At 60.2% G+C, this 57,671-nt stretch carries 52 protein-coding genes and 2 tRNA genes (1 of these 54 cut by a window edge); 23 read left to right on the forward strand and 31 right to left on the reverse strand.

What is annotated here, in order from left to right; genetic code table 11:
• Positions 1-40 precede the first annotated feature (40 nt).
• From ACA071_RS16545 to ACA071_RS16595, 11 genes are all read left to right on the forward strand, one after another.
• Positions 41-2,485: an autotransporter gene (locus ACA071_RS16545; protein ID WP_497640143.1), complete on the forward strand. Its 2,445-nt coding sequence runs from the start codon at positions 41-43 to the stop codon at positions 2,483-2,485.
• A 468-nt stretch (positions 2,486-2,953) separates the two neighbouring features.
• Positions 2,954-4,018 carry an NAD(P)H-dependent flavin oxidoreductase gene (locus ACA071_RS16550; RefSeq protein ID WP_497645324.1) on the forward strand — a complete coding sequence of 355 codons (1,065 nt, stop codon included), beginning with the start codon at positions 2,954-2,956 and terminating at the stop codon, positions 4,016-4,018.
• Between the two features lie 325 nt (positions 4,019-4,343).
• Complete coding sequence (gene modA / locus ACA071_RS16555) at positions 4,344-5,111, forward strand: molybdate ABC transporter substrate-binding protein (protein ID WP_497640144.1); 768 nt, start codon at positions 4,344-4,346, stop codon at positions 5,109-5,111.
• Positions 5,112-5,792, forward strand: coding sequence for a molybdate ABC transporter permease subunit (modB, locus tag ACA071_RS16560; protein WP_497640145.1), 681 nt, complete (start codon positions 5,112-5,114; stop codon positions 5,790-5,792).
• Positions 5,793-5,795: 3 nt separating this feature from the next.
• Entirely contained in the window at positions 5,796-6,875 is a 1,080-nt protein-coding gene (gene modC / locus ACA071_RS16565) for a molybdenum ABC transporter ATP-binding protein (RefSeq protein WP_497640146.1), read from the forward strand.
• A 75-nt stretch (positions 6,876-6,950) separates the two neighbouring features.
• Positions 6,951-7,988: a DNA topoisomerase IB gene (locus tag ACA071_RS16570; RefSeq protein ID WP_497640147.1), complete on the forward strand. Its 1,038-nt coding sequence runs from the start codon at positions 6,951-6,953 to the stop codon at positions 7,986-7,988.
• Positions 7,989-8,155: 167 nt separating this feature from the next.
• A complete protein-coding gene (locus ACA071_RS16575; RefSeq protein ID WP_497640148.1) occupies positions 8,156-9,781 on the forward strand; it encodes an ABC-F family ATP-binding cassette domain-containing protein in 1,626 nt (541 codons plus the stop codon).
• 96 nt (positions 9,782-9,877) lie between these two features.
• Complete coding sequence (locus tag ACA071_RS16580) at positions 9,878-10,099, forward strand: hypothetical protein (protein ID WP_497640149.1); 222 nt, start codon at positions 9,878-9,880, stop codon at positions 10,097-10,099.
• 130 nt (positions 10,100-10,229) lie between these two features.
• Positions 10,230-10,460, forward strand: a complete 231-nt coding sequence (locus ACA071_RS16585; RefSeq protein WP_133836423.1) for a hypothetical protein — start codon at positions 10,230-10,232, stop codon at positions 10,458-10,460.
• Between the two features lie 296 nt (positions 10,461-10,756).
• Positions 10,757-11,041, forward strand: a complete 285-nt coding sequence (locus tag ACA071_RS16590; RefSeq protein ID WP_497640150.1) for a hypothetical protein — start codon at positions 10,757-10,759, stop codon at positions 11,039-11,041.
• 126 nt (positions 11,042-11,167) lie between these two features.
• Complete coding sequence (locus ACA071_RS16595) at positions 11,168-11,503, forward strand: hypothetical protein (RefSeq protein ID WP_497640151.1); 336 nt, start codon at positions 11,168-11,170, stop codon at positions 11,501-11,503.
• Between the two features lie 12 nt (positions 11,504-11,515).
• Here ACA071_RS16595 and ACA071_RS16600 read toward each other — a convergent pair whose 3' ends face one another.
• The 10 genes from ACA071_RS16600 to gabT all read right to left on the reverse strand — a co-directional run bounded on the left by ACA071_RS16600 (position 11,516) and on the right by gabT (position 19,517).
• Positions 11,516-11,890 (reverse strand): hypothetical protein, encoded by a 375-nt coding sequence (locus ACA071_RS16600; RefSeq protein ID WP_497640152.1) that lies wholly within the window; start codon positions 11,888-11,890, stop codon positions 11,516-11,518.
• A gap of 97 nt (positions 11,891-11,987) precedes the next feature.
• On the reverse strand, positions 11,988-12,338 hold the full coding sequence (locus ACA071_RS16605) for a hypothetical protein (protein ID WP_497640153.1): 351 nt from the start codon (positions 12,336-12,338) through the stop codon (positions 11,988-11,990).
• A gap of 165 nt (positions 12,339-12,503) precedes the next feature.
• Positions 12,504-12,590 (reverse strand) — tRNA-Leu (locus ACA071_RS16610).
• Positions 12,591-12,784: 194 nt separating this feature from the next.
• A tRNA-Cys gene (locus tag ACA071_RS16615) sits at positions 12,785-12,858 on the reverse strand.
• A 228-nt stretch (positions 12,859-13,086) separates the two neighbouring features.
• Positions 13,087-14,430, reverse strand: a complete 1,344-nt coding sequence (locus tag ACA071_RS16620) for an OprD family porin (RefSeq protein WP_497640154.1) — start codon at positions 14,428-14,430, stop codon at positions 13,087-13,089.
• A 67-nt stretch (positions 14,431-14,497) separates the two neighbouring features.
• A complete protein-coding gene (locus ACA071_RS16625) occupies positions 14,498-15,703 on the reverse strand; it encodes an acetyltransferase domain-containing protein (RefSeq protein WP_497640155.1) in 1,206 nt (401 codons plus the stop codon).
• A gap of 28 nt (positions 15,704-15,731) precedes the next feature.
• Entirely contained in the window at positions 15,732-16,502 is a 771-nt protein-coding gene (locus ACA071_RS16630) for a DUF4198 domain-containing protein (RefSeq protein WP_497640156.1), read from the reverse strand.
• A gap of 434 nt (positions 16,503-16,936) precedes the next feature.
• Positions 16,937-17,425, reverse strand: a complete 489-nt coding sequence (locus ACA071_RS16635) for an Lrp/AsnC family transcriptional regulator (RefSeq protein ID WP_008055821.1) — start codon at positions 17,423-17,425, stop codon at positions 16,937-16,939.
• A gap of 45 nt (positions 17,426-17,470) precedes the next feature.
• Complete coding sequence (locus ACA071_RS16640; RefSeq protein WP_497640157.1) at positions 17,471-18,127, reverse strand: HAD family hydrolase; 657 nt, start codon at positions 18,125-18,127, stop codon at positions 17,471-17,473.
• 97 nt (positions 18,128-18,224) lie between these two features.
• Positions 18,225-19,517 (reverse strand): 4-aminobutyrate--2-oxoglutarate transaminase, encoded by a 1,293-nt coding sequence (gene gabT, locus ACA071_RS16645; RefSeq protein WP_497640158.1) that lies wholly within the window; start codon positions 19,515-19,517, stop codon positions 18,225-18,227.
• Between the two features lie 272 nt (positions 19,518-19,789).
• Here gabT and ACA071_RS16650 point away from each other — a divergent pair, with 272 nt between their 5' ends.
• The gene (locus ACA071_RS16650; RefSeq protein WP_497640159.1) at positions 19,790-20,716 is read left to right on the forward strand and encodes a 2-hydroxyacid dehydrogenase; all 927 of its coding nucleotides are present in this window, start codon (positions 19,790-19,792) and stop codon (positions 20,714-20,716) included.
• A gap of 121 nt (positions 20,717-20,837) precedes the next feature.
• Here ACA071_RS16650 and ACA071_RS16655 read toward each other — a convergent pair whose 3' ends face one another.
• The 13 genes from ACA071_RS16655 to ACA071_RS16715 form a co-directional block, all read right to left on the reverse strand.
• On the reverse strand, positions 20,838-21,917 hold the full coding sequence (locus ACA071_RS16655; protein WP_497640160.1) for a tartrate dehydrogenase: 1,080 nt from the start codon (positions 21,915-21,917) through the stop codon (positions 20,838-20,840).
• A gap of 27 nt (positions 21,918-21,944) precedes the next feature.
• On the reverse strand, positions 21,945-23,402 hold the full coding sequence (locus ACA071_RS16660; protein WP_497640161.1) for an NAD-dependent succinate-semialdehyde dehydrogenase: 1,458 nt from the start codon (positions 23,400-23,402) through the stop codon (positions 21,945-21,947).
• Between the two features lie 228 nt (positions 23,403-23,630).
• On the reverse strand, positions 23,631-24,788 hold the full coding sequence (argE, locus tag ACA071_RS16665) for an acetylornithine deacetylase (RefSeq protein WP_497640162.1): 1,158 nt from the start codon (positions 24,786-24,788) through the stop codon (positions 23,631-23,633).
• Positions 24,785-25,939 carry an NAD(P)/FAD-dependent oxidoreductase gene (locus ACA071_RS16670; RefSeq protein WP_497640163.1) on the reverse strand — a complete coding sequence of 385 codons (1,155 nt, stop codon included), beginning with the start codon at positions 25,937-25,939 and terminating at the stop codon, positions 24,785-24,787. Before ACA071_RS16670 ends, argE begins: the two co-directional genes overlap by 4 nt.
• On the reverse strand, positions 25,936-27,312 hold the full coding sequence (locus ACA071_RS16675; RefSeq protein ID WP_497640164.1) for an FAD/NAD(P)-dependent oxidoreductase: 1,377 nt from the start codon (positions 27,310-27,312) through the stop codon (positions 25,936-25,938). The genes ACA071_RS16670 and ACA071_RS16675 overlap by 4 nt, the downstream gene beginning before the upstream one ends.
• A complete protein-coding gene (locus ACA071_RS16680) occupies positions 27,294-27,602 on the reverse strand; it encodes a (2Fe-2S)-binding protein (protein ID WP_497640165.1) in 309 nt (102 codons plus the stop codon). The genes ACA071_RS16675 and ACA071_RS16680 overlap by 19 nt, the downstream gene beginning before the upstream one ends.
• On the reverse strand, positions 27,599-29,440 hold the full coding sequence (locus tag ACA071_RS16685; RefSeq protein ID WP_497640166.1) for an ABC transporter ATP-binding protein: 1,842 nt from the start codon (positions 29,438-29,440) through the stop codon (positions 27,599-27,601). Before ACA071_RS16685 ends, ACA071_RS16680 begins: the two co-directional genes overlap by 4 nt.
• Before the next feature lies 1 nt (position 29,441).
• Positions 29,442-30,317 (reverse strand): ABC transporter permease, encoded by an 876-nt coding sequence (locus ACA071_RS16690; RefSeq protein WP_169369273.1) that lies wholly within the window; start codon positions 30,315-30,317, stop codon positions 29,442-29,444.
• Positions 30,314-31,270 (reverse strand): ABC transporter permease, encoded by a 957-nt coding sequence (locus ACA071_RS16695; RefSeq protein ID WP_497640167.1) that lies wholly within the window; start codon positions 31,268-31,270, stop codon positions 30,314-30,316. Before ACA071_RS16695 ends, ACA071_RS16690 begins: the two co-directional genes overlap by 4 nt.
• A gap of 56 nt (positions 31,271-31,326) precedes the next feature.
• Positions 31,327-32,964 carry an ABC transporter substrate-binding protein gene (locus tag ACA071_RS16700; RefSeq protein ID WP_497640168.1) on the reverse strand — a complete coding sequence of 546 codons (1,638 nt, stop codon included), beginning with the start codon at positions 32,962-32,964 and terminating at the stop codon, positions 31,327-31,329.
• A 94-nt stretch (positions 32,965-33,058) separates the two neighbouring features.
• Positions 33,059-34,333: an NAD(P)/FAD-dependent oxidoreductase gene (locus ACA071_RS16705; protein ID WP_497640169.1), complete on the reverse strand. Its 1,275-nt coding sequence runs from the start codon at positions 34,331-34,333 to the stop codon at positions 33,059-33,061.
• 26 nt (positions 34,334-34,359) lie between these two features.
• On the reverse strand, positions 34,360-35,028 hold the full coding sequence (locus tag ACA071_RS16710) for a haloacid dehalogenase type II (protein WP_497640170.1): 669 nt from the start codon (positions 35,026-35,028) through the stop codon (positions 34,360-34,362).
• 742 nt (positions 35,029-35,770) lie between these two features.
• The gene (locus ACA071_RS16715) at positions 35,771-37,243 is read right to left on the reverse strand and encodes an aldehyde dehydrogenase family protein (protein ID WP_497640171.1); all 1,473 of its coding nucleotides are present in this window, start codon (positions 37,241-37,243) and stop codon (positions 35,771-35,773) included.
• Positions 37,244-37,485: 242 nt separating this feature from the next.
• On the opposite strand from ACA071_RS16715, the gene ACA071_RS16720 reads away from it, so the two are divergent.
• Both ACA071_RS16720 and ACA071_RS16725 read left to right on the forward strand, forming a co-directional pair.
• Positions 37,486-38,331 (forward strand): GNAT family N-acetyltransferase, encoded by an 846-nt coding sequence (locus tag ACA071_RS16720; RefSeq protein WP_497640172.1) that lies wholly within the window; start codon positions 37,486-37,488, stop codon positions 38,329-38,331.
• A gap of 61 nt (positions 38,332-38,392) precedes the next feature.
• A complete protein-coding gene (locus ACA071_RS16725) occupies positions 38,393-39,100 on the forward strand; it encodes a cupin domain-containing protein (RefSeq protein ID WP_497640173.1) in 708 nt (235 codons plus the stop codon).
• Here the strand turns inward: ACA071_RS16725 and ACA071_RS16730 are convergent.
• Positions 39,093-39,983, reverse strand: a complete 891-nt coding sequence (locus ACA071_RS16730) for a LysR family transcriptional regulator (protein ID WP_497640174.1) — start codon at positions 39,981-39,983, stop codon at positions 39,093-39,095. The genes ACA071_RS16725 and ACA071_RS16730 overlap by 8 nt on opposite strands.
• A 90-nt stretch (positions 39,984-40,073) precedes the next feature.
• Between ACA071_RS16730 and ACA071_RS16735 the strand changes: the two genes are divergently transcribed.
• Positions 40,074-41,045 (forward strand): NAD-dependent epimerase/dehydratase family protein, encoded by a 972-nt coding sequence (locus ACA071_RS16735; protein ID WP_497640175.1) that lies wholly within the window; start codon positions 40,074-40,076, stop codon positions 41,043-41,045.
• A gap of 57 nt (positions 41,046-41,102) precedes the next feature.
• The gene (locus ACA071_RS16740; protein WP_497645325.1) at positions 41,103-41,885 is read left to right on the forward strand and encodes a transporter substrate-binding domain-containing protein; all 783 of its coding nucleotides are present in this window, start codon (positions 41,103-41,105) and stop codon (positions 41,883-41,885) included.
• 179 nt (positions 41,886-42,064) lie between these two features.
• On the opposite strand, the gene ACA071_RS16745 is transcribed toward ACA071_RS16740, so the two are convergent.
• Together ACA071_RS16745 and ACA071_RS16750 are read right to left on the reverse strand one after the other, a co-directional pair.
• A complete protein-coding gene (locus ACA071_RS16745) occupies positions 42,065-43,306 on the reverse strand; it encodes an OprD family porin (RefSeq protein WP_497640176.1) in 1,242 nt (413 codons plus the stop codon).
• 119 nt (positions 43,307-43,425) lie between these two features.
• On the reverse strand, positions 43,426-44,709 hold the full coding sequence (locus ACA071_RS16750; protein ID WP_497640177.1) for an MFS transporter: 1,284 nt from the start codon (positions 44,707-44,709) through the stop codon (positions 43,426-43,428).
• Between the two features lie 263 nt (positions 44,710-44,972).
• Here ACA071_RS16750 and ACA071_RS16755 point away from each other — a divergent pair, with 263 nt between their 5' ends.
• From ACA071_RS16755 to ACA071_RS16765, 3 genes are all read left to right on the forward strand, one after another.
• Positions 44,973-45,920: a LysR family transcriptional regulator gene (locus ACA071_RS16755; RefSeq protein WP_497640178.1), complete on the forward strand. Its 948-nt coding sequence runs from the start codon at positions 44,973-44,975 to the stop codon at positions 45,918-45,920.
• A 91-nt stretch (positions 45,921-46,011) separates the two neighbouring features.
• Complete coding sequence (locus tag ACA071_RS16760) at positions 46,012-46,815, forward strand: putative hydro-lyase (protein WP_497640179.1); 804 nt, start codon at positions 46,012-46,014, stop codon at positions 46,813-46,815.
• Positions 46,816-46,864: 49 nt separating this feature from the next.
• Positions 46,865-47,404 (forward strand): hypothetical protein, encoded by a 540-nt coding sequence (locus ACA071_RS16765; RefSeq protein ID WP_497640180.1) that lies wholly within the window; start codon positions 46,865-46,867, stop codon positions 47,402-47,404.
• On the opposite strand, the gene ACA071_RS16770 is transcribed toward ACA071_RS16765, so the two are convergent.
• Positions 47,401-48,303: a helix-turn-helix domain-containing protein gene (locus ACA071_RS16770; protein ID WP_497640181.1), complete on the reverse strand. Its 903-nt coding sequence runs from the start codon at positions 48,301-48,303 to the stop codon at positions 47,401-47,403. The two genes, ACA071_RS16765 and ACA071_RS16770, sit on opposite strands and share 4 nt — an antisense overlap.
• A gap of 244 nt (positions 48,304-48,547) precedes the next feature.
• On the opposite strand from ACA071_RS16770, the gene ACA071_RS16775 reads away from it, so the two are divergent.
• Both ACA071_RS16775 and ACA071_RS16780 read left to right on the forward strand, forming a co-directional pair.
• Positions 48,548-49,858 (forward strand): ABC transporter substrate-binding protein, encoded by a 1,311-nt coding sequence (locus ACA071_RS16775; RefSeq protein WP_497640182.1) that lies wholly within the window; start codon positions 48,548-48,550, stop codon positions 49,856-49,858.
• Between the two features lie 37 nt (positions 49,859-49,895).
• Positions 49,896-50,669: an L-iditol 2-dehydrogenase gene (locus ACA071_RS16780; RefSeq protein WP_497640183.1), complete on the forward strand. Its 774-nt coding sequence runs from the start codon at positions 49,896-49,898 to the stop codon at positions 50,667-50,669.
• Between the two features lie 89 nt (positions 50,670-50,758).
• Here ACA071_RS16780 and ACA071_RS16785 read toward each other — a convergent pair whose 3' ends face one another.
• The 4 genes from ACA071_RS16785 to ACA071_RS16800 are packed head-to-tail and all read right to left on the reverse strand — an operon-like array spanning position 50,759 to position 55,078.
• A complete protein-coding gene (locus ACA071_RS16785) occupies positions 50,759-52,306 on the reverse strand; it encodes an amino acid ABC transporter permease/ATP-binding protein (RefSeq protein ID WP_497640184.1) in 1,548 nt (515 codons plus the stop codon).
• A 49-nt stretch (positions 52,307-52,355) separates the two neighbouring features.
• Positions 52,356-53,153 carry a transporter substrate-binding domain-containing protein gene (locus tag ACA071_RS16790; RefSeq protein WP_497640185.1) on the reverse strand — a complete coding sequence of 266 codons (798 nt, stop codon included), beginning with the start codon at positions 53,151-53,153 and terminating at the stop codon, positions 52,356-52,358.
• Positions 53,154-53,178: 25 nt separating this feature from the next.
• On the reverse strand, positions 53,179-54,228 hold the full coding sequence (locus ACA071_RS16795; protein ID WP_497640186.1) for an isopenicillin N synthase family dioxygenase: 1,050 nt from the start codon (positions 54,226-54,228) through the stop codon (positions 53,179-53,181).
• Entirely contained in the window at positions 54,221-55,078 is an 858-nt protein-coding gene (locus ACA071_RS16800) for a sugar phosphate isomerase/epimerase family protein (RefSeq protein ID WP_497640187.1), read from the reverse strand. The genes ACA071_RS16795 and ACA071_RS16800 overlap by 8 nt, the downstream gene beginning before the upstream one ends.
• A gap of 280 nt (positions 55,079-55,358) precedes the next feature.
• On the opposite strand from ACA071_RS16800, the gene ACA071_RS16805 reads away from it, so the two are divergent.
• Together ACA071_RS16805 and ACA071_RS16810 are read left to right on the forward strand one after the other, a co-directional pair.
• The gene (locus ACA071_RS16805) at positions 55,359-55,793 is read left to right on the forward strand and encodes a hypothetical protein (protein ID WP_497640188.1); all 435 of its coding nucleotides are present in this window, start codon (positions 55,359-55,361) and stop codon (positions 55,791-55,793) included.
• A gap of 151 nt (positions 55,794-55,944) precedes the next feature.
• Positions 55,945-57,671, forward strand: partial view of a DAHL domain-containing sensor histidine kinase gene (locus tag ACA071_RS16810; RefSeq protein WP_497640189.1) — the 5' portion only. The gene runs 115 nt beyond the window's last position; the window shows 1,727 of its 1,842 coding nt (coding positions 1-1,727); its start codon is at positions 55,945-55,947; its stop codon lies off the right edge, out of view.

The following is a 57,671-nucleotide window of genomic DNA, read 5'->3' on the forward strand; positions in this document are numbered from 1 at the left end:
CTGAAATGTCTGAAAAACCGCCCTGTCGGTGGAGCTGACAATGCCTTACCTTCGCTCGTTTAGCGTTTTGCTGATGCTGTGCCTGGTGGCGTTCAGCAACGTCCAGGCTGCACAGCCGACAGCTCCCGCCGCTCAAACCGTAGCGGCCCCGACGTGGCCGCAAGTGATGACAGCCGGTGATACCAAACTGACGATCTATCAGCCGCAACTTGATAGTTGGGACGGCTATACCCTGCAAGCGCGGGCTGCGGTCGAGGCCACCGGCGCCGACGGGAAATCCACGTACGGCATCGTGCAGTTCAGCGCCCATACCCTGGTGGACAAGGCCACGCGCTGGGTCGCCCTAGATCAATACACCCTGACCAAAGCGGATTTTCCGTCCAGCGCAGCGCAGGCCGACACCTGGGTCGCGGCCCTGAAAAAAGACGCGGCGAATCGCAAGAAAACCATTTCCCTGGACCAACTCGAAGCCGCCGTCGGCGTACTCGCGGCCGAGCAGAAATCCAGCAGCGATCCAATCGAAAACACCCCACCGACAATCATCACGTCCGATGTGCCGGCGCTGCTGGTGTACATCGACGGAGAGCCGGCTTATCGGCCGGTGGACGGCACAGCGTTGCAGCGAATCATCAACACCCGGCCGCTGCTGCTCAACGATGCCCAGGGCAAACACTATCTGCATGTGTTCGACGGTTGGATGGTCGCCGATGAACTGGGCGGGCAGTACGCGCCGCTGCCCTCGCCTTCAGCCGATCTGGAAAAAGCCAAGAAAACCGCGATCCAGAGCCGCCAGGTCGACTTGCTGACCGGCCAGAGCGATCCGAAGGATAAAATTCCTACGCTGGCCAAACCACCGGTCCCACAGATCCATATCGCCACGACACCCACCGAACTGATCGTGACCGATGGCGCGCCCCAATGGCAGCCGATCCAGGGCACTCAATTGCTCTATGTCACCAACACGACCGGGCATATCTTCAAGGAAATCGGCGACCAGGACAGCTACGTACTGATCTCCGGGCGCTGGTTCAAAGCGACTGACATGAAAGGCCCGTGGACCTTCGCTCCGGCGGATAAATTACCCGCCGATTTCGCCAACATTCCTGACGACAGTGCGAAAGAGAACGTCAAGGCCTCGGTGGCCGGTACGCCCCAGGCCCGGGAAGCGGCGATTGCGGCAACCATCCCGCAGACCTCGGCGATCAAGAAAAGCCAGGTGAAAATGACTGCGCCGCAGTTCGACGGACAGCCGCAGCTCAAGGCCATCAGCGGGACGCCGCTGCAATACGTGGTCAATACGCCGACTCCAATCATCATGGTCGACGCCAAGAGTTGGTACGCGGTCGAGAACGGAATCTGGTTCAGCGCCACATCGGTTCAAGGCCCATGGTCCGTCGCGACCTCGGTGCCAGCGGTGATTTACTCGATTCCGCCCAGCTCGCCGATGCACTACATCACTTACGTAAAAGTCTATGAGGCTAACGGCGATACCGTAGTGGTCGGTTATACACCGGGGTATCAAGGCTCGACGGTAGATCCGGCCAGCGGCGTGGTGGTCTATGGCACCGGTTATCCGTATACGCCGTGGGTGGGCAGTGTCTGGTACGGGCCGCCGGTGACCTACGGTTTTGGCGTCGCTATTCGCTACACCCCATGGACGGGCTGGACCTTCGGTTTCGGTTTTGGCTGGAGTTGGGGCGGCAGCACAGTGGCCATGGGCTGGGGTTGGGGCGCCTACCCTTGGTGGGGCAATTACGGCTGGGGTTACGCTTGGGGGCCCCACCTTTACCCGGCGCCAATGCCCTGGGGCGGCGCGGCTTATGGTTATCATGGCGGCGCGGTCGCCTGGGGCCCCGGTGGCTGGGCTGGCAGCACCGGCAACATCTACCGCCAATGGGGTGATCGCGCTTCGGTCAGCCGTTACGGCGCCGGCTACAACGCCTGGACCGGCAATCGCTGGGCCGGTCAGGTCGGTTCTTCCTACAATTCCCGAACCGGTATCGCCACGGCCGGCCAGCGTGGCGCGGTGCACAACGTCTATACCGGCAACTACGCCGCTGGGCGCAGCGGCGAGATTGTCGGTCCCAACGGCGGCGCGATTGCAGGCGGGAAAGTGACGGCAGGCAACGTGCGAAACGGCACCCAGGTGACCGCCAATCGCGGCGCCGTCTACAACCCCAACACCGGTAACACCACCCAGTACGGCGGTGTACGCGGACGCAACAGCGGCGCTGCTCGTGTGGGGGATAACGTTTACGCCGGGCATGACGGCAACGTCTACAAGAAGACTGATGATGGCTGGCAATCGATGGTCAAGGGCGGCGCGGCGCGGGTCAACCCGGCGAATACCGCCCAGTTGCAAAACCTCAATCGTGAGTCGGCGGCGCGTACGTCCGGCAACGAACGCTTCAACAATTATCACGATTCGTCTCGGGCCATGAATCGGTCGTTTGGCGGTGGAGGCGGCGGGCTGAATCGCCGTTGAGTTGGCCTGCTGAATATTCGTTGAAGGGCCGCCATGTTTCGTTTTATCAAAACCACAGTCGCCGGAGGACTGCTGTTTATCCTGCCGTTGGTGCTGGTGTTTGTGCTGCTGGAGAAAGCCGTTCACCTGCTGCGCGAACCGAGCCACAAACTGCTGCCGATGTTCACCGTGGTGGCGCTGGTGGTGTTGGTGTTGATCTGCTTTTTCGCCAGGCTGCTGGCCAAGACCCGTCCGGGCACCGCGCTACTCAATGCGCTGGAAGACAACGTGCTCGGCAAGGTGCTCGGTTATGGACTGCTCAAGGATGCGGCGGCCATGGCGCTTTGGCACTCGCGGCACCTTGGCTGCCGCCGGCATAAACACCCTTCAGAAAAACCGACGCCGGCCATTCAGAAAAACAAACTGGTCCGCCACCTGTCATTGCTGCTACAAAACGGTCATTACTGTCGACGTCGGAGAAGCATTCAAATGAGCCAGTGGCCTGACACCCGCATTCTTGACCTGCTAGGGATCGAGTTGCCGATCATCCAGGCGCCCATGGCCGGCGCTCACGATTCAGCCATGGTGATTGCCGTGAGCAACGCAGGCGGCCTGGGCTCATTGCCCGCCGCGCTGCTGAGCCTCGAGCAGTTACGCGAAGAGTTGAAATCCATCCGCCAACACAGCCAGCGCCCCTTCAACGTCAACTTTTTCTGCCATCAGCCACCGGCGCCGGATGAGCAAAAGGCTCGGGACTGGAAGCATCTGCTGGAACCTTACTACCGCGAACTGGGTGTTGATTTCGACGCGCCGACGCCAGTGTCCAATCGTGCGCCATTCAATAACGCGACGTGCGCAGTGGTCGAAGAGTTTCGCCCCGAGGTCGTGAGTTTTCACTTCGGACTACCAGAGAAATCGCTGCTGGATCGGGTGAAAGCCACCGGGGCAAAAATCCTCTCCTCCGCTACGACCGTTGAAGAAGCAGTCTGGCTGGAGCAACACGGCTGCGACGCGATCATTGCCATGGGCTACGAGGCCGGTGGTCATCGCGGGATGTTTCTCAGCGATGACTTGAGCAGCCAAGTGGGCACGTTCGCGCTCGTGCCGCAGATCGTCGATGCGGTGAACGTGCCGGTGATTGCCGCGGGCGGGATCGCTGACGCACGGGGGATTGCCGCCGCGTTTCACCTGGGCGCCGCGGCGGTACAAGTGGGCACAGCCTATTTGTTTACACCGGAAGCCAAGATCAGCGCGGCCCACCACAAGGCGTTGCGCACGGCCAAGGAAAGTGAGACGGCGCTCACTAATCTGTTCACCGGACGCCCGGCGCGGGGAATTCTGAATCGAGTGATGCGTGACATCGGCCCCATCAGCAACAAAGCCCCGGCCTTTCCACTGGCCGGTGGTGCGCTGATGCCGTTGCGGGCCAAGGATCCGGCGGATTTCGCCAATTTGTGGGCCGGGCAGGCGTTCAGGCTGGGTATCGAGATGCCTGCCGCTGAATTGACCCGGCGATTGGCTGAGGAAGCGTTGGCAAAACTGACTTGGCGATGACCCGCTGTAGCAACTGCCAAGCCCGCGAGGCGGCGTTCGGCGGCGAAGCCGTCGTCAAACCTGCATACACGGTTCAACTGAAACTTCGCGCCGCCTGACTCCACGACCGCTTCGCGCTCGAACGCAGCCTCGCGGGCTCGGTAGCTGCTACAAAAATCGAGCGTTTCCCATATCGGAACAAAGATCGCGTACCGCTTAAAATCTGACACGTTCCGTTTACAGGCATTTCGCTATATATTCCGATATATAGCGTTTCACCTTCGCATCGGCGCAGTTCCCCCCTATAAAAACTGCCCACTGCACTTGCCTACCACGGAGCCGTTTCATGACCATTCGTGCCTCACGTTTTGCCCCTACTTGTCTAGCGAGCCTGCTCGCTGTCTTCGCTTTCGGCTCGGCCCAGGCCGATGAAGTCCAGGTAGCCGTTGCCGCCAACTTCACTGCGCCGATCCAGGCGATCGCCGCCGACTTCGAAAAAGACACCGGGCACAAACTGGTGGCAGCCTATGGCGCAACCGGTCAGTTCTACACCCAGATCAAGAACGGCGCGCCGTTCGAAGTGTTCCTCTCGGCAGACGACACCACCCCGCAAAAACTCGAAACCGAAGGCGACACCGTCAAAGGCTCGCGCTTCACCTACGCCATCGGCACCCTGGCGCTGTGGTCGGCCAAGGAAGGTTACGTCGACGCCAAGGGCGAAGTACTGAAAAAGAACGAATACCAGCACCTGTCCATCGCCAACCCGAAAGCCGCGCCTTACGGCTTGGCCGCAACCCAGGTACTGGCCAAGCAGGGTCTGACCGACAAGGTCAAGGGCAAGATCGTTGAAGGCCAGAACATCACCCAGGCCTACCAGTTCGTCTCCACCGGCAACGCGGAATTGGGCTTCGTGGCCTTGTCGCAGATCTACAAAGACGGCAAAGTCACCAGCGGTTCGGCCTGGATCGTTCCCGCCAGCCTGCACGACCCGATCAAACAAGACGCGGTGATCCTCAACAAAGGCAAAGACAACCCGGCCGCCAAGGCACTGGTTGAATACCTTAAAGGGCCGAAAGCCGCTGCTGTCATCAAGTCCTACGGTTACCAACTCTAAATGACGCTGACGAGTGCCGATTTTTCCGCCATCTGGCTGACCCTGAAACTGGCGTCCCTGACGACCGTCATCCTGTTGATAATCGGCACTCCGATTGCGTTGTGGCTGTCGCGCACCCGCTCCTGGTTGCGCGGCCCGGTCGGGGCGATCGTCGCCCTGCCCCTGGTGCTGCCACCCACGGTGATTGGCTTTTATTTGTTACTGGCACTTGGGCCCCACGGGTTCATCGGCCAATTCACCCAATCACTGGGGCTGGGCACCCTGACGTTCAGTTTTGCAGGGTTGGTGATCGGCTCAGTGCTTTATTCGATGCCGTTCGTGGTACAGCCGCTGCAAAACGCATTTTCCGCCATTGGTACTCGCCCGTTGGAAGTGGCCGCCACGTTGCGCGCCAACCCCTGGGACACGTTTTTCAGCGTGATCCTGCCGCTGGCCCGTCCCGGTTTCATCACCGCCGCGATTCTCGGTTTCGCCCACACCGTCGGCGAATTCGGTGTGGTGCTGATGATAGGCGGCAATATTCCGGACAAGACCCGCGTGGTGTCGGTGCAGATCTACGATCACGTCGAAGCTATGGAGTACGCCCAAGCCCATTGGCTGGCCGGGGCGATGCTGGTGTTCTCTTTCCTGGTGTTGCTGGCGCTCTACTCCAGCCGTAAAACCAAAGCGGGTTGGTGCTGATTGATGATTCATACGCGTCTGAAACTCAAATACCCGGGGTTTGACCTGGATCTGGACCTGCAATTGCCCGGCCGTGGAGTCACTGCGCTTTACGGTCATTCCGGCTCGGGCAAGACCACCTGCCTGCGCTGTATCGCCGGTCTGGAGAAGGCCGAAGAAGGCTTCATCCAGGTCAACGATGAGGTCTGGCAGGACAGCAGCAAGAAGGTCTTCGTCCCGCCGCACAAACGCGCCATCGGTTACGTCTTTCAAGAGGCGAGCCTGTTTCCACACTTGTCGGTGCTGGCGAACCTGGAGTTCGGCCTCAAGCGCATCCCGAAACAGCAGCGCCGGGTCGATATGGCCCATGCCACAGAGCTGCTGGGCATCGGTCATCTACTGGACCGTCATCCGCAACACCTGTCCGGCGGCGAACGCCAGCGCATCGGCATCGCCCGCGCTTTGCTCACCAGCCCGAAATTGCTACTGATGGACGAACCGCTGGCGGCACTGGATAGCCAGCGCAAAAACGAAATCCTGCCGTATCTGCAACGGCTGCACGATGAACTGGACATTCCGGTGCTGTACGTCAGCCATTCCCAGGATGAAGTCGCGCGCCTGGCCGACCACATAGTCCTGCTCAGCGACGGCAAAGCCCTGGCCAGCGGCCCGATCGGCGAAACCCTGGCTCGCCTCGACCTGCCGCTGGCACTGGGTGACGACGCGGGCGTGGTGATTGAAGGACACGTCAGCGCCTACGACGCCGACTATCAACTGCTGACCCTGCAACTGCCGAACACCACCCTGAGCATCCGCGTGGCCCATTCGCCGATGACCGAAGGCCAGGCGTTGCGCTGCAAGGTGCAGGCACGAGATGTCAGCTTGAGTCTGCACAGCATCGAGCAAAGCAGCATCCTCAATCGCCTGCCGGTCACGGTCATCAGTGAACTGGGCGCCGACAACGCCGCCCACGTCCTGATTCGCCTGGATGCTGCCGGCACGCCGCTGCTGGCACGCATCACTCGCTACTCCCGCGATCAACTGGGCATCCATCCCGGCCAGCAGCTCTGGGCGCAGATCAAAGCGGTGGCAGTGCTGGCCTGAATCTGTTGGCACCACGGCGATAGCGCGCGGTCAATGGCTGTACAAGCCCTCGATTCGCTGCCAAGGACTACCGCCATGCCCGATACCGCGCTGACCGATGTGTTGCCGCCCGACCTGCATTACGTCGATGACACCCAGCCCGGCATCACCCGCAAAAAACTGCGCGGCAAGTTCTGTTATTTCGATCCAGCGGGCCAGCGCATCACCGATCCCGACGAAATCAAACGCATCAACGCCTTGGCGGTGCCACCGGCCTACGTAGACGTGTGGATCAGCGCCGACCCGCGCGGCCATCTGCAAGCCACCGGCCGCGATGCCCGGGGCCGCAAGCAATACCGTTATCACGCGCGCTGGCGCGAAGTGCGCGATGCCGACAAGTATTCACGTCTAAGGGATTTCGGCCTGGCCCTGCCGAAACTGCGCAAGCAACTGGAAGCGCTGCTGGCGGCGCCCGGCTTCAGCCGCGACAAGGTCATGGCCACGGTCATCACCTTGCTCGATGCGACGCTGATTCGTGTCGGCAACACCCAATATGCCCGCGACAACCGCTCCTATGGCCTGACCACCCTGCGCAGCCGCCACGTCGAGGTCAATGGCAGTGCGATCCTGTTCCAGTTTCGCGGCAAGAGCGGCGTCGAGCATCAGATCACCGTGAAAGACCGGCGCCTGGCACGGATCATCAAGCGTTGCCTGGAAATCCCCGGGCAAAACCTGTTTCAGTACCTCGACGAAAATGGCGAGCGCCACACGGTCAGCTCCTCTGACGTCAATGCCTACCTGCAGACCCTTACCGGCGCTGATTTTACCGCCAAGGACTACCGGACCTGGGCCGGCAGCGCGCTGGCGTTGGCGGTGTTGCGAGAGCTGCAATGGGAACCGGAATCCGATGCCAAGCGGCATGTGGTGGAGATGGTGAAGAACGTCGCCAAACAGCTGGGCAACACCCCGGCTGTGTGCCGAAAATGCTACATCCACCCGGCGGTGCTGGATGGATTTATGCTGGGGGCATTGGCTCAATTACCGCGACCGAGGGTGCGCAAAGGCTTGAGGGCCGAAGAAGTCGGGCTGGCGATTTTTCTCGAACAAATGGTCGCCGCTGCAGAAAAACCCTGAACACCGCCCCGTAGGAGGCCTTGATCGAATCCGAGGCCTCGTCTAGCCTAACCACCCTCACCTCCCCAGGACGACCGCAAACGTGAACAACTGAGCCTTCCAAAAATGTTTCCGCGACAAGCTGCCAACGGCGCTTGTTGGTTTTTCGACATTTTCCGGAGGTGCCGATGACTCACGTCACGCGTCTGCCTGCACTCGTTTCCCTGAACCAACTGGGTTTTCAGTTCGCCAACGGCGAGACAATTTTTGATTCACTGAACCTCAGTTTCGACCGCGTTCCTACCGCTATCGTCGGCCGTAATGGCGTCGGCAAGAGCGTCCTCGGGCGATTGATCGCCGGGCAACTCAATCCCACCGCTGGTAGCCTGACCTGCCAGGGCCGCGTTGGGTATGTCCCGCAAACGTTTCCAACCATTGAAGGACAAACCGTTGCCGATGCCAGCGGTTGCGCGCCAGCACTCCTGGCCCTAGCCCGGCTAAACCTCGGCAATGCCTCAAGCGAAGATTTCGACACACTGGCGGACCGCTGGGACCTGCCCGAACGCTTGCGCCTGTTACTGGATGAGGCGGGACTGGCGGATATCGGTCCCGAGCATCTGACGCAACACTTGAGCGGCGGCCAGCAAGCACGTATCGCCCTGATCGGCGCCCTCCTCAGCCAGGCGCAACTGTTGGTGCTGGATGAACCCACCAACCACCTCGATACCGACGGACGTCGCTGGTTGATGCGTAAGCTTGAGCAGTGGCGCGGCGGTTTGATCGTGATCAGCCATGACCGGCAGCTACTGAACCGCATACTACGAATTGTCGAACTGACACCGCTCGGGGCTACGGTCTTTGGCGGCAACTACCAAGCGTTCCAGGCTCAACGGGAGATCGATCAGGCCGCCGCGCAAATGGTCCTCAATCAAGCCCGAACCGAGCGCAATCGCGAACGTAACCGCTTGCAGCGCGAACACGACACGATCCAGCGCCATGCCGCTGGCACACTTAAGAAGGCCGACAGCGCCAATGTCTCAGGCTTTGAAAAGGCCAAGATGAAAGGCGCCGCCAGAGACGCCATGGGGCCGGTACGCCAGACGCATCAAACCCGTAAAAACGGACTCGATGCCCAGGTGCGGGAGGCCACTGCCAAGGTCCTGCCCGAAGAATGTGTGGTGGTGAGCCTGCCAGGCACTGCAGTGCCCAACACTCGGCAGGTGCTGACACTGGTGGATGCAAGACTGCCTTGGTCAGCGTCCCGACTAACGTTGTCGATTGCCGGCCCAGTGCGCATCGCCGTCAGCGGACCGAATGGCTGTGGTAAATCCAGTTTGTTGCGCATGCTCGCTGGCGAATTTCCACCGCGCACGGGCGAGTGCACCACCCATGTACCCAGCGCCTTTCTCGATCAGCAACTGGCTTTACTCGATGATCAGCGCTCTATCGTCGAGCAATTGGGCTTGCTCGACACGCCGTTGACCGAAGGTGCACTGCGCAGTCATTTGGCTCAGTTGCGACTGGACGCACGCCGAGTCACGCGGCCAAGCGGTGCGCTCAGTGGCGGCGAGCGCCTCAAAGCGGCCATCGCCATTGCGCTCTGGCGCAAAATACCGGCGCAATTGTTGCTGCTCGACGAGCCAACCAATCACCTGGACCTTGAGTCCATCGAGGCTTTCGAACATGCGTTACGGAATTTCCCTGGAGCAATCATCGCGGTATCCCATGACCAGGCGTTTCTCGCGGCGCTGGCACCCACTCACGCTCTAAAATGGAGTCCGACGGGCTGGCAGCTACTACCTTTCGGCGATTGATCAAGCAGACAGCCGACGAACTGACCTGTCTATTTTTTGCACGATCGCAAAGGGCTTCTATAGTTGATCTGAACACGAATCAGCTACGGTGGTGCCATGGAAGACATTTTCGTTGTGAAACGTTGCAACAAGATCATTATTCATGGCCGCCGAGCCGGAGAAGTCGACCACGCGCCACCCGACGCTGCCGTCTGGTATCGCATCGCCGATACCCGCACCCGCGGCTTTATTGGTGATGGTTTCGATCTCGAAGAAGACGCCCGACGTGAGTGCCGCCAGCTCAATGCCCGCTCACAAGTGACAGCCCGGCAAAGCTGAAACCGTTCATGATTTTTTACCGGGTCTATACTGAAAAAAGCTGAAGGACCAGCGACCCCATCGGCAGAGAGCTCGCACCAGCGGGCTTTTTGCTGCCACTTGTCAGATCCCTTTTAAGGAGGTGTTTGTCATGTCCGAAAAAGAGTCCATCACCACCCTGCTCACCCTGCTCGACTCCCGCCAGGCCCGCCTCGCGGCCGCCTGCAAGGAAATCGCCGACTGGGTCGATCACCAAGGCGGGCACCCTACGGCCCTGAAAATCCGTGACCGGCTGAACGATATCGAAAAAGACGCACCGCTGATTCGCAGCACGCTGTCTTCGCTCCACCCCGTCGAACCGCCTCTGCCACGGTTTAGATAAGCATCCGACTCAAGGACAGGCCTGATTCAGGAAGCATGAACGGCGACAACTTTGTCACCGAGACCCTGCCTGCCTGATAGCCTCCTGCCATACCCGCAACCCGGCCACGCGCTGGGCTTTTTTTTGCCTGAATTCTTTCACATCCTCTTCACAACCAACGCCCTACTGTGGAATCACTCCTTTGAAGAATCCCTTGGCCCGCCCGCATGCGGGCTTTTTTTTGCCCTCGAATCCATAAACGAACGCTGCCGACCGCTGGAGGTCAAACAATCACACGTCACGAAGGAGACGTTTCAATGGTCACTCACTTCAAAGTTGGCGGGCATCTGGCCTGCGGTCATACAGGTACACAACTGGTTTCGAGCAAAATACTGAACCAGGTGAAATGCAGAAGCTGCCGCAACACCGATGCGTTCAAGGACGCTCGTAAAGAAGAACGCAACGCAACACGTCGTGCGGCGCGCAAGGCCAAGGTCACTCATACCGCCAATGATTGGCGTGCAGAGTGGGTTCAGCGGTTGACTGCAATGCCAGGGCAACAAAGATTGCCTCGAGGATTTCGCGGTCAGGCTTTCGTTTAGATATTCCCCTCGGGCCGATCTTATCGGCCCGACCTCTTCCTGAGGCGAACCCCAAGAGCACGCCAAAGCTGAAAAGTACCGCCCATTTCCGCATAATGGCGCGGCACTTTCAGAATGGACTCTTACTTGAAAACACTAAAAAATCGCTGGGTAGCTTTCGTGGCGGCGCTGCTATGCTCCGCCAGTTTCTGGGGTAGCCTTATCTACATCGCCTGGTTTTGGTTCGATCACTCAGCCAAGCGTCATTTTGAAATCTTCGCTGTCCTGCAAATCATCGCCGTTTGTTTGTTCTTTCTGCTGTCCTGCTTTGTGCGCTGCCCCAAGTGCAGAAAGTGCATGGAATTCCTTTACCGGCCTGGCGACGAATCACTCAACAGCCGCCGCCTTCTGGCCTATCAGGTTTACACCGAGTGCGAAGCTCAATGCATCCGTTGCAAGACCGTCATGAAACTGGGCGATTAGCAAGGCGCTGCCCTACCAGGGCCAGAAACTAAAGCCCTTGGGCGGTTCGAAATTCCTGCAAACCAAGGCAATTGCCGCCCTACCTGTTATGTCGCCCTCGGTCTTGTCCCTGGCCAATTGAATTTCCTGTTGGTAGTCAGGGGACTTGTCGGCGATGAGAATTTCTTCTTTCATCTCCTCCGTCAGCCCCGACTGAGGGTCATCCATGACGTTGCGAAGGGAGTATTTCCCGGCAGGGTTCAAGTGCGAGCAAGTCCTCTTCATCGCAACGGTCATTACAGCGGCTTCGCGATTAGTCGGTTCCTGGGCCACTGCCGCCGGAATACTATTCATGCCCGCCAGTGCAACGCTGATTACGAGGGCTGTTTTTTTCATCAATGAAATCAAAATCCAAGCTCCATGCCTGTCAAAAATAATGCAGCAGAAACAACAAGGCCTGCATGAGATACCTCACGCAGGCCTTTGATATATAACTTAAAAATCACTACTCTGTAGCGATCATTTCTTTGCAGATACTTTTCAGAAGGCCTAGGCCATCGGGGGTATTGAAGAAATCGTACGATTCCTTCACTTCACTGGCGTACAGAGGGTTTGTCGTCGCCTCATTGATGGTCTTCTCCATCTCGGGAGTCAGGCTCGCCTTCTCCTTAAGCACGTTTTTTTCCAAGGAAATTCCCGCGTCGGGATGTTGCTCAGCACACGCTTGGGTCATAGCAACCAGCGCAATGGCAGTGTTGTGGTCCTTGGCAGCGTCACCAGCAGCCTGGGCTGAAACAACGTACCCACCAGCGATCATCACAATGCCTAGACGTGCGAACATTTTACGCAGAACCATTTGAAACTCCGTTACTCAAGTTGATTGGCATCAATGCCTGGCCCGAAACGTATCGGCCAAGTGAGTCGGTTTCTTGAGTGATCTAGGCAGGAATGATCAAAATGAATGGACCAGAAACAAACAAGGGTTTGCATCAGCTTTCGCCCGCAAACCCTTGATTTTAAATGGTGCCCGAAGCCGGAATCGAACCGGCACGCCCTTACGAGCGGGGGATTTTAAGTCCCATGCGTCTACCAGTTTCGCCATTCGGGCGGTAGCGCGGTGAAGCGGTCTGAAGCCTGCCAAGTAAAGCCTGGCAGTTCTGACGCTTGTGCAGCAGAGGTGGAAATATATACATCCCTCCCCCGTGAAGCAAGTTCGCAGATAGCCTTTTCAAGACTAAATCTTGCAGGACAGCGAAAATAAAAAAGCTCCGTAGATCAAGGATCTACGGAGCTCGTTTAAAGTGGAGGCCGAGGTCGGAATCGAACCGGCGTAGGTGGATTTGCAATCCACTGCATAACCATTTTGCTACTCGGCCTCAAACATCTGATGTCAGTAGCACGACACCAAATGCATACAAACGCTGAGCTTCGAGAGTTGATTGAATCATTCTCTAACTCTTTGAAAACATTGAGCTTTTTCAGCGGTCAGTGCTTTCGATGGCGTGAATTATGTACTGATTTCCCGAGGCTGGCAACCCCTTGATTTCAAAAAAATTTCTGCCCGGTTGATCACACCCGGTTTCGCGCTATGTCACGTTCGCGATTCAAAATTTCCCTCCCAACGGATACTCCACCGCCAGGCGAATCTGATTGGCATCCAGTTCCGCCTGGGCTGCGTTCCCGCGATGCACGGCATGTCGCAGGGTGAATGCGAGGTTTTTCGCTGCGCCGGATTGCACCACGTATTTGGCCTGTAGATCGCGCTCCCAGTGTTTACCGCCCTGCCCGTAACCCAGCCATTTGTAGCCGCCGTTTGGGTCCATGTGGCTGCCGTCGATACCGCTGCCGCGGACATAGATGGCACCGAAAGTCAGGCCGGGGATGCCGTAGCCTGCCATGTTCAGGTCGTAGCGCGCCTGCCAGGACGCTTCTTGCGGGGCGTTGAAGTCGGACAGGGCCACGGCGTTGCTCAGGTAGATTGCGCCGCGAGTGACGTAGTCGTAGGGCGTGTCGCCGTCGACTTTCTGATAACCCAGACCAAAGCTGTGGGAACCGGCCTTGTAGGTCGTCAGAAAACTCCAGGTGGTGTTATCGATCCGGCCGGACAAGGCTTTGCCGGTGTCCTGGGTGCGATACAGATTGAGATCGAAAGTCAGGTCCTGGCCGTCGGCCAACGGTTGGGTGTAGACCGCGCCCAGGTAGTGCTGACGCCAGGTGTCGGCGTATTCCGCGCTGAACAGGCTGGCATTCAGCCCTTTAATCGCCGTGTTGCGCACGCCCACCAGGTCGAAGCTGTCGCCCTGCTTGCCGTTGGAGTAATTCACCACAAAGCCTTGGTCGTGGCTGGTGGCGTTACGGTCGGTGCTTTCATTGAAGTGGCCGCCATACAACGTGGTGGCAGGCAGTTCGCGGCTGGTCAGCAACCAACCGGTGGCAGTTTCCGGCAGCAGGCGGCTGTCGGATGAGCCGAACACCGGGGTTTTCACCCGTTGCTCGCCGTAACGCAGTTCGGTGGAAGAGATGCGCAGTTTGGCCACGGCGCCACCACGACTGAATTCATCCTTGGGGTGACCGTCATTGTCCACCCCGAGCAACCGTGCCTTGCCGGCCCGCCCGCCTCCGCTGTCCAGTTTCCAGCCGGAATAGACATGGGCGTCGAGGCCAAAGCCTACGGTGCCACGGGTATAGCCGGAGGTGAAATCGGCCATCAGGCCGTAGGCCCATTCTTCGGCGAGGTCGCTACGTTGGGCGCGAGGTTTGTAGGCATTGCGTGCGCCGTTGCTCAGCGAGCCGTGTTCGTAGTCGCGGCGGTCGTAGACGCTACGGTTGAGCAGGCTCCACTGACTGTCTTCGACAAAGCCTTTGGCGTTGTCTTGTTCCGAAGCCAGGGCGAGCAAAGACTGCCCGCCCAATGCCAATAGCAGGGTGTGTGTCGATAGGGTTTTCACAGGGCAACTCCACAGCATTCAGGGTCTGCAAGGGTGTCCCGCCAACCGGGGGGACACCGTTGGCCACTCAGAGGTATTTGAGGATCGCGATGTCGCGACGCCGCTGTTTGAGGCTGGCGAACCAGCGCGTAGGGAAGAACATCAACACCCCGAGAATCGCGCTCCACAGCCACACCGTGGGCAGGTTATCGAAGCCGTAGTACGCGCCCTGATTGGCGCCCCAGATCGCGACGGCCACCAGGTACATGGCCTTGAGCACGTACAGGTGCAGCAAATAGAAGAACATCGGCGCCCCGCCGTAGATCGCCAACGTCGCCGTGGACCAGCGATCCTGCAGCTTCTCGAACAACGCCAGCAGAAGCAGGCCCAGACCAAGGGTCGGCATCAGGAACATCAGCGACGGCGGGTACTTCTTCGCGCTCATGAAGCTCATGAAGGTGCGCAGCGAATCACCGGTCTGCACCCACGGCTTCTCGCCGTAGACGTTCAGGTAACGAATGAACACAAACGCCACCAGCAGACCTGCGCCGAGTTTGACCAGGCGAGAAATCCGCTCCGCAGGTTCCATGTCCTTGCCGAACCACGGCCCGATGCCCCAGCCCAGCAAAATCACGCCGATCCACGGCAGCACCGGATAGGTCGTGCGCGCCCGGGTGAACTCGGTGATGTCGATAAACACCTTCTGATGCAGGATCGACCACGGCACATAGAACGGCGACTCTGGCCCGACGACGACGTTATCGAACAGGTTATGCCCGGCGACGATGGCCAGCCCCAGCACAATCAGCCAGCCGCGTTTGAAGTGCAGCAACCCGGCGAGCACGATCATGCAGATGCCGATGCACCAGATCACCTGCAGCCACAGGGTCTTGGGCGGGAACTCGGCGTTCCAGGCGAAGCAGACGAAGGTGATTTCCAGGAACACCAGGAAGAATCCGCGCTTGAGCAGGAACACCGAGGTTTCGCTGGCGGTGTGTTTCTGGCTGTAGAGCCAGGCCGACAGGCCTGTGAGGAAGATGAACACCGGGGCGCAGATTTCGCTGAGCATCCGGGTGAAGTACAGGTCCGGCGTTACGCTCAAGGCGTCGATCGGGTCGGTGACCTGGCGATGCAGCAGAAAGGTTTCGCGCACGTGGTCGATCAGCATCAACAGCATGACGAAACCGCGCAGGGCATCGATTGCCAGCATCCGGGTGTTGGCTTTTACTAGCGGGGTAGCCAGCGCCGGGGAAACACTTCCCGCCTGCCCGGCCAATCCTGAAGATTGGGACATAGTGGTGACTCCTGTGGGGGGCGATAGATCAGGCCTGTTTCTTCAACCGGGCGACTTCGGAGGCCGGCAACTGCGACGGTGCCCGTGGCAACGGCGGCTTGCCCTGCGCCCGATAGAACGACAGCGTGGAGCTGAAGCTCTTCAAGTCGTAGGGCTCGGTCTTGCCTTGCGGGCTCACCCGCTCACCGGGCGTACGATCCTTGTATTCGACGGCCACCACATACATGCCCTGCCAGGGCAGTTCGAAACTGACCTTTCCCGTCGCATCGGTGCGCTGGGTAAAGACTTCGCCGGAGCCGGTTTCCAGCATAACGTCCTGATCCGCCAGCGGTTTTTGCGAATAGTACACTTGGAACTGCGCCTTGTTGCCGTCGACGGTGCCGGTGGGCACGATATCCAGGGTCAATTCCGGGGTACGCGCGCGCAAATCGCCGACCCATCGAGTCGCTGGGGTCCAGTAGGTCTTCAGTGCTTTGTCGGCTTCGTGCAGGTCGAAGATCGGATAATGCGGGTCTTGGGCCAACAAGGAGTCATCGCTCTTGGCCTGATGGGCTACCGCAAACGCCTGACGCTGCAAGGTCAGATTGAATGGTTTCGAATTGTTGCCAATCGACCAACCTTTGAGTTGCTGGAACCGGTCCATCCCGCCCGGAGTGACTTCCAGCATGTTCTTGTCATATTCCCCGTAGTACAACGCCAAGGGTTGCCCCGGTGGCTGTTCGTACCAGATCTGATGCGCCTCGCTGCTGCCAGCCAGCAGGAACACGCCGTAACCCAACAGTGCTTTTGCGTTGCTCATTCGCATTTTTTTGGCTCCGATTGGTGTTTTTTCAGCGATTCGTTACTGCCGCTTCATCCTCCCGAAATCAGCGACCTCACAAACCGCACCCCTCTCTCTGTACGCATTACAGCGCAGAGACTTTTGCGCTTTGTTGCGAATTCATGACTCAAGGGGCACCCGGACACTGTTTTGAGGGCTCGAAACAGCTATTTATGCGGCTTGCGCCAGGATGAGGCGGGTTGCGGGGATCTAGCAGGGGAATGTCCAAACACGGTGCATTGTGGAATTCGCAGCACGCACCTTGTAGCAGCTGGCGAAGCCTGCGTACGGCTGCGAAGCAGCCGTAAATCCGCTTTGCACGGCGTGCCTGAAAGACCACATTTTTTGATTTTACGACTGCTTCGCAGCCGAACGCAGGCTGCGCCAGCGGCTACAGAAGCGATGGGGGTGTTTCAGTGACGCAGCAACTTGCGCAACGGCACGCCGTCCTTGAGCACGGGGGATTTGATGACGATGTAGCTGAAGTATTTGGAAATGCCGATGTTCTTGTCCAGCAGGCTTTCGATCACTTCCTGATAGTGCTGGATGCTGCGGGTCATGAAGCGCACGAGGTAATCGTAGCCACCGCTGATCAAATGGCATTCGAGCACTTCATCGACCAGGCGAATATTGGACTCGAACTTGGCGAAGTCTTCGCGCTTGTGATCGCTCAAGGTGATTTCGGTGAAGACGGTCACCGAATCAGTGATCTTCGCCAGGTTCAGGTGCGCCTTGTAGCTGGAAATGTACCCGGCCGATTCCAGCCGTTTGACCCGTTGCAGGCAGGGGCTGGCCGACAATCCCACGGCATCGGCGAGGCTGACGTTGGTCATGCGCCCGTCCTTTTGCAGCTCAACCAAAATGCTGATGTCGATCCGGTCCAGTTTGACTAAACCTTCCATTGCGTACCTCTTGACTGCCGTTTGTAAGACAATCTTCTAGCAAAATCAGCGCCGTAAAGACAGCTGATGCTGAGCCACCAGATCCGCCATGCTGTTAATGCAGTAATCCGCTGCGCAAGGCGTGGGGTGTTTGACCCGGCCGCGGCAGATCAGGCACACATCGCTACTCGCCTGCCGACTGGCTGAAGGCCGGGTCACTTGCAGGATGTCGCCGGGCTTGAACACGTTGGCTTGTAGCCACTCAGTGTCCTGCAATGGATCGCTGGCCAGCGAGATGAAGTCATCGGGCATGATCCCCAAACGCTCGCACAGCTGCCCGCGATCCTCGGCGTCCCGGTCGCCCTGTACCAGCAAGCGATAGAATTTTCGCAGGTACAACATCGCCCCCGGCGCATCCTCGAACAGCGACCAGCCGGCCACCGAACGGGCGAAGCTCATGCCCTCCTCCCAACTGGCTTTCAGCCCCCAGCGCTCGGCCAATTGGCGATGGGCGAAACACAGCAGTCCACTGAAGCCTAGCTCACCGAAGCGCGGATACAGCGCGCGCACCACCTCGCTGTATTCGGCCAGCACCTGTTCCTTGTCCGGGTGCCCGCCCCGGCTGTCGAGTAGCGGTTGCAACGCCGCCCAAACGCCCGAGTCTCGATCGACCAGGACTTCATCGCAATCGATGAGCAGCGCTCGATAATCAGTCAGCCCCATGGTGTGCAAAGCCTCCAGTGATGCATTCGATTCCTCCATGCTCCATAAAACGCGCACGGGCGATGCCTTGCAGCAGCGCCCCCGAGCCGGCAGGAGCTCAGTTCAAGACGCGTGCCAAGGCGGCTTGCAGAATTTGCAGCGCTTCGTCGACCTGTGCTTCGGTGGCCACCAACGGCGCGAGGAAGCGCAGCACGTTGCGATACACACCGCACTTGATCACCAACAAGCCGCCCTTGCGCGCTTCATCGATCAGTCGCTGGTTCAGGTCAGCATCCGGGGTGCGAGCCTCGTCGTTTTTGATCAACTCGATGGCGAGCATGAATCCGGTGCCACGGACGTCGCCGATTTGCGGGTGGCGGGCCTGCAAGTTCAACAACCCTTGGCGCAGACGCTCACCCAACGCGTCACCACGCGCCAGCAACTGTTCTTCCTCGAACGCATCGATCACCGCCAGTGCCGCCGCGCAGGACAGCGCGTTGCCGCCATAGGTGCCGCCGAGGCCACCGGGCAGTGGCGCATCCATGATTTCGGCTTTGCCGACCACACCCGACAGCGGCAAGCCGCCGGCCAGACTCTTGGCGACGGTCACCAGGTCCGGCTGGATGCCGGCATGCTGGAAACCGAACCACTTGCCGGTGCGGCCGAACCCGGTCTGGATTTCATCGAGAATCAGCACGATGCCGTGTTTTTCAGTCAGTGCACGCAGCCCCTGGAGGAACTCGGCCGGTGCCGAGAGGAAACCACCGTCGCCCTGCACCGGTTCGATAATGATCGCGGCGACACGCTCCGGCGCCACTTGGGTCGCCAACAATTCGTCCAGCGCCTTGAGTGTCATCTCGCTGGAAACCCCGCGATAAGCATTCGGATACGGCGTGTGAAACACCTCCGGCGCGAACGGCCCGAAGTTCTGTTTGTACGGTTGGCTCATGCCGGTCAGCGTGGTGCCGAGCAAAGTGCGACCGTGGAAACCGCCACGAAAGGCAATCACTGCCGAACGATTGGTGTGAGCGCGGGCGATCTTCACCGCATTTTCCACGGCTTCGGCGCCGGAGGTGAAGAACGCCGCTTTATAGGCTTCCTTACCGCCGATCATTTCACACAGGCGCTGGGCCAGATCGAGGTAAGGTTTATAGGCCACGACCTGGAAACAGGCGTGGGAAATTTTTTGCAGTTGCGCCTGCACCGCTGCGATCACTTTCGGGTGGTTGTGGCCGATGTTCAGCACGCCGATGCCGCCGACAAAATCCAGATAACGCTTACCATCCACGTCCCACAACTCGGCACCTTGGCCGTGATCGATCACTAACGGGTGAGCGGTGACCAAGCCACGCGGCACGAATTGATCGCGCTGACGGAGCAAATGAGGGGTGTCGTCGACTTTGCTATTCATGGCATTTCCCATCGTGAGTCCGGCAACCGGGAGGTGGTTGCGATGGTGTTCAGGTTAAGGCTTGCGCGAAACGAACTACGCCGAACTTGGCCCCTGAGAAATTCGGATCGACTGTTTTCACCCCGCCAAACGGCAGATTCCTTTTGCCCGCCGAATCTGCCGCCGCCTTGGCGATACAACGTGGTGCAACCCGTTTAACCCGGCCCTTTCGACAGATCCTGCGCTGGCGTTGCGCGATGATGAGAGCACCTTCACCCTTTCAGGAATTGCCCATGGCCCTGCTTTATAAAGCTGACCCTGTGCGCGGCGAACAGTGGCAAGCGCTGTTCGCCGAACACGCCCCGGATATCGAATGGCGCGCCTGGCCGGACATTGGCGATCCGTCCGAGATTGAATATTTGGCGGCGTGGCAGGCGCCGAATGATTTAGAGGCTGTACTGCCGAATCTGAAAGTGCTGTTTGCGCTGTCCGCCGGGGTCGATCAGTTGGACCTCAGCCGTTTGCCATCGAGTTTGCCGGTGGTGCGTCTGCTCGATCCGGGTATCACTCGCGGCATGTGTGAGTACGCCAGTTTTGCGGTGCTGAGCCTGCATCGCGACATGCTGCGTTATCGGCAGCAGCAAAAGGCGCGGTGTTGGCAGGCGCATTTGCTGCAACCGGCGAGTAAACGTCGAGTGGGTGTGATGGGTTTGGGCACCCAGGCGCAGCAGATTCTGGCGACGTTGCAGCCGTTGGGATTTTCGTTGAAAGGATGGGCGCGCAGTGCTCATCAGGTGGCTGGCGTGGATTGTTATGCCGGTCGCGAGCAACTGCCGGCATTTCTCAGCCAGTGCGATATTTTGTTGTGCGTGTTGCCGCTGACTGAACAGACTCAGGGGATTCTGGATCGTGAGCTGTTCCGACAACTGCCCAATGGCGCGGCGCTGATCAACATGGGCCGTGGCGGGCATCTGGTGGAAAGTGATCTGCTGGAAGCGCTGGACAGTGGCCAGCTCAGTGGCGCGGTGCTCGATGTGCTGCAGGAAGAACCGGCGCCGGCGGATCATCCGTTTTGGGCGCATCCGCAGATACTGCTGACGCCGCATATTGCGGCGATGACCCAGCCGGAGAGTGCGTTTGGGGTGTTGCTGGAGAATATTCGGCGGCATCAACGGGGCGAGCCGATGACGGGCCAAATCGACCGCACTAAAGGTTACTAAAGGTAGATCGTTCCCACGCTCCGCGTGGGAATGCAGCCCGGGACGCTCCGCGTCCCATCCAGAGCCGAACGCAGAGCGTCCGAAGAGGCATTCCCACGCGGAGCGTGGGAACGATCATCATTCAAAGGCGCTCGGCGATGGCTTTGCCGACATCCTGCGTCGAGCCCTTCCCACCCAGATCCGGAGTAATCGGGCCTTCGGCAATCACCCGCTCGATAGCCTGCAGAATTCCATCATGCGCCGCGCGATAGCGCCCATCGCCATTGCCCAGGAAGTCGAGCATCAACGCCCCGGACCAGATCATCGCAATCGGATTGGCGATGTTCTGCCCATAGATATCCGGCGCCGAACCATGCACCGGTTCAAACAACGACGGAAACCGCCGCTCCGGATCAAGGTTGGCCGAAGGCGCAATGCCAATGGTCCCGGCGCACGCCGGGCCCAAATCGGAAAGAATGTCGCCAAACAGATTCGACGCCACCACCACATCAAACCGGTCCGGCTGCAGCACAAAGCGCGCGCAGAGAATATCGATGTGCTGCTTGTCCCAAGTGATCTCCGGGTACTTCGCCGCCATCAACGCCGTGCGCTCGTCCCAGTACGGCATGCTGATGGAAATCCCGTTGGACTTGGTCGCTGCCGTCAGCCGTTTGCGTGGGCGAGTCTGGGCCAGTTCGAAGGCGAACTTGAGAATCCGGTCGACGCCACGGCGGGTGAACACCGATTCTTGCAGCACGAACTCATGCTCGGTGCCTTCGAACATCTTGCCGCCCACCGAGGAATACTCGCCCTCGGTGTTCTCGCGGATCACCACGAAATCGATGTCCCCCGGTTTGCGCCCGGCCAACGGGCACGGTACGCCCGGAAACAACCGCACCGGGCGAATGTTTACGTATTGATCGAAGTCACGGCGAAACTTCAGCAGCGAGCCCCACAGGGAGATGTGATCCGGCACCTTGTCCGGCCAGCCCACGGCGCCGAAGTAGATCGCGTCGAACCCCTTGAGCTGCTCAAACCAGTCGTCGGGCATCATCTGCCCGTGTTCCAGGTAGTAATCGCAGTGCGCCCAGTCGAGCACTTCGATGCTCAAATCCAACTGCCATTTCTTCGCTGCCTGCTCCAGCACCCGCAAGCCTTCCGGCAGCACTTCCTTGCCGATGCCATCGCCGGCAATCGCGGCGATTCTGAATGTTTTGCTCATCAATCGTGGCTCCCGAGTGTCTGTGAATTACAGCCCGCCGATGTGGAAGGCTTTGACTTCAAGGTATTCGTCCAGGCCGTACTTGCTGCCTTCGCGGCCCAGGCCCGATTGCTTGATGCCGCCGAACGGCGCGACTTCCATGGAAATGATCCCGGTGTTGAGCCCGACCATGCCGAACTCCAGCGCCTCGCCGAAACGCCATGAGCGGCGCAGATCCTGAGTGAAATAATAGGCACCCAGACCGTAAGGAGTGGCATTGGCCAGCGCGAGGGCTTCGGCTTCGTCGGTGAAACGCATCAGCGGCGCGACCGGGCCGAAGGTTTCTTCGTTGGCCAGCAGCATGCCGGCGTGGGTGTCGCCGAGGACCGTGGGTTGCACAAACTGGTTGTCGCCTTCGGGAATGCCGCCGCAGAGCAACGTCGCGCCTTGGCTCAAGGCATCGTCGATGTGCCGGGCGACTTTGCTTACGGCGGCCGGGTTGATCAGCGGACCGATGGTGACATCGGTGTCCAGACCGTTGCCGACCTTGAGCTTGCTCACCTCCTCCACCAGCCGTTGAGCGAAACGTTCGTAGATGCCGTTCTGCACCAGAATCCGGTTGGCGCAGACGCAGGTCTGCCCGGCGTTGCGGAATTTGCTGAGCATGATCCCGGCCACAGCCTGCTCCAGGTCCGCATCGTCGAACACAATGAACGGCGCATTGCCGCCCAGTTCCAGGCTCAAGCGCTTGATGTGTTCGGCGCTCTGGCGCATCAACAAACGGCCCACGGCGGTGGAACCGGTAAAGGAAATCTTGCGCACCGTCGGGTTACTGGTGAGTTCTTCGCCGATGCCGGCGGGCAGGCCGGTCAACACGTTGAATACCCCGGCCGGGATACCCACTCGCTCGGCCAAAACGGCCAACGCCAAGGCTGACAGCGGCGTCAGGTCAGACGGTTTGACGATGATCGGACAGCCCGCCGCCAACGCTGGCGCGCACTTGCGGGTGATCATCGCGTTGGGGAAGTTCCACGGGGTGATTGCGGCACAGACACCCACCGGTTGTTTGAGCGTCAGCAATCGACGGTCACCGCTGGGGGCCGGCATGGTTTCGCCGTAGACCCGCCGGGCTTCCTCAGCGAACCATTTGACGAAACCGGCGCCGTAGCGGATTTCGCCTTTGGCTTCGTTCAGCGGCTTGCCCTGTTCGCAGGTCATGATCAGCGCCAGGTCGTCGAGGTTATCGATCATGGCCTGATACCAACGCTCCAGCAGCGCCGCACGTTCCGCCGCCGGACGGGCGCGCCAGGCCGGCCAGGCTTTGTCGGCAGCCTCGATGGCTCGCCGGGTTTCCGCGCCTTGCATGGCCGGGACGCGGGCGAGCAACTGGCCGCTGGCCGGGTCGATAACGTCCAGGCTCGCGCCGTTTTCGGCGCCGATCCACTGCCCGTCCACATACGCGAGTTCTGCCAAAAGGCTGGGGTCTTTCAAACGATTATTGAGCATGGTCGAGTCCTGATCCGAGACAGGCTTAAGTCTATGGAGGTGCTGCGGATGAGGATGCTGAAAGCGATTTGAGGACAGCGTCGGATGCTGAAATTGGCGGTGGAACGGCAGATGATCGTTCCCACGCTCTGCGTGGGAATGCAGCCAGGGACGCTCCGCGTCCCATTCAGAGCCGAACGCGGAGCGTCCGTTGAGGCATTCCCACGCAGAGCGTGGGAACGATCTTCTCTACAACTTCAGGGAACCAAGCAAACCTTCAAGAAACCGCTCCCCGGCCTCCATCTGGCTGATCTCGATAAACTCGTCCGGCTTGTGCGCCTGTTCAATCGAGCCCGGTCCGCAGACCACCACCGGCACATCCAGACGCTGCTTGAACAACCCACCTTCAGTGCCGAACGACACCTTGGCCGTACCGGTATCCGGCGCGGCGAAGTTTTTCAGAAAACGCACCGCTTCAACACTCGGGTGGGTATCGAGGCCGGGATAGACGTTGAGGGTTTCGATTTCGATCGCCGCCACACTCGACAGCAACCGCGCCTCACGGACGATCAGTTCGGCGCGTTCCTGCATCTGTTCCAGGAACTGATCCAGATTATCCGCCGGCAGATTGCGCACTTCGAAATCCAGGGTGCAGAGGTTCGGTACGATGTTCAGCGCCCGGCCGCCGCCGATTTGCCCGACGTGCACGGTGCTGTAAGGCACGTCGTAGTCGGCATCCTGGGCGCCCTGCGCTTGCAGTTGCTGCTGGCTTTGCCGAAGCGCGGCGATGAAATCGCAGGCGACGTGGATCGCATTGACCGAGCGCGGCGCCAGCGAGGAATGCGCCTCCAGGCCCCGGCAATAGGTGCGATACGAGCCCTTGCCCTTGTGCCCGAGCACGAATTGCATGTTGGTCGGCTCGCCGATCAGGCACAAAAACGGCCGCACCGGCGTCAGGTGCAGCACGTCGAGCAAGCGGCGCACGCCGACGCAACCGGTTTCTTCGTCATGGGACAGCGCCAGTTGCAGCGGCCGGCTCAGGGAATGGTCGGCGGCATCGAGCATCGCGTCGATGGCCAGGGCGATGAAGCCTTTCATGTCGCAACTGCCGCGCCCGTAGATCTTGCCGTCCTGCACCGTCGCCTGGAACGGCGGCACAGTCCAGGCCTGCCCCGCCGCCGGCACCACATCGGTGTGCCCGGACAGCAAAATCCCCGGCAGCTCTTTCGGGCCGGTGCTGGCAAACAGGTTGGCCTTCTTGCCGGTTTCATCCTTGACGATCAGCGACTCGATGCCCTTGCTCAGCAGCAGGTCCCGCACGTATTCAATGAGGGCCATGTTCGACTCGGAAGAGACGGTGTCGAAGGCCATCAAGCGTTTGAGAATATCCAGTACACGGGGTTTCATGAGGCCTTGCTCCGTTGCTCGGCTAAATGGGCGAACCGGCGAATGGAGAACGGCTCAATCGAAGTGCTGGTGCTGCCGGTGCTGATCAGTTCGGCCATGACGTCGCCGACGCCGGGGCCGAGCTGGAAGCCGTGACCGCAGAAGCCGAACGCGTAGAACAAGCCGTCGACCGTACCGCTCGGGCCCATGATCGGCAAGGAGTCCGGCAGATAACCTTCGATGCCGCTCCAGACGCGGATAATGTTGAGGTTGCCGACACCGGGCAACAGGCGCCGCATCTGTTCCATCTGGTTGAGGATGCTGCGCGGCTCGACATAGGCCCGGCGATTGAGCATGTCCGGTTTGCTGCGATAACCACCGCCGATGACGATGTTGCCGCGGGGGATCTGCCGGAAGTAGATCACTTCTTCAGGAATCTTGGTGTACACGCCGATCACCGTCGGCAAGGCATACGGCACCGGTTCGGTCACGGCCATTTGCGGGCCGTGGGTATCCAGCGGCACCGGTTCTCCGAACTGATCCGAGAGTTTTTGCCCCCACGCACCGGCAGTGATCAGCAGTTGTGCTGCGCTGAACTGGCGGCCGTCGGTGGTGGTGACACTGAACTCGCCGCCGACTTTCTGTACCTCGGCGACTTCGGTCTGTTCCTCGATCTGCGCGCCGAGACGCCGTGCCGCACGGGCAAATGCCGGGGCGGCCAGACGCGGGTTGGCGTGGCCATCGTGGGGCGCGTAAGAGCCGCCCTTCACGTCCGACCCAAGGAAAGGAAACCGCTGGTGCAGTTCGGCGCCGCGATAAATCTTCAGGTCCAATTGCGCGGCTTCGGGAGCAGCGGCATACGCCTCAAGCTCGGCAATTTCGTCTTCGCGATAGCACACGCGCATGTGCCCGCTGGCGATGAATTCCAGGTCATCGTCGATCAGTTCCGGCAAGCGTTTCCACAACGCCCAGGAGCGGTTGGCCAACTCTAGCTGCCCCAGATAACGGCCCTGACGCCGGACGTTGCCGAAGTTCACGCCGCTGGCGTACTGACCGATCTGGTCGCGCTCCAGCAGGATCACCGACTGCCCGCGTCTGCGCAGGAAAAACGCCGCCGCCGAGCCCATCAGGCCGCCGCCGACAATCACCACATCGGCTTTCTGCAAGGTCATGGCGACACCTCCTCGGTGAGCATCGAAAGGGGTTTGACCGGCGCCTGGCCGCGTTGGCGGCCGACTTGTTGCACGCTGACGCCTGCTGCGGCGGCGATCACTTCAGCGCCAGCCTGGGAGCAATAACGGCCTTGGCAGCGGCCCATGCCGACCCGGCTGAAGGCCTTGGCCCGATTGACTTCGCAGGCACCCTTCTCACGGACCACCCCACGCAATTCGCCGGCGCTGATCATCTCGCAGCGGCAAACAATCGCGGTGTCGGGCAAGGCTTTGGCTTGTTCGGCAGGCCAGGGAAACGCTTGGGCCAAACCGAGGCGAAACTGATCCATCACCGCCAACGCTTGGCGCTGTTCGTCGCGCAACCCAGCGTTCACCGGTTGCTGCTGGTCTTCCAGCAGTGCCATGGCCACCAGCCGTCCGGCGTGCTCGGCAGCGTCCGCGCCGCGAATCTTCGAACCGTCACCGGCGGCATACACGCCGCTGACTGAGGTCCGGCCCTCTTCATCCACCGCCAGCCACCATTGCCCGGACGCCTCGTCGAAGCGCATGCGGCACCCGGCCAGATCCGCCAATTGGGTTTCTGGGCGCAGGTGATAGCCCAGCGCTACGGCGTCGCATTCGACGGTTAAATCCTCGCCACGAGCCGTCAGCACTCGCACGCCACTGACACCGCTGGCCGCATCGCCCTGCACTTGCAAAGGTTTGATCCCCAAATGCACCGGAATCTTCGCCCGATACAACTGCGCCAACAGCTTCATCCCGGTGAAAAGCAATCCGGGCCGCGCCAGCAATTTGGGCAAGGCGCCAATGCGCTTGCTGAACGGCGAGGTGTCGAGCACCGCCGCCACGTTCGCGCCGGCCTTCACGTACTGGCTCGCGACCAGGTACAGCAACGGCCCGCTGCCCATAAACACCACGCTATGACCAATGGAAACCGCCTGGGACTTGAGCGCAATCTGCGCCCCGCCGAGGCTATAGGTTCCCGCCAGTTGCCAGCCTTCAATCGGCATCAAGCGGTCGGTGGCACCGGTGCACAGGATCAGTGCGTCGTAATCTACCGTCGTGTGCTTGCCCTGTTTGACGCAGCACAATTTTCCCGGCGTCAGGTTCCACACCAGCGTGTCCGGGCGGTAATCAATAGAACCGCGCAGGCGATCAAAACTGTCGTGCAGGTCCCGCGCCTTACGCGCCTCGGTGCCGTACAGCGTGGCGTAATTACGAGTAAACCCTTCCGGCTGCCGACGGTAAATCTGCCCGCCATCCCGACGATTTTCATCAATCAGGATCGGCTTAAACCCCGCCGCCACAAGGGTTTCGGCACAGCGAATACCGGCCGGCCCGGCGCCAACGATGACTATCCGTGCAGTGGCCATGTCGCCTCCGGTTGTGTGGTGACGATGTCCAGCCCTTCACGGACTTCGTTGGAGCAAGCCCGCAGACGCTCGCCACTGCGGGTCCAGACCCAGCAATCCTGACAGGCGCCCATCAGGCAAAACCCGGCGCGCCGACCGGAATCAAACTCCGACTGGCGCAGCGCGGTGCCCTGAGTCAGCAACGCCACCATCAAGGTATCGCCCTGCAATGCCTCAATGGCCGCGCCATCCACCTGCAAACTGACGGTCGGCCGGCCCTGCTCGGCCAGCCTCACAAAACGCCCCTTCATGCATAGGCTCCCTGGGTCATGGTGATCACATCCTGCTGGGTTTTCAGCAATTCCGCGCTGTCGTGGTGACAGAGAATTTCACTGCCGCCGTCGATGATCCGGCGGTTTGGCGCGGTGCGATTGCACAAGCCATCGACTCGTACCGGGCAGCGGCTGAGGAAGGTGCAGAGTTCCGGCACGTTGGCTTTAGGGCCAATTGGCGGCAGTTCGCCGCAAGTGGTGCCGCAGTTTTCCAGCCAGCCCTGGCGCAGTTCCGGCACCGAATGGATCAACAAATCGGTGTACGGATGGAACGGCGCCTGGGCAAACGACTGCCGAGTGCCGGCCTGGATCTTGTGGCCGCTGTACATCACCACAATGTCGTCGCATAGCGCCCGCACGGTGGAGATGTCGTGGCTGATGAACAGGTACGAGACTCCCAATTCCTGACGCAGATCGCGCAACAGTTCGAGAATCGCTGCGCCGACCACCGTGTCCAGCGCCGAGGTCACTTCATCGCAGAGGATCAGATCCGGTTTCGCCGCCAAAGCACGCGCCAGGTTGACCCGTTGTTTTTGCCCGCCGGACAGTTCATTCGGCCGCCGTTCGGCCATGGTTCGTGGTAAACGCACCAGGTCCAGCAACTCGCCGATACGCTCGCGCAACGCGGCGCCCTTGAGGCCGAAATACATCTTCAGCGGCCGACTGAGAATGGTACCGACGCTGTGCATCGGGTTGAGTGCGGTGTCGGCGTTCTGGAAGACCATTTGGATGCGACGGAATTGCTCGTCGGTACGCTCCGAGAGGCTGCCGCCCAAGGGCTGACCGTCAAAGGTCAAGCCGCCCAACGCCGGGGTCAGCAACCCTGCTACCACCCGCGCCAGGGTCGATTTGCCGGAACCCGACTCACCGATCACCCCGATGGCTTGGCCCCGGCGCACGGTCAGGTCGATGTCTTCCAGCACGCGGATCGACGGCATGCCTTGCATGTTCTTGTTGCCGTAACCGGCGGTCAGGCCCTGAATCGTCAGCAATGGCGTGTCTTCCGCCACGCCGCAGGGTGGGCGAATCGTCGTGTCGGGCCGCGCCGCTGCCAGCAGACTGCGGGTGTACTCGTGGGCCGGGCCTTTGAGCAGCGGCGCGGTGGCGCTCTGTTCGAAGATCTGGCCGCCGTTGAGCACGACGATTTGATCGGCCATTTGCGCCACTACGGCGAGGTCGTGGGAGACGTAGACCGCCGTCGCTCCACGTTCACGGACCACACGTTTGAAAGCGCGGAGCACGTCGATCTGGGTGGTCACGTCGAGGGCGGTGGTCGGTTCGTCGAGCACCACCAGCAATGGATCGCTGATCAACGCCATGGCCGCCATCACTCGCTGCAATTGCCCGCCCGACACTTGATGCGGGTAACGCTGGCCAATGCGATCCGGGTCCGGCAATGCCAGGTCGCGGAACAGTTCGATGGCTTTGGCTTCGAGCACGGCGCGGCTGCCGAGGCCATGAATCAACGCGCCCTCCACCACTTGATCGATCAGTTTCTTCGCCGGGTTGAACGCCGCCGCCGCGCTTTGCGCGATGTAGGACACCCGGTTGCCGCGCAGCCCCTGCAATTCCTTTTCGCTCAGTGCGAGCATGTCGTGCTCACCGACCTGCACCACGCCCCCGGACAACCGGCAACCGCGCCGCGCATAGCCCAGCAGCGCCAGGGCGATGGTGGTCTTGCCGGAGCCGGACTCACCGATCAACGCCAGCACTTCACCTTTTTCCAGGGCGAAGCTCACGCCTTTGACGATTTCTACCTCGCCGCGCTCGCCACAGGCGACTACGTGCAGGTCTTCAACTCGAATCAATTCACTCATCTCAATGACCTCCCGTACGGCGACTACGTCGGGACGACAGTCTGTCGATAAACAGATTCACACCAATGGTCAGGGTGCCAATGGCCAACGCCGGAATCACGATGGCCGGCGCGCCCTGATTGAGGCCGCCAATGTTTTCCCGCACCAGGGACCCGAGGTCAGCATCCGGTGGTTGCACACCGAGACCAAGGAAGCTCATGCCACTGAGCAGCAACACGATGAAGCCAAAGCGCAGGCCCAAATCGGTCAGCACCGGGTTGAGCATGTTCGGCAGGATTTCCACGCAGGCGATGTACAAGCGGCGTTCGCCACGGGTACGGGCGACTTGCACGTATTCCAGCGCTTCGATGTTCACCGCCATGCTGCGGGCAATGCGGAACGCGCCGGGGGTGAAACTCAGTACGGCGGTGCAGATCAGCAAAGTCACCGATGAGCCAAAGGCTGAGACCATGATCAGCGCCAGCATCTTGCTCGGGATCGAGATAAACGCATCCATCAAGCGGCTGATCACTTCGTCCAGCCACTTCGGCGACACCACCGACAGCAACGCGCAACTGGTGCCCAAACCGCTGGCCAACACGGCGGCGATCAACGCCAGGCCGACTGTGAACTTCGCGCCGACCAGAACGCGGCTGAGCATGTCGCGCCCAAGGTAATCGGTGCCGAACGGGTAAACGGCACTGATGCTGTCAAACACATTGTCGGAGACCACTTCGCCGACCGGGTGCGGCGCCAGCCACGGGCCGAAGATCGCCACCAGCAACCAGATCACGCACATCGCAGCCCCGATCAGGCCCAGCCACGCGGGGCCATGGGACACCTTGCCAACCGACAGGTCGGGGGTCGCAGGCGTCGATTTCACAATGAGATTGTTCATTGGTTTCTCAGCCTCGGATTGGACAGAATCGCGCACAGGTCGGCAATCAGCACCAACCCCAGGTATGCCGTGCAAAACAGCATGGTGCAGGCCTGGACCAGCGCCATGTCACGGTTGGTCACGGCATCGACCATCAGGCTGGCGATGCCGGGATAGTTGAAGATCGTCTCGACAATCACCACCCCGCCCAGCAGGTACGACAGGCTCAGGGCGATGGCGTTGGCAATCGGCCCGATCGCATTGGGCAAGGCATGGCGCAGCACGATGCGCATCGGGCTCACGCCCTTGAGCCGGGCCATTTCCACGTAAGGGCTGTCGAGTTGATCGATCACAGCGGCGCGGGTCATCCGCGCCATTTGCGCGACGATCACGCAGCACAGGGTCATCACCGGCAACGCGTAAGTGCGCATGAATTGCCAGGGTGAGGTGATGTCACTGGCGTAGGACAGCGCCGACAACCAGCCCAGGTTCACCGCGAAAATCAGCACCGCCAGGGTCGCCACCAGGAACTCCGGCACGGCGACCATGGCCAGGGTGAAGAAGCTCAGGAAGCTGTCGATGCGCCCGCCACGGCCCATTGCCGAACCGATGCCCAGAATCAATGCGACCGGCACCGACACCAGCGCCGTGGCGGCCGCCAGCATCAAGGTGTTCGGCACGCGCCCGGCCATCAACTCGCCGACCGGCATGGCGTTGGACACCGACAGGCCCATGTCGCCGCTGAGCAGGTTCATCAACCAGTGCAGGTAACGCAGCACACCGGGCTGGTCGAGCCCCATTTTCAGGCGCAACGCCGCCACCTGTTCCGGCGTGGCGAATTGCCCGAGCGATTGTTGCGCCGCGTCCCCCGGCAGTACCGCCGTGATCGCAAACACGACCATGGACACGATCAACAAAGTCACGATCGCGGCGCCCAGGCGCCGACCGATCAACCACAGTGTGTTGCTATTCATCGCCTACCCTCCTGCACTGTCCCTGACGTACAACACGACTACCCATCAAGGCCCCATCAAGCATCCAGCCAGACCTGTTCGGCGAACATGTAGCCCATGAAACCGCCCAGCGGATTGCTGCCGTAGCCCTTGATGCGCTGGTCAACGCCGTCGATGTTGCTGATGAACACCGGCACGCCGATGCCGCAATGGTCATGCACCAGGGTTTGCATGTCGGCGTACATCTTGCTGCGCTTGGCGTCGTCGGTCTCGCCGCGAGCGAGCATCAGCAACTGGTCGAACTGGTCGTTCTGCCAACCGGATTCGTTCCACGGCGCCTTCGACTGGAAGAACTGCGAGAACATCACGTCGGCGTTCGGTCGCGGGTTGATGTTGCCGAAGCTCAGCGGGTGCTTCATCCAGTGGTTGGACCAGTAGCCGTCGCTCGGCAAACGGTTGACGTCGAGCTTGAGCCCGGCCTGTTTCGCCGATTGCTGCAACAGCACCGCGATGTCCACCGAACCAGTGGCGGCTGGTGACGCCACCAGCGGCATGCTGATGCTTTCCATGCCGGCCTTCTTCAGCAGGAACTTGGCTTTTTCCGGGTCGTAGACGGTTTGCGGCAGGTCGGCGTTGTAGTAGCGCGAACCCGGGGCAATCGGATGGTCGTTACCGACCACTGCAAAGCCACGGAATACAGCGGATTTGATCTGTTCGCGGTCCATCAGGTGCTTCATCGCCTGAGTGAATTCCGCACTTTTACCCGGCATCTGATCCTGACGGATGATCAAATCAGTGTAGTTGCCCGACGGCGCATCGACGACCCGGTGCTTGGCGCTGGCCTTGATCCGGGTGGTGGAACGCGGGTTGACCTCGTTGATCATGTGCACGTCGCCGGACAGCAGCGCGTTGACCCGGGATGCCTCGTCGCCAATCGCAATGAACTCAATCTCGTCGAGGTACGGCAGGCCCGGTTTCCAGTAGCCGGTGTTGCGCGCGGCAATCGAACGCACGCCCGGTTTGAATTCCTTGACCTTGAACGGCCCGGTGCCGATGCCCTGGTTGAAGTCAGTGGTGCCTTCGGGAACGATCAACAGATGCGACACGGCGAGGATCGACGGCAACTCGGCGTTTGGCGCACTGAGGCGGATCTGCACTTCGTTGGTGCCGGTAGCCTTGATCTCGGCGAACTGTTCCATCAACGGCATGACTTTGGAGCCGGTCAGCGGGTCCTTGTGCCGCGACAGCGAGAACACCACGTCGGCGGCGCTCAGGGTCTTGCCGTTGTGGAAGGTCACGTCCTTGCGCAGGGTGATGGTCCACAGCGTGGCATCGGTGTTGTCGATGCGCTCGGCCAGTTCCAGTTGCGGCACCAGGTGCGTGTCGAAACGGGTCAGGCCGTTGTAGAACATGAAGTGGCGCACGTAGTCGGTGGACAGCGCACCTTTGGCCGGGTCGAGGGTGTCGGCGGTGGAGCTGGACATGCCGGCGACACGAATCCGTCCGCCGGGTTTGCCTTTGCCTGGGGTGGCGGCTTCTTCGGCGAAGAGCTTGCCGGCGGCGCCGAACAAGCTGCCGGCACCGGCGGCGGCAACACCCGCCACGCCGAGCATTTGCAGGGCGTTGCGGCGCGACATGCCGCGATTGAGGCCTTCGAACACTCGCAAGCTGTCCTGGCCGGAAATCAGGGGTGAGTCGATCTTGTTGTCAGTCATATCAGTTGTACCTGTCGAAAATGAGAAGGCTCGAGTGCCCCGGTTAACCGGAGCGTCCTGGAAACGCAAACGACGGTGACGCCACAACATCAACTCAATGCAAATAGTCCTGGAAGCGGTAATAGGCGCCCACGAACGGCAGGAACCACGGCTTGCCGAAATGCCCGGGGATCGCCGGCCAGTCGAGTTCGCGCCAGGGGTTGGCTTCAACTTTGCCGGCCATCACCTCGGCCATGACCTGGCCCATGTGCACCGACATCTGCACCCCGTGGCCGCTGTAGCCCATGGAGTGATAAACGCCGCCATGCTGGCCGGCTCGGGGCAAGCGATCGGAGGTCATATCCACCAAGCCGCCCCAGCAGTAGTCGATGTTCACGTTGGCCAATTGCGGGAACATCTGCACCATCGCGGCTTGCAGGACCTTGCCGCTCTTGGCGTCGTTCACACTGTCGGACATCGCGAACCGGGCACGACCGCCGAACAGCAGGCGGTTATCCGGGGTCAGGCGGAAGTAGTTGCCGATCATGCGGCTGGTGACATAGGCGCGACGGCCCGGCAGCAACTGCTCGATCAGCTCTTTGGAAAGTACTTCGGTGGCGATGACGAAACTGCCCACCGGGACGATCCGCCGTCGATACCAGCCCAAGCCGCCGTGCTGACAGGCGCCGGTGGCCAGCAAGACTTGCCCGGCGTGCAGCGAACCCTTGTTGGTGTTGACCTGATAGCCACCGGCCTGAGCTTTCCAGTCCAGCACCGAAGTGCCTTGGTGGATAAGCGCGCCGTGCCTTGCCGCCGCTTCAGCCAGCCCAACGCCGAAGCGTCCAACGTGCATTTGCACGCCGTTACGCTGCAGCAAGCCGCCGTGAAACTGCGCCGAATTCACTTCGGCGCGGGTCTGTTCGGCGGACAGCAACTCGACCTCGGCATCGACTTCCCGGCGAATCAATTCGCACGTCCGCGCCAGGCCCTCGTAGTGCATCGGCTTGGCGGCCAATTTGAGCTTGCCGTTGCGGATCAGGTCGCAGGCGATTTGCTCCTGCTCGACCAGCGACACCACGCTCTGCACCGCACTTTCGTAGGCCTGGTAATAGGCCCGCGCCTTGTCGGCACCGAGGCTGGCGCTGAGGCCGGCGTAATCCTGGGCGACCCCGGTGTTGCACTGGCCGCCGTTGCGCCCCGAGGCCTCGCCGATCACCCGCCCGGCTTCGAGCACCACCACACTGGCGCCCTTCAAGGCCAACGCCCGAGCCGCCGCCAACCCGGTGAAACCGCCACCGACGATGGCCACGTCGACCTGCCCGGGCAATGTGCCGAGCTGAGCACCGGTGAAGGCCGGTGCGGTGTCGAGCCAGTAGGATTCACTGCCCATTGTCTAACCCCTTGTGCAGTTGCGACTCAGAGACCAACCAGTGCCGCGAGCCCACCGATATCGGTGATCTGCTGGTAGCCGTAGAACGCGTTGCCCGGGACTTCGTGACCACGGGCGACGAAGGCCTTGTTCTTGATCTTCATGTCGTGGGCCGGCATCAGGTCGTAACGGAAGCTGGAGGACACATGCAAGATGTCTTCCGGGCCGCAGTTGAGGTTGTCGAGCATGTACTCGAACGCCGCCAGACGCGGTTTGTAGGCCTGGGCCTGTTCGGCGGTGAAGACTTTGTGGAACGGCGCGCCGAGCTTGTCGACGTTGGACATGATCTGGCTGTCGCTGGCGTTGGAGAAAATCACCAGCGGGATCTTGTCGGCGATTTTCGACAGGCCGGCCGGGACGTCCGGGTGCGGGCCCCAGGTCGGTACGGCGTCGTAATACAGCTGACCTTCGTTGCGGTATTCGATACCCCAACGCTTGCAGGTCCGGGCCAGGGCGGTCTTGAGGATTTCGTCGTAAGGCATCCAGTCGCCCATGACCTGGTCCAGGCGATAGGCCGAGAAATCCTTGACGAATTGGTCCATCTGCCCGGCAGGTACGCGATCAGCGAAAATCTCGCGAGTCATCGTGCCCATGTGGAAATTGGTCAGCGTACCGTAGCAGTCGAACGTAATGAATTTGGGGCGAAGAAAGCTCATTGAGTGCGGTCCTGAAGTTCGTTGAGGTCATGGCGTGACTGGCATTCGCGTGGTTTGCGAAGCTGTGATGCAACGCTGCAGCACACCGTCATTACAACACCGTGAAATCAGCAGATGGCGTTAAAAGCGACCTCTGCTCGATACAAACCACCGTTTTGACCGCCCCCCTCAGCAGACTTTGCGGCCCGCTCCAGCCTTGGGCAAACCCCGTATTTGTGCGCTCTTATGGACCTTTATAGCCCTGTGCGGCCCGTGTGTGCCGCGATTGGCCGCAGAAACTGCGCCGGGCTGAATGAAAACGGGCGCTTCCCTGGGGAAGCGCCCGTTTGGGTGCTGATTTCGAGCTTACCCTTGGCACCTTGTAGCAGCTGCTGCATTCGGCTTGTAGCCGCCGCCGAAGCACGAGACCTCGTTCGGCTTGTAGCAGCTGTCGAGGCACGAGGCTGCGTTCGGCTTGTAGCAGCTGCCGAGGCACGAGGCCTCGTTCGGCTTGTAGCAGCTGTCGAGGCACGAGGCTGCGTTCGGCTTGTAGCAGCTGCCGAGGCACGAGGCTGCGTTCGGCTTGTAGCAGCTGTCGAGGCACGAGGCTGCGTTCGGCTGCGAAGCAGTCGCCAGATCAGGCGCTGCGGTGTTCCAGTTAAACCGTGTACTCAGGTTTTACGACTGCTTCGCAGCCGAACGCAGCCTCGTGCCTCGGCAGCTGCTACAAGCAAACACTGGCTCGGCAGCTGCTACGGGGTATCTATTGGAGGATATCGATCAGCACACTCTTGAAGCGCAGGTTCGCTTCAAACGCTTCACGCCCCAAATCCTTGCCGATGCCCGAGCGTTTGTAGCCACCCGTCGGGAGGATGTAGTCATTACTACGACCGTAACGATTGACCCACACCGTCCCCGCTTCCAGCTTGCGCACCAGCCGCAGGGCGCGATTGATGTCGGCCGTGTGTACGCCCGCCGCCAGGCCATAGGTGGCATGCGCGGCCAGGCTCAGCGCCTGCTCTTCATCATCAAACGCCTGCACCGTCAGCACCGGGCCGAAGATTTCTTCGCAGACTGCCGGGTTCTGATTGTCGAGGCCGGCCAGCAGCGTCGGCTGGTAATACGCACCGCCCAACCCTTCAAACAATCCGCCACCGGTCAGCACTTCGGCCCCAGCCTGGCGCGAGCGCTGGACAATACCGTCAATACGATTGGCCTGGAGTCGGGAAATGATCGGTGACAGCATGCTCTCGGGCGACCAGGTCGGACCGGGGCGCAGCTCTTCAAAGTACGCCAGCAAGTGCGCGATAAACGGTTCCATGATCGAGCGCTGAATCAGCAACCGAGAACCGGACACGCAGACCTGCCCAGCATTCCCGGTAATGGCCAGCGCCACGGTGCGTGCGGTTTTGGCGATGTCCGGTATGTCGGCGAACACCAGTTGCGGACTCTTGCCGCCGAGTTCCAGCGTCACCGGTTTCGGCCCCACCAACGCGCAGGTCGACATGATGCTCGACCCGGTGGCGGTAGAACCGGTAAAGGTCACCTTGCCCACGCGTGGATGCCGGCACAACGCGTCGCCAGTGATGCGGCCATCACCCTGGACCACGTTGAAAATCCCCGCCGGAATGCCCGCCTGTAGTGCCAGTTCGGCAAAACGCAGGCTGGAGAATGGCGTCAGTTCCGAAGGCTTGAGCACCACGGCATTCCCTGCGGCCAAGGCCGGGGCGACTTTCCAGGAGGCCATGCTCAACGGGAAATTCCACGGCGCAATGGCCGCGATCACACCGTAAGGTTCGGCGATCTGCATACCCAATCGGTCGGTCTGGGTCGCCGCGACCTGGCCACCGTGCTTGTCTGCCAGTTCAGCAAAAAAGCGAATGCCTTCGGCGACGTAGGGAATGTCCCAGGCAATCACATCTTTATGCGGGCGGGTTGAGCCGACCGCTTCCAATGGCGCAAGAATCTCGGCGTCCGCTTCGATCAGATCAGCCCAACGGCGCATGACCCGCGCCCGCTCCCGAGGTGGCCGGCTGGCCCAATCGCTGCGGTTGAACGCCTGCCAGGCATTGTTGACCGCTTCATCCACCAGGCCGGCATCGGCAATCGGCAACCCGGCGTAGACCTGGCCGTCCGAGGGCCGCACCACCTCCAGTCCCGGTTGCGCATCGCGGTATTGGCCGCCGATAAAATGGGCGCTGCGCACAGCGATAAGACGAGGATCGAAGCTATCCATGGAGCACTCCAAAATAGGGCTGGCGAGTCGTTGATTCAGACTTCCATCGTAGAAAAAAAGCCCAAGCATTTGCTGCCGACCTTGCCGTGCAAATAAGTAGTAAGTGTGGTCTTGTGGCCTCTGCCTCGCGGAATCTGCCGAATGTTCCAAGCCCTCTTGTCAGCCCTTCACGCAGATGGGATACAGGCACCATCACGCCGGAAAACCGGCCGCTCGTGCACACTGTTCAACGGAGACTCGCCATGTCCGCCCCTTATGTTTATCGCCCGATGACCGCTGCCGATCTGCCGGCAGCCCACGCTTTGTCCGTGCAATTGAAGTGGCCCCATCGGCTGGACGACTGGGCCATGGTGCTGCGACTCAGCGACGGCTTCGTAGCGCTCGATGGCGAGCGGCTGATCGGCACGGCTTTCACCTGCCCTCAAGGGGATTTCGCCACCATTGGCCTGGTGATCGTCAGCGATGATTATCAAGGCCAGGGCATCGGCCGCCAGTTGATGGAGCAGGCGCTGGATGCTTGCCAGAAACGCACGCCAGTGTTGAACGCGACCCTCGCCGGTGCGCCGCTTTATGTCAGTCAGGGCTTTGTCGAGTTTGGACGGATTCAGCAGCATCAAGGCCTGGCGCAAGCCCCTGCCCCAGCGCCGCTGGCCGAGGGCGAAACCGGTCGCCCACTGCGTGACGCCGATAAGGCGCGCGTGCTCGAACTGGCCAACGCCGGTACTGGAATGGACCGACAAGCCGTGCTAAGCGACCTGTTCGATGTCATCGAGCACGCCGTGGTCATCGAGCGCGACGGCCAGGTGCGCGCCTTCGCCATGCTGCGTCCCTACGGCCGTGGTCGCGGCGTTGGCCCGGTGGTTGCCGAAAACCTGGAGCAAGCCCAACACCTGATCGCGACGTTGCTCGCCCAGGTGCCGGACACCTTCGTACGCATCGACATTCCGGCGGATAGCGGCCTGAGCGACTGGCTGGAAACCGCCGGTCTCAAGCAGGTCGACACCGTCGCGCTGATGGCCCGTGGCACCCCGCCGCAAAGTGCCGACGGCATACGCCAGTTTGCCGTGGTCACCCAAGCCATCGGCTGATCGCTTGGCCCGATATAACCCTCGTCACCCAACACCTTTATTTGCATGGAGCGTCACCCGTATGTCCCAACCTACCGTTCTGCTGTTGGCTCGCGCTGACGGCAGCCGCATTGCCACGCCTTTCAAAGCGATGCCGTTGAGTGCTCTGGACCCATTTATCGACAGTCGTCAGGTCGCCTGGTCCGGGCTCGACGGGGTGTCTGCCGGCATCGTGGAAGCCGGCGAAGTGTTTGATATCGAGGATTTCCCGCACACCGAAGTGATCGTCGTCCACGCCGGCCATGTGGTGCTGAAAACCATAGAGCAGACACTGGAACTGGGTATCGGTGCCAGCGCGGTGATCGCTCGCGGAACGGCGCTGCGGATCGAAGCCCACGCTGGTACTCAATGGGCCTTTTGTGCCATGTCCACCGCAGTGCCGACACCCGGCCTGACCTTGCTTGATCCACTGGCGATGCTCTCGCCTTCGGCAGCACCGGAACCGCAAATCCTGATCGGCCCGACGCCGCAATGCCGGTCACGCAATGCCTTTGAAGATGCGGCCACCGATCTGCGTGTCGGCGTCTGGGACTCGACGCCTTACGAACGTCATGGCCGCGCGCACAAACTCAATGAATTGATGCACTTGATTGAAGGCAGCGTGACCTTGCTCGCAGCGGATGGATCAAGCGTGACGGTCAACACCGGCGACAGCGTGTTCGTGCCGCAAGGTGCACCGTGCGCCTGGAAAAGCACGCGGTATGTACGCAAGGTGTATGCCGTCAAATAGCGGTATGCGTCAGCAGGCACTGCACTAATGCGTCAAACACCACTTTGCAGCGCGGGCTGTTGCGCAGGTCTTCGTGCATGGTGACCCAGGCGTCCAGTTGGAAGGTGAGGTGCTCGGGTAATACCTGCACCAGACTCGCGTCGCGCCTGGCAATTGCCGACTGGCAAAACCCGATGCCAGCGCCCGCCCGGATCATGGCAAGTTGGGCCAGGTCGCTGTCGGAACGCAAGGAAAAGCCTTCGCGGCTCCAGCCTGGCACGCGTTTGCTGGCGGCGCGCAGGAATGGTGTCTCGGTGTCGAAGCCGATCAATGTGTGCCGAGCCAGGTCTGCCGGTACTGCCGGCGTGCCGAACTGGTGCAGGTAATCGGCTTGGGCGTGGAGCCCGATCTTGACGTTGCCGACACTGCGGGCGATGAGTTGCTCCTGTTTCGGCGCGGTCATACGCACGGCGATGTCGGCCTCGCGTTGCAACAAATCCTGCACGCGGTTGGTGGCCACCAGTTCAATGGTGAGTTGCGGATGTGCCTGACGCAGCCGCGCCAATGCAGGCGGCAGCACTTCCACGGCAATCACTTCGCTGGCGGTAACGCGCACCGTGCCGCCCGTCGTTTGCCCCTGTCCGGCCATCGCCCGCTCCAGGGCCGCCGCGTTGCTGTGCATGGCCTCGGCGTAACTGCGCAAGGTCAATGCCGCTTCGGTTGGCATCAATCCCGTTCTTGAGCGCGTGAACAAGGTCTGTTTGAACGAGGCTTCGAGTTCGGCAACGTGGCGCCCCACGGTCGGCTGGGTAATGCCCAGCGCCCGCGCGGCCGCCGACAGCGAGCCGTGGGTCAGCACCGCCAGAAAGCTTCGATAGAGTTCCCAGCCAATATTTTTAGTCATACATAAATGTATAGCTAGTGGTGGATATTCAGCAATTTCTTTCATCCCGTCCGTAGCGCCAGAATGGATTTCAATTCGGGAGAACGTGACATGGCGCAGAAAGTTCTAGTACTGGGTGCAACGGGTGGCATCGGCGGCGAAGTGGCCCGCCAGTTGCGCGACGCGGGATGGCAAGTCCAGGCGCTGCAACGCGGCCTCACGCAAAGCCGCGAAACCCGCGAGGGCATTCTCTATCTGCGTGGCGATGCGCTGAATCGCGATGACGTGATGCGCGCCGCAAGGGGTTGCAGCGTGCTGATCCACGCGGTGAATCCGCCCGGTTATCGTCGCTGGCATGAATGGGTGCTGCCGATGATGGATAACACCATCGGCGCCGCCTTGAAAGAAGGCGCCACCATTGTGTTGCCCGGCACGGTCTACAACTTCGGCCCGGATGCCTTCCCGCAGTTGACCGAGGATTCACCGCAGCATCCACTGACCCGCAAAGGCCAGATCCGCGTCCAGCTCGAACAACGATTGCACGCCGCAACACAACAAGGCGCACGGGCAATTGTGCTGCGCAGCGGCGATTTTTTTGGTCCGCAGGCCGGCAACAGTTGGTTTTCCCAAGGGATGATCAAGCCTGGGCAAGCGGTGAAGCGCATCAACCTGCCGAGCGATCCCGGCGTCGGTCATCAATGGGCCTATTTGCCGGATGTCGCGCAGACCATGGTGCAATTACTCGGCCATCGGGAGCGTCTGGCACCCTTCTCGACCTTCCATATGGCCGGGTATTGGGACGCCGATGGCACGCAGATCGCAACCGCCATTGCACGCTGCGTTGAACGCGATGGCGGGCAGGCGAAATTGCGACCCTTTCCGTGGTGGCTGGCGCGCCTGGTCTCGCCTTTTGTCACCACGCTGCGTGAACTTCTGGAGATGCGCTACCTGTGGCAACAACCGTTGCGCATGGACAACAGCCGTTTGCTGGCGGTGCTCGGGACCGAACCGCACACGCCGCTGGAACAAGCGGTCGAAACCACCCTGAAAGGTTTGGGCTGTCTTGCGCTCCCCCATCGTTGAAGCTTTCAGCGATACTCGGCGCACCTCTCATAGGATTTGAAAGTGAGCGCCGAACCGATGAACAACAAAAAACACACGCTGATCTTCTGTGGATTGCTCGCCCTGCCCTGGGGCGTACAGGCACAGGAAACACCTTCGCACCTGGACAGTGTCATGCAGCAAGGTGTGCTGACGGTCTGCACCACCGGGGACTACAAGCCCTACACCTATAAAAATGAAAACGGCGAGTACGAAGGCATCGACATTGCGATGGCTCGCTCGCTGGCTGACAGCCTGGGTGCCAAGGTGAAATGGGAGCAAACCACCTGGAAAACCCTGATGCCCGACCTGCTCGCGGGCAAATGCGACATCGCGATGGGCGGGATTTCGGTGACGCTGGAACGGCAGAAAAAAGCCTTTTTCAGCAGCACCCTCGACGTCGATGGCAAGGTTCCGTTGGTACGCTGCGAAGATCAGGCGCGTTACCAGACAGTCGAGCAGATCAACCAGCCGTCAGTGCGGCTGATCGAACCGGCCGGCGGCACCAATGAGGCGTTTGTGCATGCCTTCCTGCCCAAGGCGCAGTTGATGCTGCACGACAATGTGACGCTGTTCCAGGCATTGCTGGACAAGAAAGCCGACGTGATGATTACCGATGCCTCCGAGGCGCTGTACCAGCAGAAACTCAAGCCTGGGTTGTGCGCGGTGAACCCGAGCCAGTATTTCCAGTATGGCGAGAAGGCCTATCTGCTGCCGCGTGATGATGTTACGTGGAAGCAGTATGTTGATCAGTGGTTGCACCTGAGCAAGGTCACTGGCAACTATCAGAAAGTTGTGGGCCAGTGGTTGGCGATCCCGTAGCAGCTGGCGAAGCCTGCGTCCGGCTGCGCAGCAGTCGTAAAACCAGACGCCGCGGTCTGTCAGGCACACCGCGTGTACGGGATTCACGACTGCTGCGCAGCCGGACGCAGGCTTCGCCAGCTGCTACATAGAGTGGGTTGGGCCACTGGGTTTTCGGTGGACTGGAAAATGAGCGGGCTTTACCAAAGCCCCACGGTATAACTGACGATCAGCCGATTTTCATCCAGGTCATTGCCAAAGTTCGAACGCACCGAAGCATTACGCCATTTAAACCCCAGCCCTTTCAGTGTGCCGTCCTGCACGACGTAGGCGATGTCGGTGTTGCGCTCCCACTCCTTGCCCTCGCCCGGCGCACTGCGTTGCACGTTGTCGCCAGAAATGTAGCGGGTCATAAAACTCAACCCCGGCACACCGAGCGCGGCGAAGTTGTAGTCGTAGCGGGCTTGCCAGGAGTGTTCGTCGATGTTGGCGAAGTCACCGATCTGCACGAAGTTGACCAGATAGGGATCACTGCGGCCGATGTACGGGAACGGGTCATCGCCGCTCATGCGCTGGTAACCCAAGCCCAGCGCATGCCCGCCGAGGCTGTAGGTAAACAGCGCGCCGAAGGCCTGGTTGTCGATCTTGCGGAAATTGCCGTCCTCGGTACTGCGCGCGTAGCGCACGTCACTCTTCAGTGATTGACCCGCGCCCAAGTCCAGGGCATGGACGAACCCAAGGTAGTTTTGCTGGTAGATGTTTTCCAGCTTGCCGTAGCGGTATTGCGCCGTGAGGTTAGGCAAGAACTGATAGTCCGCCCCGGCGAACTGGAACTTGTCGCTGCTGCCGCCAATGCGGTTGGCGGTCATGTCCTGATAGTCGGTGGAGTCGACAAAATTGATCTGGGTAAATTGCCCGGCAGTCAGCTTCAACCGGTCGATTTCCTGCACGCTCAGCAAGCCGCCCTTGAAGGTTCCCGGCAACAGCCGCGTGTCGTTGGAACTCACCACCGGGTCCTTGATCTGCAATGTCCCTAACTTCAGGGTGCTGTTGGACAGGCGCACCTTGGCGGTCAGACCCAGCTCGCCATATTGATCCTGCGAACCGCCCGATAAATCCGGCGGCAACAGATTGGTGCCCGCAGTCCCGCCGCCGGAGTCCAGTTTGAAACCGGCCATGCCCAAGGCGTCCAGTCCAAAACCCAGGGTGCCGGCGGTGTAGCCGGACTCCATCCGCAGCAGAAAACCCTGCGCCCATTCCTCGGCCTTGTCCCGCGCGCCTTCCTGACGAAAGTCGCGGTTGAAGTAGAAGTTGCGGGCTTCCAGGCTGCCCTTACTGTCGGCAATGAAATCCGCCTGGGCGCTTGGTACACCGATCAGGCTCAAGCCGAGCAAGGTGCCAACCGGGGTCAACAACCGCTGGGTGGAAGTGAAATGACGCATGCTTTGCTCCTTTTACGGACGCGAGCGAGCCCTCTCGGGGGCGTTGCGATCGCGTCCGATGGTTGTTTTAACAGGTTGTCAGCGACGTCCGGGCAACGCTGCCCAGACGTGTCCGGGGCTCAGGGTTCGAGTTGTCGACCACGGGTTTCCGGCAGGCTCAAGGCCGCCAGAATCACCACGCCATAGGCTCCGGCGGCGAAGACACCGATTCCGGTGCCGATGGGCAAGGTGTCGCTCAGCGCACCGATGAACAGCGGGAACAGCGCGGCGATGGAGCGCCCGGCGTTGTAGCAAAAGCCCTGGCCCGAACCGCGCATGCGGGTCGGAAACAACTCGGTCAGAAACGCCCCCATCCCAGCAAAGATGCCCGAGGCGAAGAAGCCCAGCGGAAAGCCCAACCAGAGCATCCAGGTGTTATCGATGGGCAGTTGGGTGTAGGCCAGAACAATCGCCATGGACCCTACGGCGAACAGGATGAAGTTCTTCTTGCGCCCGATGGCATCGGTCAGCAGCGCACTGGTCACATAGCCGATGTAGGAGCCGACGATCACCATGGCCAGATAGCCGCCGGTGCCAAGCACGCTCAGGCCGCGTTCGGTTTTCAGGTAGGTCGGCAACCAGGTGGTGATCGCGTAATAGCCGCCCAGCGCGCCGGTGGTCAACAACGAGGCGCGCAAGGTGGTGCTGAGCATCCGTGGGGCGAAGATGTCGAAGAACGCCCACGGTGAATCCTGCTCTGGCTTGGCCTTGCGCTCACGCCGGGCGTGCTCGAAGGTGTCCGACTCCTTGACCAACCGACGAATCACCAACACAAACAGCGCCGGCACCAAGCCAATCATGAACAGCGCTCGCCAGGCTTCTTCCGGCGGCAGGAAGCTGAACAGCCCGGCATAGAGCAACGCCGTCATCCCCCAACCCAACGCCCAACCCGCCTGCACCATGCCCACCGCTTTGCCGCGATCCTGTGAGCGAATCACCTCGCCGATCAACACCGCACCTGCCGTCCATTCACCGCCGAAGCCAAAGCCCATCAAGGTCCGGGCCACCAGCAATTGCTCGTAGTTCTGCGCCAGGCCACACAAAAAGGTGAAGAACGCGAACCACAACACCGTCAGTTGCAGAGTCCGTACCCGGCCGATGCGGTCGGACAAAATCCCGGCAACCCAACCGCCTGCCGCCGAGGCCAGCAGCGTGCAGGTGCCGATCAGTCCGGCGTCGCCCTTGGAGATGCCCCAAGTGGCGATCAGCGTCGGAATCACGAAACTCAGCATTTGCGTATCCATGCCGTCCAGGGCATAGCCGATCTTGCAACTCCAGAAGGTACGTTTTTCATTTTTCGACAAGGGGCCATACCAGCTGAACGGACCGGTGCGGCCCGTACCGATAGGCACGTGGTCAGTCATGGTTTTTTCCATGGGAGGTTCCTGCGGCAGCAAGCGAAGATGACGGACACGCCTCATTATTTTTTTGTGAAGGCGTTGTCGTTGGGGAGCGGACGCAGTGACCTGCGTCGTGGAGCGGATTCTTCGCGTCGAGGCTCAGCGGCGTCAAACGGGAAAAAAGCGAGGTAAGGCATAAGAAAATTTGATGCGCTCAATGGGCGGTTCTGGAGTAACAATTGCAACCTGTCCTCTTCATAAGAGCCACAAGCGCCAAGAGAGCCGCCATGAACCTCAAATTCCTCGAAACCTTCGTCTGGGTCGCCCGCCTGCAAAGCTTCAGCCTGACCGCCGAGAAAATGTTCAGCACCCAGGCCGCGATCTCCAGCCGCATCGCTTCGCTAGAAGAGGAGCTGGGCCTGCGCCTGTTCGTGCGCGACTCACGCGGCGTTTCGCTGACGCCCGAAGGCCTGAAGGTGCTCGACTATGCCGAGCAAATGCTTGAGGTCCAGCGCGCGCTGAAACACTCGCTGGACAACACCAGCCCGCAGCAGGGCCTGGTGCGTATCGGTGTGATGGACACGGTGATCCACACCTGGCTCAGCCCGTTGATGTCGACCCTGATGCAGACGTTCCCCGCCGTGGAAATCGAGATCACCGCCGACGCCGCACGCAATCTGTGCGAGCAACTGCAAAAGGGCTACCTCGACATCGTGTTCCAGACCGACCTGATCCGCCACGAAAGCGTGCGCAACCTCGAACTGGCGCATTACCCCATGCACTGGATCGCCGCGAGCAACTCGATCTATGCCCGGCCCTATGCGTCGCTGATCGAAATGGCCAGTGAGCGCATCATCACCTTCGTCAAACACTCGCGCCCGCATCAGGATGTGCTCAACCTGCTGCACGCCCATGGCATCAGCGCGCCGCGGGTCAGTTGTGTCAACTCGGTGTCGGCCATGACCCGGCTGATTCGTGACGGTTTCGGCATTGGCGCGCTTCCGGCAGCGCTGGTGGCCAAGCCCCTGGCCAGCGGCGAGCTGATTCAACTGGAACCCGGCACGCGCCTGCCGCAACTGGATGTCGTGGCCTCGTGGCGCGCCGGCGTCGGCCTGGAACTGATCGAGAGCATTGTCGACATGAGTCGCCAAGTGGTTGGCCAATACGCGATTGATGTCGGCCCGCAACGCATGGTCGCTGCACCGGGTCTGAACAGTCGACGACCGCTCGAATAACTTTTAGTTGTCTGGGGGTAACAACATTCCTAGTTGGACGGCATCGCCACGGTTTTCTAAAAAGAACCCACGAACCTGTGGAGATGCCGTGATGAACCTGCCAGCCCTGTCCTTCGAACAATTGCAGCAGCGCGCCCCCCTGGCCCTGCGCCAAAGCATCGCCGCCGGGCAGTATCAGGGTCACACCAGCGGCCTCGGCCAGGGCCGGGTGCAAGCTAATATCGTGATTCTGCCCAGCGATTGGGCCAACGAGTTCCTGCGCTATTGCACCCTCAATCGTCAGGCCTGCCCGTTGCTTGACGTGACCGAGCCGGGGGATCCGTTTTTCCGCAACCTCGGCACCGCCATTGATATCCGCCATGACGTGCCGCGCTACCGGGTTTATCGCCATGGTGAATTGAGCGACGAGCCGCTGGACATCGAGTCCCTGTGGCAAGACGATCTGGTCGCCTTCGCCATTGGCTGCTCGTTCTCCTTCGAACAACCGCTGCTGGATGCCGGCATCGCCCTCAAACACATCGACCTGGGGCGCAATGTCGCCATGTACCAGACCAATATCGACACCCGCCCTACCGCTCGCCTGAGTGGCAAACTGGTGGTGAGCATGCGCCCGATGAAAGCCGCCGCGGCAATCCAGGCGATTCAAATCACGGCGCGCATGCCCAACGTCCACGGCGCCCCGGTACACATCGGCGATCCTGCGTTGATCGGCATCCACTCGCTGGACACGCCGGATTACGGCGACGCCGTCCCCATCGCCGCCGACGAAATCCCGGTGTTCTGGGCCTGCGGCGTGACACCGCAATCGGTGGTGCAAGCCTCACGTCCACCGCTGTGCATCACCCATGCACCGGGTTGCATGCTGGTGACGGATTTATGGAATAGTGCGGTCTGAGCCTCGGACGAGGCGGTTCTCAACTTGATATGGACGCGATGGATACACGATGAACACCGCTCAGCTATCGATTCAACAGTACATAAACGCCAAAGACGGCAACCGCCCTCACCTGCTGCGCCAGGCCTTTACGCCCGACGCCATCCTCAACATGGTGGTCAACACGGGTTCAATCTCGTTTCCCGCCCATGTTGAAGGCCGCGAGGCCATCGGCGAGGTGTTGGTCAGCCGTTTTGGCCAGACTTTCGAGAACGTTTACACGTTTTGCCTGGGAACCCCACCTGAGGCGGATGCCAACACGTTCCAATGCCAATGGCTGGTCGCGATGTCCGATAAAAATTCTGGCGAAGCCCGTGTCGGTTGCGGTGTGTATGACTGGCAGTTCGAGGCTGAGTCGAGACGGGTCGAGCGACTGACCATCACCATCGAGCACATGGAAACCCTGCCCGCGACCTCTCTGCCCATGATCATGGATTGGGTATCAACGCTGGACTATCCATGGTGCCGGTCGGAAGCAGCCGTGAGCAATGCGCCGGATTCAGGTGAGCTTCAGGCAGTGATCCAGTACGTGACGGCCCGGATGCGTTAACCGGCCACCACCGCCCTTTGCAACCGCTGCCGATATTCGCTCGGCGTCTCCTGCATTTCATGGCGAAAGTGCCGATTGAAATTCGACAGGTTGGCATAGCCGACTTCGAAGCAGATGTTGGCAACGCTGAGGCTGCTTTGCGCCAGTAAACGGCAGGCCCGCTGAACGCGCAGTTTGCGGGTCAGGTCGACGAAGGTGTGGCCGGTGGCACGTTTGAAGAACTTGGAGAACGCCGGTTCGCTCATTTCCAGGCGCTGGGCGATGACGGACAGGCGCAACTCATCGGCGAGGTCGTTGAGGATGTAGTCGAAGACGATGCTCATGCGCTGGGCCGTCAAGGCATCGAGCATCGGCGCGTATTGCAGGCTGGCGAGGGTCTTGCGTTGGCTGTCGGGCGCCGAGGCCAGCAGTTGCAGCAACGCCAGGAACAGGCACAACCGCGCAAAACCCTGGCTGCGGCCGATCTGCTCCAGAAGGTCGGCGGCTTTCTTGCGGGTCGCACCACTGAACTCGATCCCCTGAGCCGCTTGCCGGAACAGGCCTTGCAGCTCATTGAGTTCAGGCACCAGGTTGCGCAGTTGCATCAACGCCTGACCATCGAACTGCAACACCACATCACGCCCCTCGATCACCTCGCCTTTCCCCAGATCGCTGATCCAGTCGTGCGGCAGGCCGGGGCCGATCAGCGCCACATGCCCGGCGTCGAACAGGCCGATGTAGTCACCCGCCAACAGCCGGCCACTGCCTTCGCGAATCAAGTGGATTTCGAACTCGGGATGATGATTCCAGCGCGCCAGGTCGAACGGATAATCGTGCTGATACCAGCGAAAACTGTGCTGCGGCTCGTTGAGGATGACTTCGAGCGCGGGCTGCTTGTCCGCGGTGGCGTACGGGCTCATCACTGTCGCGTCCTTCTTATTGTTGTAGGTCAAGCAAGATTCACACTAAGGCGTGTGGGTTGCCTAGCGCAATGATCGGTGGCGACTGATACTTTTTTGCCGCTGCTGCGTACGGTTAAAAAAGTATCAGTCGGGCGTGTGCCGTTGATTTGTGAGGCCCGTGGGGAGCTGGTGTAATCGCTTCGCCATCCCGGATTACAACAATAAAAGATTCTGCTGCCCACGCCGCAGAGCGGAGAACACCATGAAGATATTGCCCAACGCGCTGTTTCTGTCCGCCGGTTTTTCCTTCGCCCTGCTCGCCCAGGCCGCCGATACCGTCACGATTGCCACCGTCAACAACAGCGACATGATCCGCATGCAGAAGCTATCGAAAACCTTCGAGGCCGCGCATCCGGACATCAAGCTCAATTGGGTGGTGCTGGAAGAGAATGTCCTGCGCCAGCGCCTGACCACCGACATTGCCACGCAAGGTGGGCAGTTCGACGTGCTGACCATTGGCACTTACGAAACGCCTTTGTGGGCTGCCAAAAACTGGCTGGAGCCAATGAAGGGCCTGCCCGCCGGCTATGACCTCGAGGACATCTTTCCTTCGGTGCGCCAGGGGCTTTCGATCAACGACACCCTCTATGCCCTGCCGTTCTATGGCGAAAGCACCGTCACTTATTACCGTACAGACCTGTTCAAGGACGCCGGGCTGAGCATGCCCGAGCACCCGACCTGGACCCAGCTCGGTGAGTTCGCCGGCAAGCTGCACCATCCTGACAAAGAGCAATACGGCATGTGCCTGCGGGGCAAGGCCGGTTGGGGTGAGAACATCGCGCTGCTGTCGACTATGGCCAACGCCTTCGGTGCGCGTTGGTTCGACGAGAAATGGCAACCGCAACTGACCGGCCCCGAGTGGACCGCAGCGGCCAACTTCTACGTCGATACGCTGAAGCGTTACGGCCCGCCCGGTGTGTCGAGCAATGGCTTCAACGAAACCCTGGCGCTGTTCAACAGCGGCAAGTGCGCGATGTGGGTCGATGCCAGCGTCGCGGGTTCCTTTATCACGGACAAGACCCAGAGCAATGTCGCCGACAAGGTCGGCTTCGTCGCAGCACCGACGCAGGTCACGGACAAAGGTTCGTCCTGGCTCTATGCCTGGTCGCTGGCCATTCCCACCAGTTCCAAACACAAGGACGCCGCCAAGGCCTTTGTGACATGGGCCACCTCCAAGGAATACATCCAGTTGGTTGCGCAGAAGGACGGCATCAGCAACGTGCCACCGGGTACGCGGATGTCCACCTACAGCGACGCCTATTTGCAAGCCGCGCCCTTCGCCAAAGTCACGTTGCAAATGATGCAGAACGCCGACCCGGCGCACCCGTCCATGCAGCCGGTGCCCTACGTCGGCATCCAGTACGTGACCATTCCCGAGTTCCAGGCCATCGGCACGTCGGTCGGCAAGCAATTGTCCGCAGCGCTGACCGGGCAGATGTCGGTGGAGCAGGCTTTGGCCAACGCCCAGCAGAGCACCGAGCGTGAGATGAAGCGCGCCGGTTATCCCAAATAAAGCCATGACATTCAGCATTTACGAACGGATGAAAAAAATGAAACGTCTGGAAGGAAAAAGCACCCTCATTACCGGTTCGGCCAGAGGCATCGGCCGGGCCTTCGCCCAAGCCTATATCCACGAAGGCGCAACCGTCGCGATTGCCGACATCAACCTGGAACGGGCGCAAGCCACGGCGGCCGAGTTGGGTCCGCAGGCCTATGCGGTCGAGATGGACGTTACCCGTCAAGTCTCGATAGACGCGGCCATCGCAACGGTCGTCGAGAAAGTCGGCAAGCTCGATATCCTGATCAACAACGCGGCGCTGTTCGATCTCGCGCCGATCGCGGAGATCTCCCGCGACAGCTACGAACGCCTGTTCTCGATCAACGTGGCCGGCACGCTGTTCACCCTGCAGGCCGCTGCCCGGCAGATGATCGCTCAGGGTCATGGTGGCAAGATCATCAACATGGCCAGTCAGGCGGGGCGCCGGGGGGAAGCGCTGGTCGCAATTTACTGTGCGACCAAGGCGGCGGTGATCAGCCTCACGCAATCGGCCGGTCTTGACCTGATCAAACACAAGATTAATGTGAATGCCATCGCGCCCGGTGTGGTTGACGGCGAGCATTGGGATGGCGTCGATGCGCTGTTCGCCAAGTATGAAAATCGCCCGATCGGGGAAAAGAAAAGACTGGTGGGCCAGGAAGTGCCGCTTGGACGAATGGCGACAGCGGAGGACCTCGTGGGGATGGCGATCTTCCTGGCGTCGGCCGAGAGTGATTACATCGTGGCGCAGACCTATAACGTTGATGGCGGTAATTGGATGAGTTGAAATCAACGGCTCAGCGGGGTCGGGGCAGTGAAAAACCTCCCTTCCCCGCAGAGCGCTCGCTGACTATCGCCCTGACCAGTGAACACTTATCAAAGCATTGCCCCAACCAGGCACCCCTCCTCCTCTGGCACCTCCAGCCCAATAAACCGCCGCACGCGTTCAGCGCCAGGCTCCTCACGGATCGCCTGTGGCGATGCATCCAGCTGCACCCGACCGTTTTCCATGAAGATCACCCGGTCGGAGATCGACAGGGCAAAGTCCATTTCGTGGGTGACAATCAGCAAGGTCATGCCTTCGCGGGCCAGGTTGCCTATGACGGTGAGCACTTCGCCGACCAGCTCCGGGTCCAGCGCCGAAGTGGGTTCGTCGAACAGCAGGATGTCCGGGTCCATGGCCATGGCCCGGGCAATCGCCACCCGCTGTTGCTGGCCGCCGGATAGCTGATGCGGGTATTTGTGGACGTGGGCCAGCAGGCCGACCTTGTCGAGTAGCTGACAGGCCCGTTGTTCGCTCAGCACGCGGCCGCCGCCGTGATAACGCGGGGCCAGGCTGATGTTGTCCAGCAACGTCAAGTGTGGGAACAGGTTGAAGTTCTGGAACACCATACCGATGCGCCTAACACCCTGACGAACCTGACGGCCATCCGGTTTATCCTCGGCATTGATGAAGCCCTCCCCGAACAACAGGATTTCGCCTTGATCGATGCGTTCCAGGCCATTGATGGTACGAATCAACGACGTCTTGCCGGAACCGGACGGACCGATGATCGAGATCACCTGACCACTGTGCACCTTCAAATCAATGCCTTTAAGCACATGATGATCGCCGTAGCGCTTGTGCACGTCCTGCAGTTGCAGGGCCGGCGCCGCGCCTTTGGTGGTGAGGTTGACCTTGCCCGGCGCGACAGGCGCCAGGTTGTCACGCAGCACCTGTACCGACGCGCTCTCCAGGGTTTGTGGTGTGCGCAGGTTCAGATCCAGGTAGCGTTCCAGACGCTGCAAGGCGAAGCCAAACACCGTGACGATCAGCACGTAGTACACGCCGACGGCCGCCAGGGTTTCCATCACCAGGAAGTTCTGTGCATACAGGCGCTGGCCGACCGTCAATAGCTCGGTCAGGGAAATCACCGAGATCAACGAGGTCAGCTTGACCACCGTGATGTATTCGTTGATCAACGTCGGCAGGGAGATGCGAAACGCCTGGGGAATGACGATCAGCCGTTGCAGGCCAAACAGGCCGATCCCCAGGGCACGCCCCGCTTCCTTCTGCCCCTTCGCGACCGAGATCAACCCGCCACGATGGATTTCGGCCATATAGGCGGCTTCAGTGACCACCAGCGCCAACAGGCCGGAATAGAACGGCACCGACAGCACCGGCCCGGCACTGGGCAGCAACTGCGGCAGGTTGTAGATGAAGACCACCAGCACCAGCAGCGGAATGCTGCGAAAGAACCAGATATACAGCGACGCGGGAATACGCAGCCAGGGCAAGCTGGACAGCTTGGCCGATGCCAGGACAAAACCCAGCAACATGCCCAGGAACCAGGCCAGGGTGCTTAGCTCGATGACGGTCAGGCTCGCCGCCCAGAAGTCAGCCATGGAAAACAGCGAAAAAAAGTAAGCCCAATCGAATTGCATAGACACCTCGCGCAAGCAGCGCCCCAAACCGGGGGCGCGGTTTCAGGCATTACTCGGAGACCGGTTCCAGGTCATACGTCTTCAGGATCGCGGCGTACTCGCCGTTGGCCTTGCTCTGGGCCAACGCCTTGACCAGCGACTGATACGTCGCATCGGCGTCTTTCTTGACGTAGATGCCCAAGGTCTGCGGATAAACCAGCTGCTGCGAGCTGACGATGACTCGGCCATTGGTGCGCTCGGCGATCATGTGCGCGGCACCGGCGATTTCCACCTGCGCCTGAATGTTCTTCGACAGCAGCGCCTGCGTGACCTCGGGCGCCGAGGGGTATTCGCTGACCGTGATCGCACCTTTGTTGTTCGGTACGCAGTAGTCCGTGGACAACTGCCGGAACTTGCCGACCCAGGTCGTGCCCTGCTCCAGTCCGACCTTCAGGCCACACAGGTCTTCGGGAACCTTCGGGCTCAACTCACTGCCCTTGGGCACCATGATCGCGGCACCGGTTTTGGCGTAGCCGATGGTCCGTGCCTGGGCCTGGCGCTCAGGGGTGATGTACATGCCGGAAATGATCGCGTCGTAATGCCCGGCGTTGAGACCATTGATCAGATTGGGAAACTTGGTATCGACAAAACTGGCCTTGGCGCCCATCGCCTTGGCCAGGGAGTGGGCCAGCTCGGGGTCGGAGCCGACCACGTTCTTGTTAGCGTCGTACGACTCGAACGGTGGGTAGGTGATTTCCATACCGACCTTCAACACACCGGGGGTCGCCGTGTCGGCAAAAGCGCCACTGGCGCAGAACAGGCCAGCGGCGAACAGACTCAGTCGGGTAGACACGCAGAGGGATTTCATCAGGGAATGCTCCGTTGGTTGTTTTTTAGGAATGAGTGGCGGTGTTCTTCAGCCGACCAAAACTTGATGGCTTGCGGGCGTGGGACGGCAGCTCAAGCTCGCCGTTCTCGACGCGTTTGCGCAGGTACTGGTAGGTCTGCAAGGCTTGACTCCACATGTGCTCGCCAATCGCCAGCGCCTCATAGTCCTGGCCGTCATTGATGAAGGCCGGCAGCGGTTTAATCAGCGTGTGGTAGTCGCAGGCGTAAAACAGCGGGAAGCTGTAGCGCTCCTGCGCCACCTTGCGCACCCGGTGCGCGGTGGCGACAAAGGTCCCGGCGGTCATGACTTCCAGCATGTCGCCGATGTTCACCACGAACGCATCGGGCATGGGCGGTGCGTCGATCCATTGATCCTGATCGTTAAGCACCTCCAGCCCCGGCTGATCGGCGTGCAGGATGGTGAAGCACTCGTAGTCGGTATGCGCGCCGATGCCCGGCGCGTCCACGGCGGTGGCGTCGAAGGGGTAATGGATCAGCCGCAGCTTGGAAGGCGGACGGGTCACCAGCGCATCGAAGTAGCCTTCCTCCAGACCCAGGGCCAGCGCGAAGCCATCAAACAGGCGACGGCCAAGCGCAAACACAGCCTGATAGTAGTTTTGTACAGCGGCCTGAAAACCCGGAACGACGGGCCAGTGATTCGGCCCCAGCAGCGGTGTGCGACTCAGGAACAGCGGATCATCCGCCGGCACTTCGAAGCCAACGTCGAAGGCCTCTTTATGGTCCGGCTTGCCCTTGGAATAGACCTCCTCACCTTCGGGCACAAAGCCCTTGTGGCTTTCCGAGGTGCCGATGTAGTGGCGCATCTTGGCGTCCAGGGGCTGAGCGAAGTAATCCCGGGCCGCCTGGCGCAGCCCCTCGATCAGCGCCGGATCGATGCCGTGCCCGGTGATGTACAGAAAACCCACATCACTGGCGGCACGGCCCAATTGCTCGGCCACGGCCAGGCGGTGCTCCAGTTCGATACTGAACAGCCCGGCAATATTCACCACCGGGATGCTGTTGAAGTTGGCCTGGGTCGGCGACGGATTACTCATGGTGGGCTCCTTCACGGCTAAAACGGTCGAAGTGTTCGCGCTCGGTGCGTGCCATCCACTGATTCAAGTCCCAAAGATCGGCGACCGGCATGTTGGTGAACGGCAAGTGATGCAGGTAACCGTCGGCCCCGAACTCCGGCGTCAGGGTGCTGACGGCGTAGCCGCGCTGAAGCTGAGAGGCCCAGACGGACTCCCAGTGGCGCTGGTGAAACGCGAGTTCACGGGCATATTCCGGGGCGGCGGGATGGGGGACTTGCGGACCCTGGTCATAGCCGACCCGGGCTTGAATGTGATGCACCCGCTCGACGAAGGTCGACAGATCATCGGCCGGGTCGTCCAGCAATCGCTCACAGCACACCACCCAATGGCTGATGTCACTGGTGAAACGCATTCCAGGCAGTTGGCGGATCAGTTCCAGAGTCACCCAGGGGCTGTACAAGGAGCGGGCGCGGTGCGTTTCGAAACTGCAGAACAGCCCATGCTTGGTAGCCAGCTCCATGGCTTGGCCAAAGAACTCGACCTGCAACGCCAGGGGCCAGCGGTCATTGCCCGCGAGCAAATTGACGAAACGGGGTGTCAGCTCCGCGGCCAGTCCCAGCTTGTGATCGATGTCGGCCAGGTGCTGGGCCGGCGTGGCCGCTTGATCGGGCAAGACATCGTAGGCACTGAACAAGGTGCAGATATAGGGGACGTGATTGCTGCGCAGGAACTCGCGGAACTCGCCACGCTTATCGGCCTGCAGCGGCAGACGTGCTTCGAGGCCATCGAAGCCGGCGGCGAGCAATTCATCCAGGGCGGATGTATGACTGGCGGTGGAACCCCACAAGGTACGGAAAATGTCTAGCTTCATGCATTCCTCTCGACTGCTTCGGGCCACCAGCTATTTGGGCTGTTGGCGTTGCTGGGCAGTCGAAAAGGGGGTGCTGCGGGCTGCTGCTCTAATGGCGTCGGTCCCGTGTGGCGGATCCTAAGGCCATGTCGACAGATAATTGAATAGGCTGCAGCAAATAGTTAGTTCAGAAATTCATGAACTAACATGGCCGCGGGCCGAAAACTGCCCGCAGGCCCCATTCGGCTGTTATTGTGCTGCGCTGTAAAAATACGCCGCATGACTTGTGAGGGAATTGACGTTGAGTACTGATGAAAAACTGACCAGGGATCTGTTCGAAGTCGATGATAAACGCCTGGGGCTCAAGCCCGTCGTGGACTTCAACGCCTACCTGCTCGCAGCCTTCGGCGACGGTCAATGCACCTGCATCCGCTGCGTCGACAGTCAAGGTGACGAGAACGGTTACGAGTACCAACACACCTTCAACCTGGACGGGCAAGTGCTCAACCGCCGCTTCGCCTCTACCGCCGGTAGCGATGTGCTGATGGCGCTGAAAAAGGCCTGGCTGTCATATACCAAAGCGGAGCTGGAGGTTTACGGCAGCCTGGCGCTTGCGACCGTCAAGGAGTTTGTCGAGCCGCAACTGCACAAGCGTTTGCAGCCGCTGTTCCTGGCCAGTGGGCTGGTCAAGGACGTGGACGGAAATCTGCAATTACAGCAACAAGTTGCTGGCTGAACGTCACTGCGCCCAAGTTCCACGCCAATAAAAACGCCACTCCATTGAGTGGCGTTTTTATGAGCAGTTTTCCAGCGTACGACTAGAATCCGAGTACGTTGATATTTGCATGATGTCTGTATTTTCAACTTTCAAGGAGCGAAAGAACATTATGCAAATTCGCAGCAGTTACAAATGGGCCGCTTTCTCGGCCATCGCCCTCACCACATTTGCGGCATTGATATTCCTGCTGTTCAAGTCGTACTCCTATGAGACGTCGACGTATTTCGAATCCCGCGACTTCGTTCGTCAATTAAAGCAATTGGATGCCAATTGGGGGGTCAAGATCCTCAGGGCAAAAATTGGCATCAACAGCAGCTTGCTGCTGGGAGCGCCTGCCGAATCCGGTAACCGATGGGACCAACTGGACAAACTGAACAATTCCGGCCCGCTGCCTGCCTTATGGAATGATCGCCGCCAGGGCTACTTGAACGCGGTGAAAAACAAGACACAACTGGTTGATCAATTTAAAGAGCACAACACGGTACTGCGTACTGCCCTTGACGCCCTACCCGATGTCGAGAACAACATTCAACGTTTGTTGAAAGAGATCAACGACAAACAACCGCTTGAATACCTGACCCACTCCGCGAATGTATTAAACCTGACGTTGACCACACTCGAATACGCCCTGTACGCCTCCAATGACAACGCCAGAGAAATCGACAACCAACTGAGCGTACTCAGCCACTACATAAGTCAGCTCCCTCCTGAGCACCGCCAACCGTTCGACACCTTCGTCGCTCATGTGAACTCAATCGTGCGCGAGCAACCCATCGTCAATGACCTGCTCGACCGGATTAATGTGATCCCCGTCGCCCAGCAGCTGGACAGCATCAATGAGTTGCTGAACGAAACCCAACGGCGAACGGAAGCCCAGGACCGCCAATACCATATCTACCTGGCCATTTGCGCCAGCATCCTGGCTTTGTTGTTGGTGTACCTGACCGCGCGTTTGATTCGCAGTTATACCGTGATCAATAAAATCAACGGCGAGCTGCAAACGGCAAACGAGCGGCTTGAGCAACGGGTCGAGGAACGCACGCGAGAATTGATCGAAGCCGAGCGCGAACTAGTGGATGCCGCCCGAATGGCCGGTATGGCAGAGATAGCGACCAACGTGCTGCACAACGTCGGCAATGTGTTGAACAGCGTCAACGTCTCCGCCGATGTGATCGCACGCCGGTTGTCGACCAGCAAAACATTAGGCCTGGGTAAAGCCGTGAAAATGATGAACGATCATCCCGAGGACTTGGGGCAATTCATCACCCACGATGAAAAAGGCAAACTGCTGCCCCTTTACTTCAATCAACTGGTCGATTCCATCGCTGTCGAGCAATCAAGCATCGTCGAAGAGCTGGAGCAACTGACCAAAAGCATCGATCACATCAAGGACATCGTTTCCACTCAGCAGGCCTACGCCGGCGCGGCCCGGGTGGTCGAACCCTTGAACGTCATCAATCTGTTTGAAGATGCGTTGCGCATGAACTCCGGCGCCTTGAGCCGCCACCACGTCACGGTGATCAAGGACTACCAGGAGGTCCCAACCATCATTGGCGACAAACACCGACTGCTGCTGATCCTGATCAACCTGATCAGCAACGCCAAATACGCGATGTCCACGGTCACCGAACTGCAGCGGGAAATGACCTTGAGCGTCAGCGTTACCGATCATTCAACATTGCGTTTCAGCGTCAAGGACCAGGGCGAAGGCATCCTCGCCGAAAACCTGTCCCGTATCTTTAATCACGGTTTCACCACTCGCAAGGAAGGTCATGGTTTTGGCCTGCACAGCTGTGCACTCGCAGCGGTGGAGATGAATGGACACTTGAACGTCCA

The organism is Pseudomonas sp. LBUM1646 (assembly GCF_059716165.1).

Bases quoted from the DNA above. Each gene is read 5' to 3' on its own strand.
- modB (WP_497640145.1), top strand. From the start codon at position 5,112: ATGACGCTGACGAGTGCCGATTTTTCCGCCATCTGGCTGACCCTGAAA.
- ACA071_RS16630 (WP_497640156.1), bottom strand. From the start codon at position 16,502: ATGAGCAACGCAAAAGCACTGTTGGGTTACGGCGTGTTCCTGCTGGCT.
- ACA071_RS16785 (WP_497640184.1), bottom strand. From the start codon at position 52,306: ATGCAATTCGATTGGGCTTACTTTTTTTCGCTGTTTTCCATGGCTGAC.
- ACA071_RS16735 (WP_497640175.1), top strand. From the start codon at position 40,074: ATGGCGCAGAAAGTTCTAGTACTGGGTGCAACGGGTGGCATCGGCGGC.
- ACA071_RS16790 (WP_497640185.1), bottom strand. From the start codon at position 53,153: ATGAAATCCCTCTGCGTGTCTACCCGACTGAGTCTGTTCGCCGCTGGC.
- ACA071_RS16745 (WP_497640176.1), bottom strand. From the start codon at position 43,306: ATGCGTCATTTCACTTCCACCCAGCGGTTGTTGACCCCGGTTGGCACC.
- modC (WP_497640146.1), top strand. From the start codon at position 5,796: ATGATTCATACGCGTCTGAAACTCAAATACCCGGGGTTTGACCTGGAT.
- ACA071_RS16760 (WP_497640179.1), top strand. From the start codon at position 46,012: ATGAACCTGCCAGCCCTGTCCTTCGAACAATTGCAGCAGCGCGCCCCC.
- ACA071_RS16640 (WP_497640157.1), bottom strand. From the start codon at position 18,127: ATGGGGCTGACTGATTATCGAGCGCTGCTCATCGATTGCGATGAAGTC.
- ACA071_RS16740 (WP_497645325.1), top strand. From the start codon at position 41,103: ATGAACAACAAAAAACACACGCTGATCTTCTGTGGATTGCTCGCCCTG.
- ACA071_RS16695 (WP_497640167.1), bottom strand. From the start codon at position 31,270: ATGAATAGCAACACACTGTGGTTGATCGGTCGGCGCCTGGGCGCCGCG.
- ACA071_RS16755 (WP_497640178.1), top strand. From the start codon at position 44,973: ATGAACCTCAAATTCCTCGAAACCTTCGTCTGGGTCGCCCGCCTGCAA.
- ACA071_RS16750 (WP_497640177.1), bottom strand. From the start codon at position 44,709: ATGACTGACCACGTGCCTATCGGTACGGGCCGCACCGGTCCGTTCAGC.
- ACA071_RS16650 (WP_497640159.1), top strand. From the start codon at position 19,790: ATGGCCCTGCTTTATAAAGCTGACCCTGTGCGCGGCGAACAGTGGCAA.
- ACA071_RS16550 (WP_497645324.1), top strand. From the start codon at position 2,954: ATGAGCCAGTGGCCTGACACCCGCATTCTTGACCTGCTAGGGATCGAG.
- ACA071_RS16585 (WP_133836423.1), top strand. From the start codon at position 10,230: ATGTCCGAAAAAGAGTCCATCACCACCCTGCTCACCCTGCTCGACTCC.
- ACA071_RS16675 (WP_497640164.1), bottom strand. From the start codon at position 27,312: ATGGCCACTGCACGGATAGTCATCGTTGGCGCCGGGCCGGCCGGTATT.
- ACA071_RS16715 (WP_497640171.1), bottom strand. From the start codon at position 37,243: ATGGATAGCTTCGATCCTCGTCTTATCGCTGTGCGCAGCGCCCATTTT.
- ACA071_RS16770 (WP_497640181.1), bottom strand. From the start codon at position 48,303: ATGAGCCCGTACGCCACCGCGGACAAGCAGCCCGCGCTCGAAGTCATC.
- ACA071_RS16580 (WP_497640149.1), top strand. From the start codon at position 9,878: ATGGAAGACATTTTCGTTGTGAAACGTTGCAACAAGATCATTATTCAT.
- argE (WP_497640162.1), bottom strand. From the start codon at position 24,788: ATGAAACCCCGTGTACTGGATATTCTCAAACGCTTGATGGCCTTCGAC.
- ACA071_RS16670 (WP_497640163.1), bottom strand. From the start codon at position 25,939: ATGACCTTGCAGAAAGCCGATGTGGTGATTGTCGGCGGCGGCCTGATG.
- ACA071_RS16575 (WP_497640148.1), top strand. From the start codon at position 8,156: ATGACTCACGTCACGCGTCTGCCTGCACTCGTTTCCCTGAACCAACTG.
- ACA071_RS16660 (WP_497640161.1), bottom strand. From the start codon at position 23,402: ATGCTCAATAATCGTTTGAAAGACCCCAGCCTTTTGGCAGAACTCGCG.
- ACA071_RS16545 (WP_497640143.1), top strand. From the start codon at position 41: ATGCCTTACCTTCGCTCGTTTAGCGTTTTGCTGATGCTGTGCCTGGTG.
- ACA071_RS16780 (WP_497640183.1), top strand. From the start codon at position 49,896: ATGAAACGTCTGGAAGGAAAAAGCACCCTCATTACCGGTTCGGCCAGA.
- ACA071_RS16720 (WP_497640172.1), top strand. From the start codon at position 37,486: ATGTCCGCCCCTTATGTTTATCGCCCGATGACCGCTGCCGATCTGCCG.
- ACA071_RS16685 (WP_497640166.1), bottom strand. From the start codon at position 29,440: ATGAGTGAATTGATTCGAGTTGAAGACCTGCACGTAGTCGCCTGTGGC.
- ACA071_RS16800 (WP_497640187.1), bottom strand. From the start codon at position 55,078: ATGAAGCTAGACATTTTCCGTACCTTGTGGGGTTCCACCGCCAGTCAT.
- ACA071_RS16655 (WP_497640160.1), bottom strand. From the start codon at position 21,917: ATGAGCAAAACATTCAGAATCGCCGCGATTGCCGGCGATGGCATCGGC.
- ACA071_RS16765 (WP_497640180.1), top strand. From the start codon at position 46,865: ATGAACACCGCTCAGCTATCGATTCAACAGTACATAAACGCCAAAGAC.
- ACA071_RS16795 (WP_497640186.1), bottom strand. From the start codon at position 54,228: ATGAGTAATCCGTCGCCGACCCAGGCCAACTTCAACAGCATCCCGGTG.
- ACA071_RS16775 (WP_497640182.1), top strand. From the start codon at position 48,548: ATGAAGATATTGCCCAACGCGCTGTTTCTGTCCGCCGGTTTTTCCTTC.
- ACA071_RS16710 (WP_497640170.1), bottom strand. From the start codon at position 35,028: ATGAGCTTTCTTCGCCCCAAATTCATTACGTTCGACTGCTACGGTACG.
- ACA071_RS16605 (WP_497640153.1), bottom strand. From the start codon at position 12,338: ATGGTTCTGCGTAAAATGTTCGCACGTCTAGGCATTGTGATGATCGCT.
- ACA071_RS16705 (WP_497640169.1), bottom strand. From the start codon at position 34,333: ATGGGCAGTGAATCCTACTGGCTCGACACCGCACCGGCCTTCACCGGT.
- ACA071_RS16690 (WP_169369273.1), bottom strand. From the start codon at position 30,317: ATGAACAATCTCATTGTGAAATCGACGCCTGCGACCCCCGACCTGTCG.
- ACA071_RS16730 (WP_497640174.1), bottom strand. From the start codon at position 39,983: ATGACTAAAAATATTGGCTGGGAACTCTATCGAAGCTTTCTGGCGGTG.
- ACA071_RS16570 (WP_497640147.1), top strand. From the start codon at position 6,951: ATGCCCGATACCGCGCTGACCGATGTGTTGCCGCCCGACCTGCATTAC.
- gabT (WP_497640158.1), bottom strand. From the start codon at position 19,517: ATGAATAGCAAAGTCGACGACACCCCTCATTTGCTCCGTCAGCGCGAT.
- ACA071_RS16725 (WP_497640173.1), top strand. From the start codon at position 38,393: ATGTCCCAACCTACCGTTCTGCTGTTGGCTCGCGCTGACGGCAGCCGC.
- modA (WP_497640144.1), top strand. From the start codon at position 4,344: ATGACCATTCGTGCCTCACGTTTTGCCCCTACTTGTCTAGCGAGCCTG.
- ACA071_RS16700 (WP_497640168.1), bottom strand. From the start codon at position 32,964: ATGACTGACAACAAGATCGACTCACCCCTGATTTCCGGCCAGGACAGC.
- ACA071_RS16635 (WP_008055821.1), bottom strand. From the start codon at position 17,425: ATGGAAGGTTTAGTCAAACTGGACCGGATCGACATCAGCATTTTGGTT.
- ACA071_RS16680 (WP_497640165.1), bottom strand. From the start codon at position 27,602: ATGAAGGGGCGTTTTGTGAGGCTGGCCGAGCAGGGCCGGCCGACCGTC.
- ACA071_RS16590 (WP_497640150.1), top strand. From the start codon at position 10,757: ATGGTCACTCACTTCAAAGTTGGCGGGCATCTGGCCTGCGGTCATACA.
- ACA071_RS16625 (WP_497640155.1), bottom strand. From the start codon at position 15,703: ATGTCCCAATCTTCAGGATTGGCCGGGCAGGCGGGAAGTGTTTCCCCG.